Origin of the sequence: Nocardioides sp. R-C-SC26, assembly GCF_021246465.1 — a bacterium.
Taxonomy (GTDB): domain Bacteria; phylum Actinomycetota; class Actinomycetes; order Propionibacteriales; family Nocardioidaceae; genus Nocardioides.
In genome coordinates this window covers 108155-164906 of the sequence record NZ_JAHRHK010000004.1, presented here as the reverse complement: position 1 = coordinate 164906, position 56752 = coordinate 108155, and the positions used below count along the sequence as shown (strand labels likewise).

56 protein-coding genes (1 of these 56 only partly in view) are annotated in these 56752 nt (G+C 70.5%); 32 read left to right on the top strand and 24 right to left on the bottom strand.

Going from position 1 to position 56752, the window contains the following annotated elements; translation table 11 throughout:
* The 7 genes from ybeY to era form a co-directional block, all read left to right on the top strand.
* A protein-coding gene (gene ybeY, locus KSO97_RS05525) for an rRNA maturation RNase YbeY (protein WP_232677007.1) crosses the window boundary here: on the top strand, positions 1 to 204 show its 3' portion. The gene continues 258 nt to the left of window position 1, outside the view; 204 of the gene's 462 nt are visible here — the last part of the coding sequence; the start codon falls outside the window, past its left edge; it ends in the stop codon at positions 202 to 204.
* Entirely contained in the window at positions 201 to 1559 is a 1359-nt protein-coding gene (locus tag KSO97_RS05520) for a hemolysin family protein (RefSeq protein WP_232677006.1), read from the top strand. Before ybeY ends, KSO97_RS05520 begins: the two co-directional genes overlap by 4 nt.
* A 55-nt stretch (positions 1560 to 1614) precedes the next feature.
* Positions 1615 to 1962, top strand: coding sequence for a cytidine deaminase (locus tag KSO97_RS05515; protein WP_232677005.1), 348 nt, complete (start codon positions 1615 to 1617; stop codon positions 1960 to 1962).
* A 99-nt stretch (positions 1963 to 2061) separates the two neighbouring features.
* A complete protein-coding gene (locus KSO97_RS05510; RefSeq protein ID WP_308188257.1) occupies positions 2062 to 3432 on the top strand; it encodes an FAD-binding oxidoreductase in 1371 nt (456 codons plus the stop codon).
* Positions 3433 to 3441: 9 nt separating this feature from the next.
* Positions 3442 to 4746: a class I SAM-dependent methyltransferase gene (locus tag KSO97_RS05505; RefSeq protein ID WP_232677004.1), complete on the top strand. Its 1305-nt coding sequence runs from the start codon at positions 3442 to 3444 to the stop codon at positions 4744 to 4746.
* 159 nt (positions 4747 to 4905) lie between these two features.
* Complete coding sequence (locus KSO97_RS05500; RefSeq protein ID WP_232677002.1) at positions 4906 to 5688, top strand: siderophore-interacting protein; 783 nt, start codon at positions 4906 to 4908, stop codon at positions 5686 to 5688.
* Positions 5685 to 6623: a GTPase Era gene (gene era, locus KSO97_RS05495; protein ID WP_232677000.1), complete on the top strand. Its 939-nt coding sequence runs from the start codon at positions 5685 to 5687 to the stop codon at positions 6621 to 6623. The genes KSO97_RS05500 and era overlap by 4 nt, the downstream gene beginning before the upstream one ends.
* 32 nt (positions 6624 to 6655) lie before the next feature.
* Here era and KSO97_RS05490 read toward each other — a convergent pair whose 3' ends face one another.
* The 4 genes from KSO97_RS05490 to KSO97_RS05475 all read right to left on the bottom strand — a co-directional run bounded on the left by KSO97_RS05490 (position 6656) and on the right by KSO97_RS05475 (position 9720).
* Complete coding sequence (locus KSO97_RS05490; protein ID WP_308188256.1) at positions 6656 to 7507, bottom strand: septum formation family protein; 852 nt, start codon at positions 7505 to 7507, stop codon at positions 6656 to 6658.
* A gap of 9 nt (positions 7508 to 7516) precedes the next feature.
* Positions 7517 to 8359: a septum formation family protein gene (locus KSO97_RS05485; RefSeq protein WP_232676997.1), complete on the bottom strand. Its 843-nt coding sequence runs from the start codon at positions 8357 to 8359 to the stop codon at positions 7517 to 7519.
* A gap of 230 nt (positions 8360 to 8589) precedes the next feature.
* Entirely contained in the window at positions 8590 to 9087 is a 498-nt protein-coding gene (locus KSO97_RS05480; protein ID WP_232676996.1) for a flavodoxin family protein, read from the bottom strand.
* Between the two features lie 54 nt (positions 9088 to 9141).
* The gene (locus KSO97_RS05475; RefSeq protein WP_232676994.1) at positions 9142 to 9720 is read right to left on the bottom strand and encodes a TMEM165/GDT1 family protein; all 579 of its coding nucleotides are present in this window, start codon (positions 9718 to 9720) and stop codon (positions 9142 to 9144) included.
* Positions 9721 to 10171: 451 nt separating this feature from the next.
* Here KSO97_RS05475 and leuA point away from each other — a divergent pair, with 451 nt between their 5' ends.
* Positions 10172 to 11911 carry a 2-isopropylmalate synthase gene (gene leuA, locus KSO97_RS05470; RefSeq protein WP_232676992.1) on the top strand — a complete coding sequence of 580 codons (1740 nt, stop codon included), beginning with the start codon at positions 10172 to 10174 and terminating at the stop codon, positions 11909 to 11911.
* A gap of 75 nt (positions 11912 to 11986) precedes the next feature.
* Here the strand turns inward: leuA and KSO97_RS05465 are convergent, their stop codons facing one another.
* Positions 11987 to 14737: an ATP-binding protein gene (locus KSO97_RS05465; protein WP_232676991.1), complete on the bottom strand. Its 2751-nt coding sequence runs from the start codon at positions 14735 to 14737 to the stop codon at positions 11987 to 11989.
* Positions 14738 to 14872: 135 nt separating this feature from the next.
* On the opposite strand from KSO97_RS05465, the gene recO reads away from it, so the two are divergent.
* Both recO and KSO97_RS05455 read left to right on the top strand, forming a co-directional pair.
* Positions 14873 to 15601 carry a DNA repair protein RecO gene (recO, locus tag KSO97_RS05460; RefSeq protein WP_232676990.1) on the top strand — a complete coding sequence of 243 codons (729 nt, stop codon included), beginning with the start codon at positions 14873 to 14875 and terminating at the stop codon, positions 15599 to 15601.
* A gap of 11 nt (positions 15602 to 15612) precedes the next feature.
* The gene (locus tag KSO97_RS05455; RefSeq protein WP_232676988.1) at positions 15613 to 16377 is read left to right on the top strand and encodes an isoprenyl transferase; all 765 of its coding nucleotides are present in this window, start codon (positions 15613 to 15615) and stop codon (positions 16375 to 16377) included.
* Between the two features lie 10 nt (positions 16378 to 16387).
* On the opposite strand, the gene KSO97_RS05450 is transcribed toward KSO97_RS05455, so the two are convergent.
* The 6 genes from KSO97_RS05450 to sepH form a co-directional block, all read right to left on the bottom strand.
* Complete coding sequence (locus KSO97_RS05450; protein WP_232676987.1) at positions 16388 to 16828, bottom strand: Fur family transcriptional regulator; 441 nt, start codon at positions 16826 to 16828, stop codon at positions 16388 to 16390.
* Entirely contained in the window at positions 16815 to 17819 is a 1005-nt protein-coding gene (locus KSO97_RS05445) for a metal ABC transporter permease (RefSeq protein ID WP_232676986.1), read from the bottom strand. The genes KSO97_RS05450 and KSO97_RS05445 overlap by 14 nt, the downstream gene beginning before the upstream one ends.
* Entirely contained in the window at positions 17816 to 18619 is an 804-nt protein-coding gene (locus KSO97_RS05440) for a metal ABC transporter ATP-binding protein (protein WP_232676985.1), read from the bottom strand. The genes KSO97_RS05445 and KSO97_RS05440 overlap by 4 nt, the downstream gene beginning before the upstream one ends.
* Complete coding sequence (locus KSO97_RS05435; RefSeq protein ID WP_232676984.1) at positions 18610 to 19626, bottom strand: metal ABC transporter substrate-binding protein; 1017 nt, start codon at positions 19624 to 19626, stop codon at positions 18610 to 18612. Before KSO97_RS05435 ends, KSO97_RS05440 begins: the two co-directional genes overlap by 10 nt.
* A gap of 97 nt (positions 19627 to 19723) precedes the next feature.
* Positions 19724 to 21730: an SDR family oxidoreductase gene (locus tag KSO97_RS05430; protein ID WP_232676982.1), complete on the bottom strand. Its 2007-nt coding sequence runs from the start codon at positions 21728 to 21730 to the stop codon at positions 19724 to 19726.
* A gap of 32 nt (positions 21731 to 21762) precedes the next feature.
* Positions 21763 to 22815: a septation protein SepH gene (gene sepH, locus KSO97_RS05425; protein ID WP_232676981.1), complete on the bottom strand. Its 1053-nt coding sequence runs from the start codon at positions 22813 to 22815 to the stop codon at positions 21763 to 21765.
* A gap of 117 nt (positions 22816 to 22932) precedes the next feature.
* Here sepH and KSO97_RS05420 point away from each other — a divergent pair, with 117 nt between their 5' ends.
* The 3 genes from KSO97_RS05420 to KSO97_RS05410 all read left to right on the top strand — a co-directional run bounded on the left by KSO97_RS05420 (position 22933) and on the right by KSO97_RS05410 (position 25502).
* A complete protein-coding gene (locus tag KSO97_RS05420; protein WP_374198461.1) occupies positions 22933 to 24159 on the top strand; it encodes a ferrochelatase in 1227 nt (408 codons plus the stop codon).
* Entirely contained in the window at positions 24156 to 24992 is an 837-nt protein-coding gene (locus KSO97_RS05415) for an inositol monophosphatase family protein (protein ID WP_232676979.1), read from the top strand. Before KSO97_RS05420 ends, KSO97_RS05415 begins: the two co-directional genes overlap by 4 nt.
* A 216-nt stretch (positions 24993 to 25208) precedes the next feature.
* A complete protein-coding gene (locus KSO97_RS05410; protein ID WP_232676978.1) occupies positions 25209 to 25502 on the top strand; it encodes a DUF4193 domain-containing protein in 294 nt (97 codons plus the stop codon).
* A gap of 107 nt (positions 25503 to 25609) precedes the next feature.
* On the opposite strand, the gene KSO97_RS05405 is transcribed toward KSO97_RS05410, so the two are convergent.
* Both KSO97_RS05405 and KSO97_RS05400 read right to left on the bottom strand, forming a co-directional pair.
* Positions 25610 to 25915 (bottom strand): DUF4235 domain-containing protein, encoded by a 306-nt coding sequence (locus KSO97_RS05405; protein WP_232676977.1) that lies wholly within the window; start codon positions 25913 to 25915, stop codon positions 25610 to 25612.
* Positions 25916 to 25956: 41 nt separating this feature from the next.
* Complete coding sequence (locus KSO97_RS05400) at positions 25957 to 26421, bottom strand: DUF3093 domain-containing protein (protein WP_232676975.1); 465 nt, start codon at positions 26419 to 26421, stop codon at positions 25957 to 25959.
* Between the two features lie 53 nt (positions 26422 to 26474).
* On the opposite strand from KSO97_RS05400, the gene dut reads away from it, so the two are divergent.
* The 4 genes from dut to KSO97_RS05380 are packed head-to-tail and all read left to right on the top strand — an operon-like array spanning position 26475 to position 28691.
* Positions 26475 to 26945 (top strand): dUTP diphosphatase, encoded by a 471-nt coding sequence (dut, locus tag KSO97_RS05395; RefSeq protein WP_232676974.1) that lies wholly within the window; start codon positions 26475 to 26477, stop codon positions 26943 to 26945.
* Positions 26942 to 27559, top strand: a complete 618-nt coding sequence (locus KSO97_RS05390; protein ID WP_232676972.1) for a DUF3710 domain-containing protein — start codon at positions 26942 to 26944, stop codon at positions 27557 to 27559. Before dut ends, KSO97_RS05390 begins: the two co-directional genes overlap by 4 nt.
* Before the next feature lie 8 nt (positions 27560 to 27567).
* Entirely contained in the window at positions 27568 to 27930 is a 363-nt protein-coding gene (locus tag KSO97_RS05385; RefSeq protein WP_232676971.1) for an OB-fold nucleic acid binding domain-containing protein, read from the top strand.
* The gene (locus tag KSO97_RS05380; protein ID WP_232676970.1) at positions 27927 to 28691 is read left to right on the top strand and encodes a DUF3159 domain-containing protein; all 765 of its coding nucleotides are present in this window, start codon (positions 27927 to 27929) and stop codon (positions 28689 to 28691) included. The genes KSO97_RS05385 and KSO97_RS05380 overlap by 4 nt, the downstream gene beginning before the upstream one ends.
* A gap of 101 nt (positions 28692 to 28792) precedes the next feature.
* On the opposite strand, the gene KSO97_RS05375 is transcribed toward KSO97_RS05380, so the two are convergent.
* On the bottom strand, positions 28793 to 29464 hold the full coding sequence (locus KSO97_RS05375) for a TrkA family potassium uptake protein (protein ID WP_232676968.1): 672 nt from the start codon (positions 29462 to 29464) through the stop codon (positions 28793 to 28795).
* A gap of 2 nt (positions 29465 to 29466) precedes the next feature.
* Positions 29467 to 30114 carry a TrkA family potassium uptake protein gene (locus KSO97_RS05370; protein ID WP_232677126.1) on the bottom strand — a complete coding sequence of 216 codons (648 nt, stop codon included), beginning with the start codon at positions 30112 to 30114 and terminating at the stop codon, positions 29467 to 29469.
* A gap of 85 nt (positions 30115 to 30199) precedes the next feature.
* Between KSO97_RS05370 and KSO97_RS05365 the strand changes: the two genes are divergently transcribed.
* Positions 30200 to 32218 (top strand): APC family permease, encoded by a 2019-nt coding sequence (locus KSO97_RS05365; RefSeq protein ID WP_232676967.1) that lies wholly within the window; start codon positions 30200 to 30202, stop codon positions 32216 to 32218.
* Entirely contained in the window at positions 32215 to 33303 is a 1089-nt protein-coding gene (locus tag KSO97_RS05360; RefSeq protein ID WP_374198460.1) for a class I SAM-dependent RNA methyltransferase, read from the top strand. Before KSO97_RS05365 ends, KSO97_RS05360 begins: the two co-directional genes overlap by 4 nt.
* A gap of 38 nt (positions 33304 to 33341) precedes the next feature.
* Here KSO97_RS05360 and KSO97_RS05355 read toward each other — a convergent pair whose 3' ends face one another.
* The 3 genes from KSO97_RS05355 to KSO97_RS05345 are packed head-to-tail and all read right to left on the bottom strand — an operon-like array spanning position 33342 to position 35966.
* A complete protein-coding gene (locus KSO97_RS05355) occupies positions 33342 to 34304 on the bottom strand; it encodes an ATP-binding cassette domain-containing protein (RefSeq protein WP_232676964.1) in 963 nt (320 codons plus the stop codon).
* Positions 34301 to 35146 carry an ABC transporter permease gene (locus KSO97_RS05350; RefSeq protein ID WP_232676963.1) on the bottom strand — a complete coding sequence of 282 codons (846 nt, stop codon included), beginning with the start codon at positions 35144 to 35146 and terminating at the stop codon, positions 34301 to 34303. The genes KSO97_RS05355 and KSO97_RS05350 overlap by 4 nt, the downstream gene beginning before the upstream one ends.
* Positions 35139 to 35966, bottom strand: coding sequence for an ABC-2 family transporter protein (locus KSO97_RS05345; RefSeq protein WP_232676961.1), 828 nt, complete (start codon positions 35964 to 35966; stop codon positions 35139 to 35141). Before KSO97_RS05345 ends, KSO97_RS05350 begins: the two co-directional genes overlap by 8 nt.
* 228 nt (positions 35967 to 36194) lie before the next feature.
* Between KSO97_RS05345 and acnA the strand changes: the two genes are divergently transcribed.
* The 4 genes from acnA (at position 36195) to KSO97_RS05325 (ending at position 40873) form a co-directional block, all read left to right on the top strand.
* Complete coding sequence (acnA, locus tag KSO97_RS05340; protein ID WP_269782015.1) at positions 36195 to 38891, top strand: aconitate hydratase AcnA; 2697 nt, start codon at positions 36195 to 36197, stop codon at positions 38889 to 38891.
* A 108-nt stretch (positions 38892 to 38999) separates the two neighbouring features.
* On the top strand, positions 39000 to 39653 hold the full coding sequence (locus KSO97_RS05335) for a hypothetical protein (protein ID WP_232676958.1): 654 nt from the start codon (positions 39000 to 39002) through the stop codon (positions 39651 to 39653).
* A gap of 213 nt (positions 39654 to 39866) precedes the next feature.
* A complete protein-coding gene (locus KSO97_RS05330; RefSeq protein WP_232676956.1) occupies positions 39867 to 40187 on the top strand; it encodes a thiamine-binding protein in 321 nt (106 codons plus the stop codon).
* Positions 40184 to 40873, top strand: a complete 690-nt coding sequence (locus KSO97_RS05325) for a DUF3105 domain-containing protein (protein ID WP_232676955.1) — start codon at positions 40184 to 40186, stop codon at positions 40871 to 40873. The genes KSO97_RS05330 and KSO97_RS05325 overlap by 4 nt, the downstream gene beginning before the upstream one ends.
* 24 nt (positions 40874 to 40897) lie before the next feature.
* Here the strand turns inward: KSO97_RS05325 and KSO97_RS05320 are convergent, their stop codons facing one another.
* The gene (locus tag KSO97_RS05320; protein WP_232676953.1) at positions 40898 to 41929 is read right to left on the bottom strand and encodes a glycosyl hydrolase family 18 protein; all 1032 of its coding nucleotides are present in this window, start codon (positions 41927 to 41929) and stop codon (positions 40898 to 40900) included.
* A 31-nt stretch (positions 41930 to 41960) separates the two neighbouring features.
* On the opposite strand from KSO97_RS05320, the gene KSO97_RS05315 reads away from it, so the two are divergent.
* The 6 genes from KSO97_RS05315 (at position 41961) to KSO97_RS05290 (ending at position 48724) form a co-directional block, all read left to right on the top strand.
* Positions 41961 to 42401: an NUDIX domain-containing protein gene (locus KSO97_RS05315; RefSeq protein WP_232676952.1), complete on the top strand. Its 441-nt coding sequence runs from the start codon at positions 41961 to 41963 to the stop codon at positions 42399 to 42401.
* A 4-nt stretch (positions 42402 to 42405) separates the two neighbouring features.
* On the top strand, positions 42406 to 43341 hold the full coding sequence (locus tag KSO97_RS05310; protein ID WP_232676950.1) for an SMP-30/gluconolactonase/LRE family protein: 936 nt from the start codon (positions 42406 to 42408) through the stop codon (positions 43339 to 43341).
* A gap of 52 nt (positions 43342 to 43393) precedes the next feature.
* Positions 43394 to 45310 (top strand): 1-deoxy-D-xylulose-5-phosphate synthase, encoded by a 1917-nt coding sequence (dxs, locus tag KSO97_RS05305; RefSeq protein WP_232676948.1) that lies wholly within the window; start codon positions 43394 to 43396, stop codon positions 45308 to 45310.
* A complete protein-coding gene (locus KSO97_RS05300) occupies positions 45291 to 46721 on the top strand; it encodes a hypothetical protein (protein WP_232676947.1) in 1431 nt (476 codons plus the stop codon). The genes dxs and KSO97_RS05300 overlap by 20 nt, the downstream gene beginning before the upstream one ends.
* 210 nt (positions 46722 to 46931) lie before the next feature.
* On the top strand, positions 46932 to 47861 hold the full coding sequence (locus tag KSO97_RS05295; RefSeq protein WP_232676946.1) for a PAC2 family protein: 930 nt from the start codon (positions 46932 to 46934) through the stop codon (positions 47859 to 47861).
* A complete protein-coding gene (locus tag KSO97_RS05290; RefSeq protein WP_232676945.1) occupies positions 47858 to 48724 on the top strand; it encodes an acyl-CoA thioesterase II in 867 nt (288 codons plus the stop codon). Before KSO97_RS05295 ends, KSO97_RS05290 begins: the two co-directional genes overlap by 4 nt.
* A 102-nt stretch (positions 48725 to 48826) precedes the next feature.
* Here KSO97_RS05290 and KSO97_RS05285 read toward each other — a convergent pair whose 3' ends face one another.
* Together KSO97_RS05285 and KSO97_RS05280 are read right to left on the bottom strand one after the other, a co-directional pair.
* Positions 48827 to 49729, bottom strand: coding sequence for a MaoC/PaaZ C-terminal domain-containing protein (locus KSO97_RS05285; RefSeq protein ID WP_232676944.1), 903 nt, complete (start codon positions 49727 to 49729; stop codon positions 48827 to 48829).
* A gap of 3 nt (positions 49730 to 49732) precedes the next feature.
* On the bottom strand, positions 49733 to 51070 hold the full coding sequence (locus KSO97_RS05280; protein WP_232676942.1) for a 3-oxoacyl-ACP reductase: 1338 nt from the start codon (positions 51068 to 51070) through the stop codon (positions 49733 to 49735).
* Positions 51071 to 51205: 135 nt separating this feature from the next.
* On the opposite strand from KSO97_RS05280, the gene KSO97_RS05275 reads away from it, so the two are divergent.
* On the top strand, positions 51206 to 52489 hold the full coding sequence (locus tag KSO97_RS05275; RefSeq protein ID WP_232676940.1) for an acetyl-CoA C-acetyltransferase: 1284 nt from the start codon (positions 51206 to 51208) through the stop codon (positions 52487 to 52489).
* Positions 52490 to 52601: 112 nt separating this feature from the next.
* Here KSO97_RS05275 and KSO97_RS05270 read toward each other — a convergent pair whose 3' ends face one another.
* On the bottom strand, positions 52602 to 53288 hold the full coding sequence (locus tag KSO97_RS05270) for a TIGR02206 family membrane protein (protein WP_232676939.1): 687 nt from the start codon (positions 53286 to 53288) through the stop codon (positions 52602 to 52604).
* Positions 53289 to 53365: 77 nt separating this feature from the next.
* Here KSO97_RS05270 and KSO97_RS05265 point away from each other — a divergent pair, with 77 nt between their 5' ends.
* Positions 53366 to 53887 carry a histidine phosphatase family protein gene (locus KSO97_RS05265; protein WP_232676938.1) on the top strand — a complete coding sequence of 174 codons (522 nt, stop codon included), beginning with the start codon at positions 53366 to 53368 and terminating at the stop codon, positions 53885 to 53887.
* A 15-nt stretch (positions 53888 to 53902) separates the two neighbouring features.
* Here the strand turns inward: KSO97_RS05265 and serB are convergent, their stop codons facing one another.
* Both serB and KSO97_RS05255 read right to left on the bottom strand, forming a co-directional pair.
* Complete coding sequence (serB, locus tag KSO97_RS05260) at positions 53903 to 55117, bottom strand: phosphoserine phosphatase SerB (protein WP_232676935.1); 1215 nt, start codon at positions 55115 to 55117, stop codon at positions 53903 to 53905.
* A gap of 100 nt (positions 55118 to 55217) precedes the next feature.
* Entirely contained in the window at positions 55218 to 55928 is a 711-nt protein-coding gene (locus KSO97_RS05255; RefSeq protein ID WP_232676934.1) for a hypothetical protein, read from the bottom strand.
* Positions 55929 to 55952: 24 nt separating this feature from the next.
* On the opposite strand from KSO97_RS05255, the gene KSO97_RS05250 reads away from it, so the two are divergent.
* Positions 55953 to 56747, top strand: coding sequence for an ABC transporter ATP-binding protein (locus KSO97_RS05250; RefSeq protein ID WP_232676932.1), 795 nt, complete (start codon positions 55953 to 55955; stop codon positions 56745 to 56747).
* Positions 56748 to 56752 lie beyond the last annotated feature (5 nt).

The window sequence follows — 56752 nt, the reverse complement described above, 5'->3', positions numbered from 1 at the left end:
GACCTCGTGCTCTGCCCTGCGGTCGCGGAGCGCCAGGGCGAGGCCGCCGGCCACGGGACCCTTGCCGAGATCGAGCTCCTCACGGTCCACGGGATCCTGCATCTGCTCGGCTACGACCACGCCGAACCGGAGGAGCATCGCGAGATGTTCGGCCTCCAGGACGACCTGCTGGCGAGTTGGCGGGCCCTGGCGGCGCCCGCGTGAGCAGCGACATCCTCGCGCTCGTCGGCGCGACCGTGCTGGTCCTCTCGGCCGGCGTCCTCACGGCGGTCGACGCGGCACTCTCGGCGTTCTCGCGTGCGCGGGCGCTCGAGCTGGCAGGCGAGAGCCGTCCCGGTGCCACCCGGCTCCTCGCCGTGCTCGACGATGCACCACGACACCTCAATACGGTGCTGCTGCTGCGGCTGCTGTGCGAGATCTCGGCGATCGTCCTGGTCACCATCCAGTTCATCGATGCCCTCGACCGCACCTGGCCGGGTGCCTTGAGCGCCGTCGGCCTGATGCTCGTGGTGTCGTTCGTCGTGGTCGGTGTCGGCCCGCGCACGCTCGGGCGCCAGCACGCGGAGTCGGTCGCGCTGTGGTCGGCGACCCCTGTCGCGGTCTTCACCGCGGTACTGGGCCCGCTCCCGCGGTTGCTGATCCTGATCGGCAACGCCTTGACGCCGGGCCGTGGGTTCCGCGAAGGCCCGTTCTCCACGGAGACCGAGCTCCGCGAGCTCGTGGACATCGCCGAGGCTTCGGCGGTCATCGAGTCCGGCGAGCGGAAGATGATCCACTCGGTGTTCGAGCTCGGCGACACCACCGTGCGCGAGGTGATGGTGCCCCGCAACGACGTGGTGTACATCGAGCACTACAAGAACCTGCGCCAGACGCTCTCCCTGTTCCTGCGCAGTGGCTACTCGCGGATGCCGGTGGTGGGGGAGAACCTCGACGACATCCGAGGGTTCGTCTACCTCAAGGACGTCGTGCGACGTGACTTTGAGGCGCCCGACGTCGAGTTCACCCAGCAGGTGGCCGAGGTGATGCGTCCGGTCGCCTGGGTGCCGGAGTCGAAGGCCGTCGATGCCCAGCTGTCCGCGATGCAGGCCGATCGGCAGCACATCGCCGTCGTCGTGGACGAGTACGGCGGCACTGCGGGCCTGATCACCATCGAGGACCTGCTGGAGGAGATCGTCGGCGAGATCACCGACGAGTACGACGCCGAGGAGATCGACATCGAGACGCTGGGCAGCGACGACCAGCCCGTCTTCCGGGTCTCCTCGCGGTATCCGGTCGACGACCTCGAGGAGCTCTTCGGCTTCGACGTCGAGGAGGAGGACATCGACTCCGTCGGCGGTCTGATGGCCAAGCACCTGGGTCGTGTCCCCATCCCGGGGTCGGTCGTGGAGGCCCACGGCCTGCGCTTCGAGGCCGAGGACACCGCAGGGCGTCGCAACAAGATCGGCACCGTGGTGATCGGGCTGGCGACGCCACCTGCCGACGCCGTCGCCACCGAGGACGACGTCCGCGAGACCCGCGCCTCGGATGCGGCAGCCGCCGAGCCCGCGGCGACGTCCTGACGCGCGACTCCACCCTCGAGCGGCCCGAGGAGTCGGCGAGACTAGGCTCGGATTCGTGGCTGAACTGTCTGCGGAAGACGCCAAGCTCGTGACCCTGGCGCGCGCGACGCGCGCGCGCATCTCGGCGCGTGAGGGTGCAGCCGTGCGCGATCTCGACGGCCGGACCTACGCGGCCGCGTCCGTCGAGCTGCCCTCCCTGCGTCTCTCCGCGATCCAGGTCTGCGTGGCGATGGCGGTGGCCTCCGGCTCGGGCGGCCTCCAGGCCGTCGTCCTCCTCGCTGACGAGGCAGGCTGGAGCGAGGACGACGCGGCTGCGGTCACCGAGTTCGGCGGGAGCGACGTCGTGGTCCACCGCGGTGACGCTCGCGGCACGGTGCACGTCACGCACCCGGCGGCGGAGTGAGAACATCCGGCGCACCGAGGTGCGGCACTGCAACGGAGTCGAACGCGGTTGATATCTCGCCGTGACCTCGCGTCCGTGCCGCCGGGGTAACGTCGCAACGTGGTCGTGTCTGAACCCGGGGCCTGGCAAGAGCACGCGCGTGCGGTGGAACGCCTGACGGCGTCCTACGAGGCGATCGGGCCTGGAGAGCCGGTACGCCTGGCGAAACAGACCTCCAACCTGTTCCGCGCACGCGAACGCATCGAGCGACCGGGCCTGGACGTCAGCGGGCTCTGCGACGTCATCGAGGTCGACACCGACCGCCGCACGGCGCAGGTCCAGGGCATGTGCACCTACGAGCGACTGGTCCAGGTCACGCTCGCACACGGGCTGATGCCGATGGTCGTGCCGCAGCTGCGCACCATCACGCTCGGGGGCGCCGTCGCGGGTCTCGGGATCGAGGCCACGAGTTTCCGCAACGGCCTCCCGCACGAGTCGGTCCTGGAGATGGACGTGCTCACCGGCGCCGGCACGGTCGTGACGACGCATCCGGGCGACACGCTCTTCGACGCGTTTCCGAACTCCTACGGTTCGCTCGGCTACGCCACCCGCCTTCTCATCGAGCTCGAGGCGGTGTCCTCCTACGTGGGACTGCGACATCGGCGTTTCGACGACGCACGCTCCTGGTCCGACGCCGTCGCGGCGATCGTCGAGACCGGGGAGTTCGAGAACGAGCCCGTCGACGGCCTCGACGGCGTCGCGTTCGCGCCCGACGAGCTCTACCTCACCCTGGCGTCGTGGCAGGCGACCACCGGCGGCAGGCGACCATCGGACTACACGGGGCAGGAGATCTATTTCCGCTCGATCCGCGAGCGCACGATGGACCTTCTCACCGTCGAGGACTACCTGTGGCGGTGGGACACCGACTGGTTCTGGTGCTCCGGTGCGTTCGGTGCCCAGAACCCGACAGTGCGGCGCCTCTGGCCGCGCCGGTGGCGTCGATCCGACGTCTACATGCGGCTCCTGGGACTCGACCGTCGCTTCGGCATCGCCGATCGGCTCGACCGGCGCGCGGGCCGTCCCCTGCGGGAACGCGTCGTGCAGGACATCGAGGTGCCGCTCGACCGGATCGGCGACTTCGTCGAGTGGTTCGACGCGGCCGTCGGGATGAGACCGGTCTGGCTCTGCCCCCTCGTCGCGCAGCGCGCGTGGACCACCTATCCGCTCGACCCGGGCCGCGTCTACGTCAACGCGGGCTTCTGGGGCACCGTGCACGTCGGTGACGAGGCGCCCGCGGCGCCCCTGAACCGCGCGATCGAGCGCCGGGTCCACGAGCTGGGTGGGCACAAGTCGCTCTACTCCGAGGCGTTCTACGACCGCGACACCTTCGATCGCCTCTACCGAGGCGCCGCTCTGGCGGCCGTGAAGCAGCGTTTCGATCCCGACGACCGACTGACGTCGCTCTATGACAAGACCGTGAGCAACAGGTGAGGTGACCCCATGGCACTGATCGATTCCCGACGCAACGAGTCCGACCGCGGCTCACTCACGATCGGCGACGCGGTCGAGACGCTCCTCCGCGACGGGCTACGGCTGCGGTTCGAGGCCTACGACGGGAGTGCGGCCGGTCCCGCGGACTCTGAAGTGACCCTGGAACTGCTCAATCAGCGCGGGCTGGCGTACCTGCTGACCGCGCCGGGCGACCTGGGTCTGGCCCGTGCCTACGCCGCAGGCGACCTGGTCATCCACGGCGAGCATCCCGGCAATCCCTACGCGGTGATGCAACGCCTCAAGGACCACACCAAGTTCAGGGCGCCGACCGCCGGTGAGCTGCTGGCGATCGTCCGAGGTCTCGGTCTCTCCTCCCTCAAGCCACCGCCCCCACCGCCCCAGGAGCACCTGCCGCGGTGGCGCCGGGTGATGGAGGGCGTGCGGCACTCCATGACGCGCGACGCCGAGGCGATCCACCACCACTACGACGTCTCGAACGCGTTCTACCGCCACGTGCTCGGACCCTCGATGGCCTACACGTGCGCGGTCTACCCGAGCGAGCACGCGTCACTCGAGGAAGCCCAGTACGAGAAGTTCGATCTGGTCGCCCGCAAACTCGACCTCCGTCCGGGCATGCGCCTGCTGGACGTCGGATGCGGGTGGGGTGGCATGGTGCGCCACGCGGCGCGCGAGTACGGCGTGCACGCGCTCGGTGTCACGCTCAGCGCCCAGCAGGCTTCCTGGGCGCAGGAGGCGATCGATCGCGACGGCCTCGGCGACCTCGCCGAGGTGCGGCACCTGGACTACCGCGAGGTGGGTGAAGGCGACTTCGACGCCGTCAGCTCGATCGGACTGACCGAGCACATCGGGGTGCAGAACTACCCCGGCTACTTCGGGTTCCTCCACAGCAGACTCCGCCCGGAGGGGCGCCTGCTGAACCACTGCATCACCCGGCACCACAACCGACCGACCCCGGCCGGCGCGTTCATCGATCGCTACGTCTTCCCCGACGGCGAGCTGACCGGGAGCGGCACGATCATCACCGAAGCCGAGGACGCCGGCTTCGAGGTCATGCACACCGAGAATCTGCGCCTGCACTACGCACGGACGCTCGCGGCCTGGAACCAGAACCTCGTGGACCACTGGGATGCCTGCGTCGCCGAGGTCGGTGAAGGCACAGCGCGGGTCTGGGGGCTCTATATGGCGGCCTGCCGCATCGGGTTCGAGCGCAACGAGGTGCAGCTCGCCCAGGTGCTCGGGGTCAAGGTCGGGCCGGACGGATCCGACGGATTCCCCCTGCGCCCGACCTGGTGAGCGTGGGGCGCAGCGCGTCGTCCGAGCGATCGCACTCGTGGCACGTCCGGGCAGTTCGGGACGGCCCGGCATGGCTGCGCGCCGGCGCCTTGCGTCGCGCCCACGTGAGGCATGCCAGCCGTTTCACAACTTCTCGGACACACCACTAGATTGGCCCCGATGAGCACGCGGGCGGCAACCTATGAAGCAGTCGTCCGACGACGTGAGCAGCTCAGCGAGCATCTCGTGCGTCTCGAGCTCGGCGGCCCCGGCCTGGCCGGCTTCGCCTCGACCGGCATCCCCGACGAGTGGGTCGCGCTGGTCCCACCCGGTCAGTTCCAGAGTCGGTACTACACCGTCCGCTCGTGGGATCCCGAGGCCGCGTCCTTGGTGCTCGACGTCGTGGTGCACGACGTCGGGCTCGTCACCGAATGGGTGCGCACCGACTGCGCAGGGCAGATCTGCACGGTCTCAGACCCCAAGGGTTCGTTCGCGATGCCTCCGGAGGCGACGTGGCTAATGCTCGTCGGCGACCTGACGGCGCTCCCGGCCATGGCGCGGATCGCTGCGAGTGCCCAGGTGCCGGTGCACGCCTGGGCCGAGGTGCCCGACGCCGAGGAGCTGTCGGACTACCTCGCCCCGTTGGAGGGCGTGCGCTGGCTCCCGCAGCCGGGTGACGGCGCGAGCAACCTCGCCGACGCGGTGGCGGGGATCGACTGGCCGACGGGCGACGGGTACTTCTGGATGGCCGGCGAGTCGGCTCAGATGCGTGCGATCCGCAAGCACCTGATGCGTGAACGGCGGTTGCCCAGCACCGCCTACGACGTCATGGGCTACTGGCGCGGCGGCACCGCCCGGCAGCCGCGTGCGGTGGATCCCGGTCCGATCTGGCGCACGGGCAAGGCCGCTGGCAAGACCGACGAGCAGATCTGGGCCGACTACGACGAGGCGCGAGAGTCATGAGCACGACAGGTACAGAAGCGCCGGGACACCGGTCGGGATTCGTCTCCTTCGTCGGGCGTCCCAACGCCGGCAAGTCGACGCTGACCAACGCCCTGGTCGGCCAGAAGGTCGTGATCACGAGCGACAAGCCCCAGACCACGCGCACGGTCGTCCGGGGCATCGTGCACCGGCCCGACGCGCAGTTGGTGCTGGTCGACACCCCCGGCGTCCACCGCCCCCGCACCCTGCTCGGGGAGCGGCTCAACGACCTGGTGATGACGACGTGGTCGGAGGTGGACGTCGTCGCGCTGTGCTTCCCGGCCGACCAGAAGATCGGTCCGGGCGACCGCTTCCTGGCCACCGAGCTGGCCAAGCTCAAGCGCCCGATCAAGGTGGCCGTGGCCACCAAGACCGACCTGGTCTCGCCCGAGCGGATCGCCGAGCACCTCCTGGACGTCGCGGCGTTGGGGGCCGAGGTGGGCATCACCTGGTCCGAGATCGTCCCCGTCTCCGCGGTTGGTGGCGATCAGGTGGGTCTGCTCGCCGACCTCCTGGTGGCACTGCTTCCCGAGGGCCCACCGCTCTACCCCGACGGCGACCTCACCGACGCCCCCGACGAGGTGCTCGCGGCCGAGCTGATCCGTGAGGCGGCCCTCGACGGCGTCCGCGACGAGCTCCCGCACTCCATCGCCGTCGTGGTGGAGGAGATGGGCTTGCGCCCAGACCGGCCTGCGGAGAAGCCGCTGCTCGACATCCACGCGAGTCTCTACGTCGAGCGATCGTCGCAGAAGGGCATCGTGATCGGCCATCGCGGCGCCCGACTGCGCGACGTCGGCAAGCGGGCCCGCGGACAGATCGAGTCGCTGTTCGGGACACCGGTCTACCTGGACCTGCACGTCAAGATCGCCAAGGACTGGCAGCGCGATCCGCGTCAGCTGCGCAAGCTCGGTTTCTGACCCTCAGCTACTGAGGACCGCGTCGTTCGTCGTCAGGTCGGTGCCCAGCAGCGGAGGAACCGCTCACCTGCGGCCCACTGGGACTCATCGGGCCCCTCGAGGCCCCACTGGTAGTCCAAGGGGTCATCGGCGAGCCGACGGGCAGCGTCCTGGCAGGGTTCCCGCCCGACCGCGGTGATCCGTGCGGCGCCCGGGTAGCGGCGCCCCGACAGCGCGACGACCGAGACGGCGCGCCAGGCGTCCTCCTGTGCGCACGGCATGTGGACGAAGCCCTCGTCGTCGGGGCCGGTCGGAGCGCACATTCCCCACGTCTCGCGCCCCTTCGGCGTAGTCAACACTCCCTCGAGCGAGGAGCGGAGCACGGCGAGCCGATCGCTGCCCGCGACGGCCACGACGTCGCAGCGGAACCAGTCCTGGCCCGACTCGGCGTCGTCGAGGGTCGGAGTGAACCAGACGGCGCGGAGCACGCTCAGGCGCTGCTCCTCCAGACTCCCGCCCAGGAACGTGCCGAGGCGCTCGGGGCATGCGCGGGCGACGCGCTGCTGGACGCGTTCGGAGTCGACGGTGAGCAGGTGCCCATCGACGACGTTGTCGATGCGACCGACGGCGAACGTCTGCGCCGTATGACGGCCGCGACACCGCACGGGGGGGACCGAGGAGGCGGTGGGGGACAGCGCCTCCTCGAAGGAGAGCCGGTAGCAAGCCGGGGAAGGTGGGTCCGCGGGAGGAGTCGCCGTCGGCAGTGGGGTCGCGCTCGGCGTGGAGTCGGCGGCCGGTTCGACGTCGCCGCCCGAGCAACCGACGAGGAGGCTCAGCCCCAGGAGAAGTACCGCTGGGGCAGGCCGACAGGTCCGGCGGCGCCAGAGCGGCGGCGTGCGCGTCACGGCGATCGATCAGTCCGAGGTCTTGGCCCAGCAGACCGAGCGGCGGTTGCCCGCGTCCCACTCGTCCTGGTGGAACCAGGTGTAGCCGTACTCGAAGTCGACCGGGTAGTTCAGCCACGCACCCACGGAGTCGGAGCAGAAGTCGCGCGTGGTGATCTCGACCTCCTGGTCACCGGGGTAGGCCTCGTTCGGTTCGCCGACCTTGATCGTGGTGACGGCGCGCCAGTCGTGAGGCTGGGAGCAGGCGATCTTCGGCGACTCGCTGACCGACGCACCCTGGGCGCAGACCATCCAGCGATCGTCCGGGCGGCCCTGGAGCATCCCCTCCGCCGACGGCGACGGCAGGGCGGCGAGGCTGAGACTGTGGTCGCCTCCGCCGACGGCGTCGCATCGGTACCAGCGCGCCCCCTTGTCCCAGGCCCGCGCCGAGGGGCGGAACCAGGCCCAGCTCACGATCGTGCGCATCGCCAGGCTCTCGTCGGCACCGAGGAACTTCTGCAACTTCGTCGAGCACGTGTCGTAGGCGAAGGCGCCGACCTCGGCGGAGTCACGGTCGGCGTCGCGCAGGTCGGCGGGAAGGTCGCCGACGGCGTAGGTCTGAGCTGTGTGTCGTTCGCTGCACGGCACGGTCACCGTGGCATTGGTCTGCTCGGCGAGGTCGGCGACGGTCAGCATGCGGCAGGCGCCGAGCCTCGGTGCCTCGACGGCGTCGACCTGGTCGGGGTCGACGGAGTCGTCGGCCGGGTCGCCGCACCCCACGGGGAGAAGGCCCAGACCGAGCGCGACCGCCAGGCGTGTCGGCGCAGCGGGACGACGTCCCACTCCGCCTCGGCCGGTCGGCCGCGTCGCCATGCGCACCCTGATGGATCGCACGGAGAGGGCAGATGTCGGCTGGTCGCCGCCCCCGCACGCACCTGAGCACCAACTCGAGCGTCGCCGTGCCTCCGGCACGGCTCCCTCCTCGGCGGCACTCATGCACGCCCCGGAACGACGCCCACCTCGACAGCCCCTATCCGTGCGATCTCCTAGCACGCTGCGATCGTAGCCGCGCGAGGTCGCATCCCTGCCACGGCGGCGTCCTCTCATGTCAGCAGCGCCGCGACGGTCGCCCCCAGCTCGTACGCGGCCTCGCGTTCGGCGTCACCGACGTCTCCGAGGACCTCGAGCACCGGCGCGACTTGTCGCCACGGGAGTGCTCCCGTGATGGCCAAGACCGAGCGCACCGCGCCCGTGGTGTCGTAGCGCCCGTGGACGAGCAGGCCGAACGGGAGCCTGCCACCGGGAGAGGCCACGCCCGCGTCGTCGCCGGCACCGCCGCCGTCGTCGAGAGCGCCCCCGATCTGGAGGAAAGCGGAGTCGAAGAAGTGCTTGAGGGCACCGCTCATGTAGCCGAAGTTGGCGCTGGTGGTGAGCACGACACCGTCAGCGGCCACGACGTCCTCGGCGCTTGCCTCCAGGGCCGCGATGGAGCGGACCTGGACGTCGTCGAGTGCGTCGTCACGTGCGCCTGCGATCACCGAGTCGCTGAGGGCGCGCAGCGACGGCGTCGGCGCGTGGTGGATCACGAGCAGGGTCGCCATGACCTCAGCGTGTCATGGCGACCCTGCGCGGACGCGTCCGTGTGCACCGTCGCGTCAGAGGACGCCTGCGCCCTCGAGGATCAGGAGGATGCCGAAGAGCACGAACGCCGACGTCGCCCCGATCTTGATGGCGCGCTCGGGAAGGCGCTTGCCGAGCACCGCGCCGACGGCGATCGCGAGCGCGTCCGCGGCGACCATGCCCACGGTGCTGCCGATCCAGGTACCCAGCCATCCCTCCTGCGTGGCCAGGGTGATGGTGGCGAGCATGGTCTTGTCGCCGAGCTCGGCGAGGAAGAACGCGACACCGACCGCCAGGATCGCCCAGCCGGTGCTGCGCCGGGCCTTGTCGGCCTCGTCCTCGGTCAGTTCGTCGCCGCGCCAGGTCCAGGCGGCGAAGCCGAGGAACGCGACACCGGCGACGATCGCGATGGTGTCCTGGCTGTCGGCGAAGGAGTCGCCGATCCAGTAGCCGATGCCCACCGAGGCCAGGTGCACGATGGCGGTGGCCGCGGTGATGCCGATGATGACGTCGCGGGCGCGGTAGCGCGTCGCGAAGGTCATCGCCATCAACTGCGACTTGTCGCCGAGCTCGGCCACGAAGATCACGGCCGTGCTCAGGAAGAAGGCGTACATGAGGGATTCCTCTCCAGCCCGGGCGAAGACGTCTCCGGGCTGGACGCGCCTTCGACCGGGCGCGTCCGAATGGGATGCTGCTCGGTCGAAAGTCTCGTCCGCCTCACGGAGCGGAACGGCCAGGACTCTGGTCCGATCCGGGTGGGGCCCGCTGCACCGGCCGCTCCGGCGAACCGGTTCGGCAGTGTGTCGACACAGCGATTGGGGACTACTCCCTTTCTCGGTCACCAGCGTAGGGCACTCGCGCTCCTGCGCTGCAATCGGCACCCGCCGAGGTGGCCGACGTCACGGGCCGAGGTGCGCTCACCGAGGGGACGCGGGTACGATCGTCGAGATGACGAACCTGCTCCTCCTTCGCTGCCGCAGCGAGGTCTGATCCGCCGACCTCCTCGCTGCGGAGTTCCGTACGCGCCGGCGACCATCCGAGCAGCGTCCCAGCAGGAGTCGAGACATGAGCAACGCCCCATCGAACGCGTCGAGCGAGCACCGCAATCCGCAGCAGCCCAGCGGCATGCCGCATCAGCGCTACACCCCCTTCATCCCCGTCGTGCTGCACGACCGCACGTGGCCCGATCGACAGATCACCACCGCACCCCGCTGGTGTGCGGTCGACCTGCGCGACGGCAACCAGGCCCTGATCGACCCGATGTCGCCGGCGCGCAAGCTGAAGATGTTCAAGCTGCTCGTGGCGATGGGTTACAAGGAGATCGAGGTCGGCTTCCCGAGCGCGAGCCAGACCGACTTCGACTTCGTGCGTCAGCTCATCGAGGAGCAGCACATCCCCGACGACGTCGTGATCCAGGTGCTGACCCAGGCGCGTGAGGAGTTGATCGAGCGCACCTACGAGTCCCTGCGTGGTGCCAAGCAGGCGATCGTGCACCTGTACAACTCCACCTCGACGCTGCAGCGTCGCGTGGTCTTCGGGCTGGACATGGACGGCATCGAGGACATCGCCGTCCAGGGTGCGCGGCTGTGCAAGAAGTACGAGGAGTCGATCCCGGAGACGGCGATCTTCTACGAGTACAGCCCCGAGAGCTACACCGGTACCGAGCTGGAGTTCGCCGTGCGGGTGTGCAACTCCGTGCTGGACGTCTTCGAGCCGAACGCCGATCGTCCGGTCATCATCAACCTGCCGGCCACGGTGGAGATGGCGACGCCGAACGTGTACGCGGACTCCATCGAGTGGATGAATCGCCACTTGAACCACCGCGAGCACGTCGTGCTCTCACTGCACCCGCACAACGACCGTGGCACGGCCGTCGCCGCCGCCGAGCTGGGCTACCTCGCCGGTGCGGACCGGATCGAGGGCTGCCTGTTCGGCAACGGCGAGCGCACCGGCAACGTGTGCCTGGTGACCCTGGGGCTCAACCTGTTCACCCAGGGCATCGACCCCGAGATCTCGTTCAGCGACATCGACGAGATCCGCCGCACCGTGGAGTACTGCAACCAGCTCCCGGTGGCCGAGCGTCATCCCTACGGCGGCGACCTGGTCTACACGGCCTTCTCCGGGTCGCACCAGGATGCCATCAAGAAGGGCTTCGAGGCGCTCGAGCGCGACGCCGCTGCGGCCGGCGTCCCGATCGACGAGCACGCCTGGGCCGTGCCGTACCTGCCGATCGACCCCAAGGACGTCGGACGCAGCTACGAGGCCGTCATCCGGGTCAACAGCCAGTCCGGCAAGGGTGGGGTGGCCTATGTGCTGAAGGCCGAGCACAAGCTCGACCTGCCGCGCCGCGCTCAGATCGAGTTCAGCCGGGTCATCCAGGGACACACCGACGCGGAGGGCGGCGAGGTCACGCCCGAGCAGATCTGGGCGATCTTCCGCGCCGAGTATCTCGACACGGTGACTCCGCTGAAGCTGAACTCGGTGCACACCAGCTCCGCTGCGGGCCAGAAGGACGCCCTCGACGTCAATGTCTACGTCGACGGCGAGATCCACTCGCTCCACGGCGAGGGCAACGGACCCCTCTCGGCCTTCTGCGACGCGATCAACGCGCTGCCGCAGGAGTTCGACGTGCGGATCCTCGACTACGCCGAGCACGCACTGACCTCCGGTGGGGACTCCTACGCCGCGGCCTATGTCGAATGCGCGGTCGGTGGCTCCGTCGTCTGGGGCATCGGCATCGATCCCAACATCGTGACCGCCTCGCTGCGAGCGGTGATCAGCGCTGTCAATCGCGAGCGCGGCTGACGTGTCGTCACCGCCGATCACGGTGCGGGGGCGCAGCCCCCGCACCGTGACGACGAGTGCTGTCGTGACCAGAGATCAGCTGGAGAGCGGGAGCCGGACGCGGAAGGTCGACCCCTCGCCGACCTCGGAGTCCAGATCGATCTCGCCGCCGTGCGCCTCGACGATGGAAGCCACGATGGACAGCCCCAGTCCGGTTCCGGGGATGGCCAGGGTCTGCGCCCGTTCGGTGCGGTAGAAGCGCTGGAAGACCGCCTCGCGATCCTCGGCCGGGATGCCCATGCCGGTGTCCTGCACCGAGATCAACGCGTGTCCACCGGTGGCGGTCAGTGAGATCGTGACCGAACCGCCGTCCGACGTGAACTTCACCGCGTTGGACAGCAGGTTGATCACGACGCGATCCAGCTGTGCGCGGTTGCCGATCACCCCTACCTCGTCCTCCTCCACGTTCGTGGAGAAGCTGAGCTCTCTCTTGGCCAGGAGCGCGCCGACGGAGTCGGCCGCGGCCGCGACGCACTCACGAAGGTCGAAGCGTTCGCGGTGCCCGACCTGGGTGTCGGACTCGAAGCCGCTCAGCAGGAGCAGGTCGTTGCAGATCGCGATCAGCCGCTGGCCGTTGCGGGCGATGGACGCGAGCATCCGCTCCTGCGCGTCGTTCGGGTCGCCGATCGTGCCGTCGCGCAGCATCTCGGTATAGCCCACGATGCTGGTCACCGGTGTGCGGAGCTCGTGGGAGACGGTCGAGACGAACTCGTCCTTGGCGTGGTCGAGCGCGCGGAGCCGTTCCAGCGCCGTGCGGTCCTTCTCCAGCGCGTCGACGAGTGCGCGCTGGGCCTCGCGCTGTCCCGTGACGTCGCGCCCGACCACCAGGAAACCCACCTGCTCGCGGACGTCGTCGCTGGTGCGGCTCAACGTGGTGGAGACGATCAGATGACCGCCGCTCCGGGTCGTCCAGACCCAGTCCTGGGGTCGGGTCTCGTCCTTCTCGGCGAGCTCGCCGCGCCCTGCGAGCGCGTCGGTGAAGAAGTGCCGCGGGTCCGGCGCAGAGCGCTGCTGTGCACCCGAGGGGGCCAGCAGGTCGAGGAACAGGCTCCCGACCAGGTCGTGGCGCGCGAAGCCGAGCAGGTGGGTGGCACCGGCGTTCGCGAACGTGATCCGACCGCCGAGGTCGATACCCACGATCGCGGTGGTGATCGAGGCCTCGAGCAGATGCGTCATCAGGCTGCTGCTGCTCCGCTCCGCCGTCACGTCGATACCGGTCAGGACTGCGTAGGAGACCACGCCGTCGGCGTCGTAGACGACGTTGTCGGTCCACATCAGCAGTAGTGGCTGACCACTCGCCGTGCGCGTGCGTTGTTCGCGCACCATCGGCGAACCGGAGCGGTTGGGCCAGGTGAACATCGCCTCCGCCTCGGCCCGACTGAGCGAGGGGAGCAGGGAGTCCCAGATCGGTCGGCCGAGCAGGTCGTCGGCGAGGAATCCGGTGATCCGCTCGGTCGCCGCGTTGACGCGGATGACCGTGCCGTCGGCGTCGAGCACGACGATGACGCACGCTGCCGTGTCCAAGGTGACGTCGGTCAGCTCGTGCGCCTCCTGGAGACGACGGTCGGCCAGGTGCTGGGCGGTGACGTCGAGGAGCTGCGCGGAGTAGTACCGCTCGCGGCGAGGATCGTCGAGTGCGGCGACGGCGATCTCGACCACGCTGTCGGGCCGGCCACGGATCGCCAACTGGCCGTGCCAGGTCTCGATGACGCCGTCTCGCACCGCCTGCCACCGCCGCGCGTCCTCGCGCGTCAGGATCGCGAGCTCGGTGACCGCCGCGCCTGGTAGGTCGCCGCGGTCGCGCCCCAGGATGCGTGCGGCGGCGTCGTTGGCGTCGTCGATCACGAGCACACCGTCGACATCGCGAGCGAAGACCATGCCCAGCGGCGACTCGCTGAAGCTGCGACGCAGAAGCCGTGAATCGGATCCGGCCTTCGCCATCAGGTCGCGACGCGTGCCGACGGTCACCGAGAGGGGGAGCACCGTCAGGGCGCAGCTGAGCGCGGTCGCCAGGACGAAGGTCGACAGCAGGCCCGGATCGAACAGGCCACGGTCCGCCCCGACCGCGAACGGTCCGTTCCCGTAGGCCGTGGTCGCGGCGACGAACGAGCAGTACAGGGCGACCTGGAGGGTCACCCATCCGATGTCGAAGGCGAGGGCGCCCCAGATCAGCACCGGCAGAGAAGAGAGCACCACGGGTGCGGCCTGATCGCCCCAGAACACGAGGAGAGCCGAGGCGATGAGCGCCACGTGCTGGGTGATGAAGGCCCAGCGGTGCGGCGGGGTCCTGGTGATCCGGTCGATGGTGAGGCCGAGGGCGCCGAGGATGAGCACCGAGTCCGCGTAGCTCAGCCACACCGCCCACACGGGGTGCAGCGACGCGTCCGAGCGGAGGTCGACGGCGAAGGTGAGCACGGCGCCGCCGGTGCCCGCGACCGCGGCAGCGACGGTCAACCGACCGAGGTCGGCCAAGGAGCGCAGCTGCGCACGGTGCCGGCCGAGATCGGTGAGCACGAGCGCAGCTGCGACGGCGATGGCGCCGTTGGCCAGGCCGACGGCGACGAGGACGCCGGCAGCGGCGGCGATCGCTGTCGCTGCCAGCGTGGTCTGCAGCCACACGCGCGGCGAGAGACGAGCCAGCAGCGCTGCCGCGATGCCGATCCAGCTCCACCACGAATCCACCTCGTCGTTGGGGGTGACCAACGGAGCGAGGTTCAGCAGCGCGACGAGGGTCAGCCCGACCGCGACGGCGCGTGCGCCCACGATCGGGTACTCCCTCGTCTCCACGGCGTCAGTCTGGCGGATCTCCGATCCCTCTGCATGACAACGTCGGGGGTTGGCGTGGCGGCGGGCCTCTCCCCAGCCGGTGGCGCAGCGGCGCGGCGTCGTCTGCTGTCTGCTTCATCGCGCGAGAATGGGGCCGTGCCTCTGTACCGCGACGAGGCGATCGTGCTGCGAACCCACAAGCTGGGGGAGGCCGATCGCATCCTCACCCTCCTCACCCGCGAGCGCGGGCGGGTGCGTGCGGTCGCGAAGGGGGTGCGGCGCACCTCCTCGCGCTTCGGGTCCCGGCTCGAGCCGTTCACCCATGTGGATCTGCAGTTGGCCGAGGGGCGGACCTTCGACGTCGTGACCCAGGCCGAGACCCGGGCTCCGCTCGCCGCGGTTCTAGGCGCCGACTACGAGCGGTACACCGCGGGCACCGCGATGCTCGAGACCGCCGATCGCCTGGTGCCCGAGGAGAGGCAGCCGGCTGTGCAGCAGTTCCTGCTGCTCGTCGGTGGGCTCCGGGCGATGGCCGGCGGCCAACGTTCTCCGGGCCAGGTGCTCGACTCCTACCTGTTGCGCGCCCTCTCGGTCGCCGGGTACGCCCCGTCCTTCGATGACTGCGCGCACTGCGGCCGCCCGGGGCCACATCGGTGGTTGAACCCGTCGATGGGCGGGATGCTCTGCACCACCTGCAGGCTGCCCGGGTCGGCCAGCCCATCCGAGGAGACGGTGCTCCTGCTCGGGGCACTCCTCGCTGGCGACTGGGCGGTCGTCGAGGCGGCCGAGCCTCGCGCGCTGCGTGAGGCGAGTGGGCTGGTGGCGGCCTTCGTGACCTGGCACCTCGAGCGGTCGCTGCGGTCGCTCGAGTACGTCGAGCGGTAGGTTCGCCGCTCGTGAAACGACCTGTCCGACCGCCGACGCCGCACCCCTCCGGAGCGCGCCCACCGGTGCTGCCACGGGAGCTGGTGCCGCGGCACGTGGCGATCATCATGGACGGCAACGGCCGGTGGGCTCAGCAGCGGGGCCTGCCCCGTACGCGCGGTCACGAGATGGGTGAGGCCGCGCTGTTCGACGTCGTCGAGGGCGCGATCGAGCTCGGGGTCAAGGCCGTCTCCGCCTACGCGTTCTCCACCGAGAACTGGACGCGCTCGCCGGACGAGGTGCGATTCCTGATGGGCTTCAACCGCGATGTGATCCGTCGGCGACGTGACGAGATGCACGAGCTCGGTGTGCGGGTGCGATGGGCAGGACGAGCACCCAGACTGTGGAAGTCGGTGATCCGCGAGCTGCAGGTGGCCGAGGAGATGACCCGCGACAACGACGTCCTGACCCTGACGATGTGCGTCAACTACGGCGGTCGCGCCGAGCTCGCCGACACGGCGAGATCGATCGCACGGGAAGTGGCGGCCGGCCGCCTCAACCCCGAGCGCATCGACGAGCGCACGTTCGCACGGCACCTCTACGTTCCCGAGCTGCCCGACGCCGACCTGGTCTGGCGCACGTCGGGCGAGCAGCGCCTGTCCAACTACATGCTCTGGCAGGCGGCCTATGCCGAGATGGTCTTCACCGACATCCTCTGGCCCGACGTCGACCGGCGCGCCCTGTGGCACGCCGTCCAGACCTACGCCGAGCGCGACCGTCGCTACGGCAAGGCCTGACGGCGGGGCCTCAGCCTGCTGCCTCGTCGCAGATCCGGCAGGTGCCGAACAGCTCCAGGGTGTGACTGACCTCGCGGAACCCGTGTTCGCTCGCGACCGCCTCGGTCCATCGCTCCACCGCCGGGCCCTCGATCTCGACGGTCGCGCCGCAGCGGCGACACACCAGGTGATGGTGGTGGCTCCCCGAGCATCGCCGGTAGGCGACCTCGCCGCCCTCCGTGCGCAGTGCATCGACGTCGCCGGCATCAGCCATCAGCTGCAGGGTTCGGTACACCGTGGCGAGCCCGACGCGCTCGCCACGGTCGCGCAGCAGACCGTGGAGATCCTGGGCGGTGCGGAAGTCGTCGACCGACTCCACCGCGCCGAGGATCGCGCGCCGTTGGCGCGTGGGTCGCACGCCACTCGGACCCGGCGCGCCGGTATCGGTGCCGGCGGACTCAGTGCTCGTCATAGTGATCGCCATGCGCGGCGTGTCGGTGACCGTCGTGGACGTAGTCGACGTGGTCGTGATGGACGACGGCCACGTGACCGCAGCCCGCGGCGTGACGATGCGGATGCGACTCGGCGGCCTCATGCACCTGAGGCGCGCTGTCGGTGAAGGGCGCTCGCCGGCGGGCCCGCCGTCGAGTCCAGCTGCCGATGGGCCACGTGAGGACGAAGCAGGCGAGCGCCACCATGATGATCGCGGGTCCGGGTGCCACGACGGTGCTCGACGGCACCATCGCCGGCCCCACGAGGCCGCCGACCGAGGCGACGACGCCGAGGCCCATCGCAACTCCCAGCGTCCGACGAAATGATGTCGTCAGCTGCTGCGCGGTGGCCACGGGGACGACCATCAGGGCCGAGACCAGCAGCAGCCCGACCGTGCGCATCGCCACCGTCACGCTGACCGCGGCGAGGACGGCGACCAGCAGGTTGTAGTACCGCACGCGCAGCCCGGCGACCCGGGCGAAGTCGACGTCGTGAGAGACGGCGAAGAGCTGTGGGGAGAGACCGACACCCACCACGACGACGATCGCGGCCAGCACCATCGTCGCGATCAGGTCGTCTCGGCCGATCGTGGTGATCGCCCCGAAGAGGTACTGCTGCAGCCGGGCCGCGGACTGGCCACCCAGGCCGGTGAGGAGGACGCCGCCGGCGAGTCCGCCGTAGAACATCAGGGCCAGCGCGAGGTCGCCGTTGACGTTGCCGCGTTCGCGGACGAGCTCGATCGCGACGGCACCCAGGACCGCGACTGCCACCGCCGTCCAGGTGGGAGAGAGCTGGGTGACGAGACCGAGGGCGACCCCCGTCACCGCGACGTGCCCGATGCCGTCGCCCATGAGAGCCAGGCGACGTTGGACGAGGTAGGTGCCGATCGCCGGGGCGGCGAAGCCGGTGAACACAGCCGCGATCAGCGCTCGTTGGACGAACTCGTAGGTGAGGAGCTCGTGCAGGCTCATCGCGCCTCCTCGGGGGGAGTGTCCAGTGGCGCCGACAGCTGCGGCGCGAAGGTCACCGCGACGTCGGTCTCGCCGTGATGGTGCACGTGCCCGGTGAGCATCGCCGCGACCGTGCCGGGCGCGGCGTCGACGGGCCCGTCGTGGACGATCCGTCCCTGGCTCAGCACGACGGCGCGTTGGGTCAACGGGGCGATCGGTCCGAGCTCGTGCAGGACCGTGACCAGAGTCGAGCCGCGCGCGTGCAGAGCGCGCAGCGCGTCCGCGAGTGCCTGCTGGTTCTCGACGTCGACGCCTGCGTTCGGCTCGTCGAGGAAGAACAGCTCCGGCTCGCCGGCGAGAGCGCGTGCGATGAGCACGCGCTGCTGCTGCCCGCCGGAGAGCTGGGAGACACCGTCCCGCGCCCGGTCGGCGAGCCCCACGGTCTCCAGTGCGTCGTCGATGGCGCGTCGGTCGACGCGGCCGAGGGGTCGCAACAGGCGACGTCGGGTGAGGCGGCCCGAGGCGACGACCTCCCAGACCGAGGCCGGGACGCCGCTGCCGGCGCTCGCACGTTGGGGGACGTAGCCGACACGCTGCCAGTCACGGAAGCGACCGATCGGGGTGTCGAAGAGGTGGAGTGAGCCGTGCGTGGTGGGCAGCAGGCCGGTGCAGGCGCGAACCAGCGTGCTCTTGCCGGATCCGTTCGCGCCCAACAGGACCACGAACTCACCCTCGCGGATCTCCAAGTCGATACCACGCAGGACGGGGCGGCCCCCGATGGAGACCGCCCCGCCCTGGATGCGGACCGGTGTCACCGACATCCGTTGGCCTGCTGCAGTGCGGCCAGGTTCTGCTCCATCAGGGAAAGATAGTCCTCGTCGGCGGTCTCGTCGGTGAGCCCCTCCACGGGGTCGAGCACCGCGGTCTGGACTCCGGCGTCGCGGGCCAGGGACGCCGTCAGCCGCGGCGACGCGAGGCGCTCGGAGAACACGGTGGTGATGCCGTCCTCGGCGATGAGGTCCTCCAGCTCGGCGAGTCCGGCGACGGTGGGGGTGGCATCGGGGGAGAGGCCGGCGACAGCGGCGACCTCGATGCCGTACTTGTCGAGGTAGCCGAAGGCGTCGTGGGACACCACGATGGTGGTGCGCTCGCAGTCGGCGAGCCCGGTCGTGAACGACTCGTCGAGCGCGGTCAGGTCGTCGCGCAGTGCCGCGCTGTTGTCGCGGAAGTCCTGCGCGTTGTCGGGGTCGATCTCGGCCAGGCGGTCGGCGATCTCGTCGCCCAGGGTCGCCAGGCGGATCGGGTCGAGCCAGAAGTGCGGGTCGAGGTCACCGTGGTCGTGGTCCTCGTGCCCCTCCTCGGCGTGGTCGCCCTCGCCTCCATGGTCGCCTTCGTCGCCGTGGTCGTCGTCGGAGTGGTCGACCTGACCCTCGTGGCCAGCGCCGTGGTCGTCGAACGGGATCAGGCCGACGACCTCGGCGGCGTCGATTACCTCGCCGGTCGCATTCTGGTCGACGGCGGCGTCGATCCCCGGCTGAAAGTCACGCTCGATGACGACGAGGTCGGCGTCCACGATCGCCGCCGTCTCGCGGATGGTGGGCTCGAGGTCGTGGGGCTCGGTGCCCGGAGTCGTCAGGAGATCGACGGTGCCGTGGTCGCCGAGGACGCGCCCGGTGACGAAGGCGAGGGGGTAGAACGCAGCAGCCACGGTCACGCCGTCGCCTCCGCCGGAACCCGCGCCCGAGGAGTCGTCGGAGAGCGCGCCGCAGCCACTGAGCAGGAGAGCGGAGGAGAGCAGTGCCGTGATCGCCAGGGGGGTGCGGTTCATGAGAATCATTCTCGGGTCAGATGAGAATCATTGTCAAAACGCTGAGGCCGCGCATCGAACCTCAGGCGTCAGGGAGATCTGTCGACCGCGCCCCCGGTCACCAGTGCACACCCTTGAAGATCTTCGCGAGCATGACCTGCTCGCTCTCCCGGCTTCCCGGCTCCACGGACTGTCCCTTGGCAGCAGCGGAGTCCGGGAACACGTGGTAGGCCATGTTGAGCACCCGGAAGGCCGCCTTGGGCGCCACGGTGTGCGCGATCGCTCCGGCGTTGCCGAGCATGGTGTTGATCTCGTGCGGCCGGTCGACCAACGCCGAGATCACCGTGTCGGCCGCCTGGGCCGGGGAGATGGTGGGGAACTTGTCGTAGATCTTCGTCGGCGCGATCATCGGCGTCCGCACCAGTGGCATGTGGATGTTGGTGAACGTGATGCCGTTGCCGACCACCTCGGAGGCCACCACGTTGCTCCACGAGTCCAGGGCGGCCTTGGAGGCGACGTAGGCGGAGAATCGCGGCGGGTTGGTCTGCACGCCGATGGAGGAGATGTTGACGATGTGGCCCGACTTCTGTCGCTGCATCGCGGGCATCAGGCCCATGATGAGGCGGATCGCGCCGAAGTAGTTGAGCTGCATCGTGCGTTCGAAGTCGTGGAACCGGTCCTGCGAGAGTCGCAGTGATCGGCGGATCGACCGCCCGGCGTTGTTCACCACGAAGTCGACCGTGGGCAGGTCGGTGCTGAGCTGCTCACAGAGGCGGTCGATGGCGTCGAGGTCGGAGAGGTCGCAGGGGTAGACCAGCGCCGAGCCCCCGCGCAGCTCGATCACCGCGCGCGTCTCCTCGAGCTTGTCCTTCCCCCGCGCCACCAGCACCGGGATGCCGCCGGCCTGAGCGACCTTCAGGGCCGTCACGAGTCCGATGCCCGACGACGCACCGGTGATGACGACGTGCTTGCCGGTCAGCGCGGCGCGAGTCCGGCTGTCGCGCCCGGTCGACTCGTCGAGGTACTCCTCCCAGTAGCCCCACAGCGTGCGCGCGTAGCTCTCCAGGTCCGGGACCGCGATGCCCGAGCCGGCGAGTGCCTGCTGGGTCGCCGAGGCGTCGAAGACGGCCGTGAATCCCGTGTGCGCGACGACCTCCGCCGGGATGCCGAGTCGGCCCAGCGTCTGGTCGAGCACGAACTGGGCGGGCTTGGTCTTGGCGACCGCGTTGATCAGCGCTCCGGCCCGCAGGCGGGCGGGTACGGCCCCCAGGCCGGGCAGGGTAGGTCGGGCGAAGTGCGGCGCTCCCGCCGCTGCACAGAAGAGGTTGACCATCTCCACCGTCGGCTGTGGCTCGGGGTTGACCAGGTGGAAGGCCTCACCGTCGCGGTCGGGCAGGTGGGCCAGGTGGTCCATCGCCTTGGCGACGTAGTCGACCGGGACGACGTTGGTGTCGCCGAGGTCCACGCCGACCAGCGGCAGCCAGGCGGGCAGCCGATCGCGCAGCATCTTCATGGCGGGGAAGAAGTAGTAGGGCCCGTCGATCTTGTCCATCGTGCCGGTCTGCGAATGGCCGACCACGATCGCCGGACGGTAGACGCGCCAGGGGACCTGTGCCTCCTCGCGCACGATCCGCTCCGACTCGTACTTGGTGCGGTGATAGGGCGATGGCAGGTGCTGGCCCTCGGCGAACATCGCCTCGGTGAACCGTCCCCGGTACTCACCGGCCGCGGCGACCGAGGACACCTGGTGGAAGACGCCCACCCCGAGCCGGTCGGCGAGCTCGACGGCGTTGCGGGTGCCGCCGACGTTGAGCCGCTCGTTGGTCTCGTCGTCGGCGGTCATGTCGTAGATCGCCGCGAGGTGGAAGAAGTGGTCGATCGTCCCGGCGTGCTCGCCGACCCAGTCGGCGTCGACGCCGAGCCCGGGTCGACCGAGATCACCGACGACGGGTATCACCCGTCCGGCGCCTCCGTGCGCCGCCGTCCACTGGGAGACCAACGTGTCGAGCCGGGCCATGGAGCCTTCACGGCACAGGACGTAGATATCGCCTTCGCGATGGTCGAGCAGCTCCTCGACGAGGTGCCGTCCGATGAACCCTGTGGCGCCGGTCACGAAGTAGGCCATGTCGGGACCCTACTGCCGGGTCGGCCTCCCGGTCAGCGGTCGCCGCCACCGAACATGATCTCGTCCCAGCTGGGCACCGACGGGCGGCCGCGCTTCTTCGGCGCCGGACGGCGAACGTCCTCACCCTCGGTGGTGGCCTCGGACTGCTCGGGTGACGCGGGCTCCGCGGCACCGAGATCTGCCGCAGGCGCCATGGTGCCCGTCTGGTCCGCGACGGTGCGCCGCTCGCTCGCCGTCCAGACGTCGCGGTCCGCGCCGAGCGGGATCTCCTCCGAGGCAGCGGGATCTCGCACGGTGACCGTCTCGGCCTCGGCCAGGTCGACGAGGTCGAGCTGGCCGTCGGCGTCCGCAGGGTCGACGCCGACCGTGGTGAGACGACGCTGGCGCAGGTTCTCCAGGTCATCGCGCAGCGGTGCTGGTGCGGTGACCGCGTCTCCCACCAGCCACCGGGCGTCGTCGTTCTCGAGCACCACGTAGTTGCCCGGCATATCGAAGGTGAGTTCGGCGATACCGCTGCGCTCGGCCGAGGAGTACTGGGCGACCAACGACCACCGGCCGTCCTCGCGGCGCCACGCGTCCCATTCGACGGCGTCCGGAGCCACGTTGAGGGGACGCAACCGCGTCTCGACGGAGTCCCCGAGGGTGCGGGCCTGGGAGGTGTCGCCCGCCGGTCGGCGCACTGTCGCCCGCTGCGCGCGCTCGCTGACATGGGCACGCTCGGCGAGCACCGGTGCGACGAAGGGCATGATCGCCTCCACGCTGGTACCCGCCGCCTGTGCCACGGTCTCGGCGCTCTCGCCGGAGCGGATCCGCGCCTGGATGTCGCGCGGGCGCAACGTGCTGTCCATGAAGGTCTCCCTGGGCCGGGTGCGGGCGTCTGAGGGTCGCGATGTTCCGGGCGAACCGGCGACCGCGCCTCCGAGGAGCGCGCGGACGTCGCGAGTGAGCGTCAGTGAGTACTCGTTGCCGTGGTCGTCGACGAGCAGGATCGTGGCCTCACCACCCTCGTCAGCAGTGACACCGGCCACGATCGACGACGACGCGGGATGCAGCCCGACCGCGCGGAGCGGGGCCGGAGTCGTCATGGTTCGCCTACTTCGTCGGGTGAGCCGGGTGTTCGTCCGACCCTACGCCAGCGTCGCGCTCGCGCTGGGGACCCCGGCGCGCGTCGGGGTGAGGTATCGCTTCCTACGATGGTCTCCGTGCCGGATCACGCTGCGAACCACGAGGTCGGTCCCGGGTCCCCCCGCGACGCTGTCCACCAGTCGACGACGGACGTCGCGCCCTACGACGCGGTCCTGCTGGTCTCGTTCGGCGGGCCCGAGGCGCCCGAGGACGTCGTCCCGTTCCTGGAGAACGTCACCCGCGGCCGAGGCATCCCGCGCGAGCGTCTGGAAGCGGTGGGGGAGCACTACTTCCTCTTCGGTGGCCGATCCCCCATCAACGACCAGAACCGCGCGCTGTTGGCGGAGATCCAGGCGGACCTCGCCGGTCACGGCATCGACCTGCCCGTCTACTGGGGCAACCGCAACTGGGCGCCCTACCTGGACGACGTCGTCGCCGAGATGGCCGCTGACGGCGTTCGCCGGGCCGCCTGCTTCGTCACGAGCGCCTACTCGTCGTGGTCGAGCTGCCGGCAGTACCGCGAGAACCTCTATGACGCAGTCGCGAGGGTGCCGGAGAACGCGCCGGAGCTGGACAAGCTCCGGGTCTACTACGACCACCCGGGGTTCCTGGAGCCGGTGGTCGACGCCGTCGGCGCCGCGCTCGACGAGCTCCCGGCCGACCTGCGCGACGAGGCCCGGCTGGTGTTCGTCACGCACTCGATCCCGTGGTCCATGTCGTCGACGAGTGGCCCGCCCCCGCACCGCGACGTCGATCAGGACGCCGATCCGGACGCCGTGGGCGGCCGGTACGTCGCCCAGCACCGGGAGGCGTCGGCCTGGGTCAGCGAACAGGTCCGGGTGCGACGGGGCGCGACCCTCGAGCACGACCTCGTCTACTGCTCGCGCTCAGGCGCTCCGCACATCCCGTGGCTCGAGCCCGACGTCAACGACCACCTGGAGGCGCTCGGCGCCGCCGGGTGCCGTGCGGTCGTCCTGGTGCCGATCGGGTTCGTGTCCGACCACATGGAGGTCGTCTACGACCTCGACACCGAGGCGCTGGCCACCGCGGAGCAGCTGGGGATCGCCGCCGTCCGCGCCGCGACGCCGGGCATCGACCCGCGGTTCGTGGCGATGGTGCGCGAGCTCCTGCTCGAGCGCGCGGCCGCCGAACGCGGCCAGCAGCCGGACCGCCCCGCCATCGGCGGTATCGGGCCGGGCTGGGACCGGTGTCCGGTGGGCTGCTGCGCCAATCCACGTGCCGACCGGCCCGCGTTGGCGGGTGAGTCCGAGGAGGTGCCGGCTGGCACCGGAGAGCGCGCGTGAGCCCGGCAGTGTGGGGCGCCGACGCGGATGCCGAGCTGCTCGAGGCCGCGCTCGAAGCCGCACGAGCGGCCGCAGGGCTGATCCGCGAGCACGCAGCACGCGGAGTGAGTGTCGCGGCGACGAAGTCCAGCGAGATCGACGTCGTCACTGCGGCCGACCGCGAGGCCGAGGCCCTGATCCGCGACCGGCTGCTCACCCGTCGTCCCGACGACGCCGTGCTGGGCGAGGAGGGCGGTGGCGTCGAGGGCACGTCCGGGGTGCGCTGGATCATCGACCCGATCGACGGCACGGTGAACTTCCTCTACGGCATCGCCCAGTACGCGGTGTCGATCGCGGCCGAGAGGGACGGTGAGGTCGTGGCCGGCGTCGTCCTCGACGTCGTCCACGGCACGGAGTACACCGGCCGGACGGCAGGCCCGGACCAGGCAGCCGGGGCGTGGCGTGACGGTCGCGCCCTGAGGGTGCGTGCGGAGGTGCCGATGAGCCAGCGTCTGATCGCCACCGGTTTCTCCTACGTCGCGGAGGTGCGGCGCATCCAGGCGCAGGCGGCCGCGATCCTGCTGGGCGAGGTGCGCGACCTGCGGCGACTCGGCTCGTGCGCGCTCGACCTGTGTCACGTCGCCGAAGGCGCGCTCGACGGCTATGTGGAGGAGGGGCCGCACCTGTGGGATCACGCGGCCGGCGGTCTGATCGCGCGGGCGGCCGGCGCCCGGACCGAGGTGGGGCGCGGGGCCGGTGGCACGGATCTCGTGATCTGTGCTCCCTCGACCGGATTCGACGAGTTCCGTGCGGCGACGGTCCGCGCGGGATTCTGGGCCGCCGACGTCGCCTGAACACACGTCAGCGTCGGCTTCCCGCCCGCGGAATAGCAGGCGCCGACGAGACGTTCATCGCACCAGACGGCGCGCCGTCCCTCCCGGTGTTTGCACAGGCCCTGGGATGGTGCACAATCTGGCGCGCTGCACGGGCTGGAGTTGCGATCGACGACGACGCGGACTCCGGCGAGGATCTGGCCGCACGGCCTGGTGATGGAGGGGAGTGAGCGACGCATGGCGACGGACTACGACGCACCGCGCAAGAACGAGGAAGAGCAGTCCGAGGAGAGCATCGAAGAGCTCAAGGCCCGCCGTCACGACAAGAACTCCGGCAAGGTCGACGAGGACGAGACCGAGGCCGCGGAGTCCTTCGAGCTGCCGGGCGCCGACCTCTCCCACGAGGAGCTGGCGGTCGAGGTCAAGCCCAAGCAGGAGGACGAGTTCACCTGCATGAGCTGCTTCCTGGTGCACCACCGCAGCCAGCTGGCCGACGCGAAGAAGCTCATCTGCCGCGACTGCGCAGCCTGACGAACACGGTCGCTCCGGCGACCGTGTGAGGTCGAGTCCCCGACGAGGGGCCGACCGCGTGAAGACCCCGCCGGGATGTCCTGGCGGGGTCTCGACGTTGGTGGTGGCTACTCGCCGTCGCGCTCGAGTCCCGGAGGCAGGGAGCCGGTCGACTTGAGGTAGTAACCGGCTGCCCGGCGCTGGGCCAGCATCCGGGCCAGAGCCACGAAGGTGCCGCTGACCGCTGCCCATGCGACCGCCTCGCCCAGTCGGACGTCGGGGTCGGCCGGGTTCGCCGGGGGCTTACGGCCCGTGGCGGCCTTCCACCCGACGTCGAGTCCCTTCTTCGCGGCGACGGACGCGCCGAGCGCCGAAACGGCCGAGAAGGCCGACCAGACCTTGGAACTGTCCTGGGAGCTTGTGCTCTTCGCCATGGTCTGACCCTAGCGACACCTGCTCGGTGGCGCGCCCACCCTCAGCGGGCCGAGGCGACCAGATCGCTGAGGGCGGCGGCGAGGCGCTCGGGATGGCGAGTGCTGATGAGCCAGTAGGGCGCCGGATCGCCGGGGTCGGCGATCGTCACCCGGACGGCGCGCTTGAGGTAGGGCCGCATCGCGAGGTAGGCGCGGGCGTCAGCCTCCACACCGGCCGTCCGCCGCGTCTGCGCGGCGTCCAACGGGGTGATGGCGCCCAGGTGTGCCGGGGCGATGTGAGCACGCCCCACCCGGAGTTCGTCGTCGACCACGATGCGAAGCGACCCGAAGGAGACGAGTCCGAGGCTCAGCAGCCCGAGCGTGATCACGGTGACCGACCAGGCGAGCGGCGCCGGCACGGCGACGATCAGCGCGAGCCAGAGCGAGGCGATGAGCATGACGCCCTGGACCCACCAGCGCAGCGGGACGCCGAGTCGCTCGGCATAGCGCGTGGCGGGCTGACTCACGGGACGAAGCCTCCCATCCGGCCCGGCGATGCGGGCACGTAGGGTCGGTGGCCGTGGCTGACCTCCAGATCCAGGTGCTCCGGCTCGACCCCGACGTCCCGCTCCCTGCCTATGCGCATCCAGGTGACGCGGGTGCCGATCTGGTCACGACCGTCGATCTCGAGATCTCGCCGGGGGAGCGGGTCCTGGCACCGACCGGGCTGGCCGTGGCACTCCCGCAGGGGTACGTGGCGCTGGTGCACCCACGCTCGGGGCTGGCGTCGCGGCACGGCCTGTCCATCGTCAACACGCCCGGCACGGTCGATGCGGGCTACCGTGGCGAGATCAAGGTGCTGCTGGTCAACCTGGACCCCCGGGAGTCGATCCGGCTCCAGCGGGGGGATCGGATCGCACAGTTGGTCATCCAGCGCGTCGAGCAGGCCGAGTTCGTCGCCGTCGAACGCCTCCCCGAGAGTGCGCGTGGCGCGGGCGGCTACGGTTCTACGGGTGGCTTCGCTGCCACAGGACGTGAGGAGAAGTCGTGAAGTTCCGTCGGAAGTCGGTCGTCGAGGACACCGGAGAGCAGGACGCCGAGACCGGCGCAGCCGAGGTGGTCGGTCCCTTCGACGCCGATGATCTGCCCGACGACGGCGTCGCGCGCGTCGATCTCGGCTCGCTGCTGATCGCGCCCGAGGAGGGCAAGGAGCTGCGCCTGCAGGTCGACGAGACCACCGGCACGGTGCAGGCCGTGCTGCTCGCCGGTGCCGACGGCGCCATCGAGATCCGCGCCTTCGCGGCGCCGCGGCACGGCGACCTCTGGGCCGAGGTACGGCCTCAGATCGCTGCCGACATGGCACAGCGTGGCGGGACCGCGACCGAGAGCGAGGGGCGGTTCGGCACCGAGCTGCAGTGCCAGGTCTCGGTGCAGTTGCCCGACGGTAGCGCCGGCATCCAGCCCTCGCGCATCGTCGGCGTGAACGGGCCGCGGTGGCTGCTGCGCGCCACGCTGCTCGGGCGGCCCGCGATGGACAGCGCTCTCGCCACCGAGTGGGAGGACGTGCTGACGCGCGTCGCGGTGCGCCGTGGCGGTCACGCGCTCCCCGTCGGTGAGCCGCTTCCCCTCGTGCTGCCCGAGAACGCGCGCCGCGTCGGCGTGTGAGCCGAGCGATGGCCGAGAAGAGCCGACTCCGGCGCTCCATCAGCCGGTGGGCGAACCCCACCGACCAGCTGGCCCGTGACATGCGCGCCGAGCACGCACGCGTCGGCACGGTCAGCATCGCCGACGCCCCCGATCGCGATCCGGTCGTCCTCCGTGGCACGGTCCGCTCGATGACGGTGAGGCCGCGCGGTGGCGTGCCGGCGCTGGAGGCCGAGTTGTTCGACGGCTCCGACGTCATCACCATCGTGTGGCTCGGACGTCGACGCATCGTCGGCGTCGACCCCGGGCGGGGCATGCGCGTGCAGGGTCGGATCGGGGTGCACGACGGCGTACGCACGATGTACAACCCGCGCTACGAGCTGCTCCCGTGACCGGAGACGCTGACCCGTCGTCCGCGTCGACGAGCGAGCCCGCGTCGACCACCGATGCTGCGATGGCGGTTCCTTCGGTGACGACCGTCGAGGCGATGGTGCGGGCGCAGATGGCGACGGCTCTCGGTGGCCGCCGCGGGATGCTCGAGGCGGGAATCCCCGGCATCGTGTTCACCGCGCTCTGGCTGCCGACGAAGGATCTCCGCCTCGCGCTCGTCGTCAGCCTGGCCACGGCGGGGATCGCCCTCCTCGTGCGGCTGGCCCAGCGCAGCACCACGCAGTACGCGCTGAACGCGCTGTTCTCGATCGGCATCGGCTGGGTCTTCGTCCGGATCGCCGCCAGCAGCGGTGGGTCGGAGTCCGACCAGGCACTCGCCTTCTTCGCCCCCGGCATCGTCTACAGCCTGGTGTACACGATCCTGCTGGTCGGGTCCTGCCTGGTGCGGTGGCCCTTGGTCGGCTTCATGCTCGGCAGCGTCACCGGTGACGCGACCGCATGGCGAGCTCAACCACAGGTGGTGCGCCTCTGTACGCGTCTCACCCTCCTGCTCGGTGCGCCCGGGGCGATCGGTGTCCTGCTGCAGGGACCGGTCTGGCTGCTCGGCTGGCGCGACGGGATCGACCCCGACACCGCCGTCGCGGCCATCGCCTTCCTGCGCTACGGCCTCGGCTGGCCGCTCCGGATCGCCTCGTGGTCCGCGATGATCTGGCTGCTCGCCCGCAATGCCACCCCGCTCGACCCCGCCGTCCCCACCACGTGAGCGTTGACCCGTCTCCAGATAAAGACGGGTCAACGGCAGTTCGACGTTGACCCGTCTCTATCTGGAGACGGGTCCACGTGGACGGGTCGGGATCTGGCCGGTCAGCCGCCGTGGGTGGACGGCGCGAGCAGGCGCTCGAGCTCGTCTTCGCCCTCGGCCGGGACGACGAACAGGAGCTCGTCGCCCGCCTCGATCGGCTGCTCGGGGTCGGGCACGTAGACCTGCCCGTCGCGCAGGATCGTGACGAGGGCGCAGTTGTCGGGGAACGGGATGAGTCCGGCCGGCTTCCCGACGAAGGGGGAGTCGGTCGGGAGCGTCATCTCGACCAGGTTCGCGTTGCCCTGGCGGAAGGTGAACAGCCGCACCAGGTCGCCGACGGTCACCGCCTCCTCGACCAGGGCCGACATGATGCGCGGCGTCGAGACGTTGACGTCGACGCCCCAGGCCTCGGTGAAGAGCCACTCGTTGCTGGGGTGGTTGACCCGCGCCACCGTGCGAGGCACCCCGAACTCGGTCTTCGCGAGGAGGGAGGTGACCAGGTTGACCTTGTCGTCGCCCGTCGCGGCGATCACGACGTCGCAGCGGTCCAGGCGAGCCTCCTCCAACGAGGACATCTCGCACGAGTCGGCCAGGAGCCACTCGGCGTCGGGCACGCGCTCGGGCAGCACCGAGGCTGCGTTCTTGTCGATGAGCAGGACCTCGTGGCCGTTCTGGATGAGCTCACGTGCGATCGATCGACCCACGGCGCCGGCTCCGGCGATGGCGACACGCATGCTCAGATCTCCTCAGGTCCGCGCTTGATGACGTCGAAAGCGGCGGCGGCGCGGTCCTCGCGCAGTGCGAGGTGCAGGATGTCGCCCTCCTGGATGACCGACTCGCGGTCGGGCAGCATGCCCTCGCCGAGGCGGTCGATCCAGGCGATGCGGGTGCCGCTCTGCTCCTGGAAGTGCACGGTGCGGTGCCCGATCCACCTCTCAGGGGCAGGCACCTGGTCGACCCGGATGGCTCCGCTGGGGTCGCGGAAGTCGGGCTCGGCCCCGGCCGGGAGGATGCGACGCAGCACCTGGTCCGCCGTCCACTTCACGGTGGCGACGGTGGTGATGCCCAGTCGCTGGTAGACCTCGGCGCGGCCCGGGTCGTAGATCCGCGCGACGACCTGCTGGATGCCGAAGGTCTCCCGCGCGACGCGCGCGGCGATGATGTTGGAGTTGTCGCCGCTGGACACGGCGGCGAAGGCGTCGGCGCGCTTGATGCCGGCCTTGGTCAGCACGTCCTGGTCGAAGCCGTAGCCGGTGACCTTGTCGCCGTTGAATCCGGGCCCGAGACGGCGGAACGCATCGGGGTCGGAGTCGATCACGGCGACGGTGTGGTTGCGGTCCTCGAGGCCGCGCGCGAGCGTCGAACCGACGCGGCCGCAGCCCATGATCACGACGTGCACGCGTTCACCGTAGAGGATCCACCCCGAGGTGACGCGCGGCCGGGTTGGCTGGGGCGTACGCTTTCCGCCCGTGGGTGTCGGCGACGTCTCCAAGCGGATCCTGCTGGGGCGCAAACTACGCAGTGCCCAGTTGGGCGAGACGCTGCTACCCAAACGCATCGCGTTGCCGGTCTTCGCCAGCGATGCGCTCTCCTCGGTCGCCTACGCGCCCGACGAGGTATTCATCATGCTCTCGCTGGCGGGCGCCTCGGCCTATGTGTGGTCGTGGAAGATCGCGCTCGCCGTCGCGCTGGTGATGGCTGCGGTGATCGCCTCGTACCGCCAGACGGTGCACGCCTACCCGAGCGGCGGCGGTGACTACGAGGTCGCGACCGTCAACCTCGGGGCCACCGCCGGCACCACGGTGGCGAGCGCCCTCCTGGTGGACTACATCCTCACCGTGGCGGTGTCGATCTCCTCGGCCTCGCAGTACGCCGCGTCGGCGATACCGAGCGTGCAGGGGCACGAGGCGCTCTTCGGCTCGGTCATGGTCGTGCTGCTGATGGCGATGAACCTGCGCGGCATCCGGGAGTCGGGATCGTTCTTCGCGGTGCCGACCTACGCCTTCATGGTCGCCATCCTCGGCATGTGCTTCTACGGCTTCGTCGAGATGGCGTCGGGCACTCTCCCGCAGGTCGAGAGCGCTCGGTACGACATCGCCCCGTCGCCGGACTACGAGGGTTCGCTCACGACGTTCGCGCTGATGTTCCTGCTGGCGCGGGCGTTCTCATCGGGGTGTGCGGCCCTCACCGGCGTCGAGGCCATCTCCAACGGCGTCCCGGCGTTCCAGCGCCCCAAGAGTCGCAACGCCGCGACGACACTGCTCCTGCTCGGCCTCATCGCGATCTCGATGATGGTCAGCGTCATCGTGCTGGCCAAGCAGATGGGTCTGAAGTACGTGGACCCGCACGAGCTCGACCGGCTCCTCCTCGACGGCGAGCCCGTCGGCGCCGATCACGATCAGCACGCCGTCATCGCCCAGATCGCGCGAGCGGTCTTCCACGACTTCTCACCGGGCTTCTACCTCGTCGTGACGGTGACCGGCGTGATCCTGGTGCTGGCTGCCAACACGGCCTTCAACGGCTTCCCCGTTCTGGGCTCGATCCTGGCCAAGGACGGCTTCGCCCCGCGCGCGCTCGGCTCCCGCGGCGACCGGCTCGCCTACTCCAACGGCATCGTGTTCCTGGCCGTCTGCGCGATCGTGCTGATCGTCGCCTTCGACGCCGAGACGACCAAGCTGATCCAGCTCTACATCGTCGGCGTGTTCGTCTCGTTCAATCTCAGCCAGCTCGGCATGATCCGGCACTGGACCCGCGCCCTGACCACGGAGAAGGACGCCGGGACGCGTCGTCGTATGCAGCGCTCGCGCGCCATCAACGCCGTCGGCCTCTCGTTCACCGCGGTGGTGCTGGTGATCGTGCTGGTCACCAAGTTCCTCGCTGGCGCCTGGATCACGATCCTGGCGATGATCTTCTTCTTCGCGGTGATGCGCGGCATCAAGAAGCACTACGACAAGGTGCAGGCCGAGCTGGCCGCGGACGATCTCGACAAGGTGCTGCCGACGCGCGTCCACGCCATCGTGCTCGTGTCGAAGATCCACAAGCCGACGCTGCGGGCGCTGGCGTTCGCCAAGGCCTCGCGGCCCAACGCGCTCGAGGCGGTCTACGTCGCGACCGATGCTGCCGAGACCAACCGGCTCATCGAGGAGTGGGACCGTCGCAACCTGGGCGTACCGCTGAAGATCCTCCACTCGCCGTATCGCGAGCTGATCAAGCCGGTCGTCGAGTACACCGCCGAGATCCGCAAGGCGAACCCGCGCGGCGTCGTCGCGGTGTACATCCCCGAGTACGTCGTCGGTCGCTGGTGGGAGCAGTTCCTGCACAACCAGACGGCGCTGCGGCTCAAGGGCAGGCTGCTGTTCTCCCCGGGGGTCATGGTCACCTCGGTGCCCTACCAGCTCAGCTCGTCGCAGATCGCGATCGAGCGCGAGGAGCGTGGAGACGCCCGCGGGCGTCCCGGCGACGCGCGGAGCGGCCGGCAGATCCGGTGACCGCACGACGTCCCCGCCAGCGCGCCGTTCGCGGTGAGAGCCGGGTCGGCCTCCGCGCGGAGGTAGAGGTCGGCCCCGTGGCACATGGAGGCCACTGTGTGGCCCGCCTCGACGGGCGCGCGGTCTTCGTCCGGCACGCCTTGCCCGGCGAGCGCGTCGTCGTCGAGGTGACTGAGGGGGCCGACGGCGATCGCTTCTGGCGTGCCGACGCCGTCGAGGTGCTCAGCGCTTCCCCCGATCGCGTCGTGCCACCGTGCCCCTACGCCGGGCCCGACGCCTGCGGCGGATGCGACTTCCAGCACGTGACGCTTGCTCGGCAGCGCGAGTTGAAGGCCGACGTCGTGAGCGAGCAGCTGCGGCGTCTGGCGGGCCTGGACCTCCGGGTCGAGGTCGAGGCCGTGCCCGGTGACGACGACGGGCTGCACTGGCGCACACGCCAGCGCTACGTCGGTCTGGTCGGGGGCGGTCGCGGCATGCGCAAGCACCGCTCTCACGACGTCGTACCCGTCAACGAGTGCCTGCTCGAGGCGCCTCCTGCGATCCACGAGGTGCGCGGGCGGGCGTTCGAGGTCGCACCGGGAGGCTTCTGGCAGGTGCACCCCGGCGCGCCGCAGGCCCTGGTGGACGCCGTGATGACCGGTCTGGACCCGCAGCCGGGGGAGCGTGTCCTCGATCTGTACGCCGGGGTCGGGCTGTTCGCCGCGTTCCTCCAGGCGGCGGTCGCCCCTGGCCGTGTCGTGGCGGTCGAGGGCGACGCCACGGCGTCGCGGCTCTCCCGCCGCAACTGCCCCGGTGTCGTCGCGACCGCAGGTGACGTCGCGAAGGTCCTGGTCGAACGGCACGACGAGCCGTTCGACCTCGTCGTGCTCGACCCGCCGCGGGAAGGTGCCAAGCGCCGCGTCGTCGAGCAGGTCGTCGACCGGCGTCCGCGCGCGGTGGCCTACGTCGCCTGCGATCCCGCGGCGCTGGCGCGCGACGTCGCGCTGTTCGCCGAGTCCGGCTACGCGCTGGTCTCGCTGCGCGCCTTCGACCTGTTCCCGATGACGCACCACGTCGAATGCGTGGCGATCCTCACGTCCCGCTGAGTGCGGCCCCGGGGCGCTTCGGACCGGTCGATGCGGGCTCAGCGCCGTGCTGCGTAGACCCGGCGCACGACGTCTTCCACGTCGGGCTCGCCGATGGAGAGGTCGACCACCTCGGCGCGCTCAGCGACGGCGGCGAGCACGCGTGCCGCCGTCGTGGTCTCGGCGTCGAACGCCAGGACCTGACGCAGTCCGCCGGCCTCGCTCGAACGATGCTGGACGTCGGGCAGCCCCACGAGGTCGGGCGTCGGCGCGGCGAGGTCGACGGTGAGCGTGCGCTCGGCGCCGACGGTACGCGCGAGCGCCGCGAGAGTGCCGTCGAAGGCGAGCTGACCTCGATCGATCAGCAGGATCCGGTCGCACAGGCGCTCCACGTCGCCCATGTCGTGGGTGGTGAGCAGGAGGGTCGTGCCGTGCTCGCGCCGCTCCGCGATCAGGAACTCCCGTAGGCGCTGCTTGGAGAGCACATCGAGGCCGATGGTCGGTTCGTCGAGGATGACCAGGCGGGGCGAATGCAGCAGCGCAGCGGCGACCTCGGCACGCATCCTCTGCCCGAGTGAGAGCTGCCGCACCGGCGTCGCGAGGAAGTCCGCCATCTCCATCCGTTCGACGAGCTCGTCGGTCCGCGCGCGCTCCCGGTCGCGGGTGAGACCGTGGATCGCGGCGAGGATGCGGAAGGACTCGCCGACGGGAAGGTCCCACCACAGCTGGGAGCGCTGGCCGAAGACGACGCCCACGTGGCGCACGAGACGCCGTCGGTCCGGCACGGGGCGCAGGCCGCAGGTCCGCACCTCGCCACGGGTGGGGACCAGGATGCCGGTGAGCATCTTGATCGTGGTCGACTTCCCGGCACCGTTCGCTCCGATGTAGCCCACCGCCTCGCCTGCCTCGATGCGCAGGTCGAGGTTCTCCACGGCGGTCACCGTGCGACGTCGCACCCCGTCGCGCACCCGGAAGTCGCGCCCCAGTCCGACCGTCTCGATCATCGTGGTGGTGCCGGTCATCCGCCCGCTCCTTGGTAGTGACGTACGCCGAGCCGCCAGCTCAGCAGCGCCAGCGTCCAGGTCCACAGCGCCATCGCCGGTGCCCACCATCCCAGTGAGGCCGGGAGCCAGTCGGGTCCCGCGACGTCCAGGAGCAGCAGCATCGGGAGGAATCCGGCGAAGGTCATGGGGAAGAAGAAGCCGAAGAGCACCAGGACCGGTCGACTCCAGACACTGGCGGGCTGGCTCGAGGCGTAGCGCCCGCCGTAGACGAAGGCGTTGGTCGCCTCGGCACCGTCGACGAGGAAGAACTGCACGCCGGCGGCCCAGACGAACATCGCAGCGAAGATGGCGACGCCGCTCACCAGCGCGAGGATCACGATCGTGATCGTGCGAGGGCCGAGGTCGACGTCGTTGACGACGAGCCCCGCAACGAGCGCCACCAGCCCGACCGAGGCCCGGGCCAACCGGCGCAGACTGATGTCGCTGGTGATCAGCTGCAGCAGCAACGGCTGGGGCCTGAGGTAGAAGACGTCGAGCGTGCCGGCGCGGAGGTACGTCGGCAGGTTGTCGCAGTGCCCGAACACCAGATCGGCGACGGAGAAGGCGAGATCGGCCAGGCCGAAGACGAGCAGCATCTGGCCGAACGTGAAGCCACCGAGCTCGCCCACGCTGTGGAACAACACCCAGACCTCGGCCAGCTCGATGACGCCGACGAGCAGGGACGCACCGAGATCGAGGGAGAACCCCAGGCGGTAGCTGCGCTGCGAGCGGATTCGAGAGGCGAGCACAGCGCGGTAGGCGCGCAGATCGCCTCCGGGTTCCGGGCTGGCGAGGCGGACCCGGGCGCGCACCTCAGCCACCCTGCACCTCCAAGGTGCGGCGCCCGGCCCGGGTGAGGATCTGGCCGAGCGTGAGCACGACTGCCAGCCACCACATCTGTGCGCCGACGTGGACGAGCGCGTCGACGCCGTCCACCCGCCCGGTCAGGACATCGGTGGGATACATCAGCATCGAGGGGAAGGGAGTCGCCTCGGCGACGGCGAGCAGCCACGGCGGGAACAGCACGATCGGCACGTAGAGGCCTGCCAGGAAGCCGGAGACGACCATGTAGAGGACCTGGACGCCCCGGGTGTCGACCAGCCAGAAGCCGACGACGGCGACGAGATAGGCGGTCGCCGCCGACACCGCGATGCCCAGCAGCACGCTGATCGAGCCCAGCAGGTAGGGCCAGGGCGAGTCGGGGACCGCCATCCCGACCACGAATACTCCGATGAGCACGGACGGGACGCCGCGGGGGAGCAGGGTGAAGACAGCCTGCCCGATCTCCGCACAGACCGCCGAGAGGTGCACGTCGACGGGGCGGAGGAACTCCACGGCGATCGAGCCGTCCTTGATCCGGTCGGCGGCGTCGCTGCGCCCCATCAGGTTCACCGAGCCGAGCAGACCCTGGGAGACCCAGATGTAGGCGCTGATGAGGGCGGTGTCGTAGCCGCGGAGCTCGCCACCGGCCGCGTCGACGGCTGCGAACAGGACGGCGACCTTGAGGAACCCGAAGGTGGCGTTGGCCGTGAGGCCGCCGAGCGCAGCGAGCCGGTACGTCGCCTGGCGACGGAACCCTGCGACCGCGATCCGCCAGTACGGGCGTGCCCGTGGGTACCGGAGGACGTCGGGGGCTGACACAAGCTCGACAACCTACGCGCCGACGTGGGTGGCTGCCACCGACGACCGGTCGGCCCTTGGATCACTCGACGTCATGTATCTTGATATCAAGACAAATGAGGACCTTCGAACTTAGGACAGCCTTGCTATCCCCGGTTTCGCTCCCGGCGGCAAGATGGCCCGAGGACCTCCAGCCCGGACCCCCTGCCGGAACGTCCGGATGCACCCCGCCTTCGACAACCTGAGGAGATGTGGCCGGTGGCCAGCAAGAACAGCTTCGGTGCCAAGAGCACGCTCGACGTGGACGGCAAGGCCTACGAGATCTTCCGTCTCGACGCCGTCAGTGGTGACGGGCTCGACGTCGCGAGCCTGCCGTTCAGCCTCAAGGTGCTGCTGGAGAACCTCCTGCGCGCCGAGGACGGCGCCGACATCACCGCCGACGACATCAAGGCGCTCGCCGGCTGGGACGAGAACGCAGACCCGGACAAGGAGATCCAGTTCACGCCGGCGCGCGTGATCATGCAGGACTTCACCGGCGTCCCCTGCGTGGTGGATCTGGCCACCATGCGCGAGGCGATGGCCGACCTCGGTGGCGACGCCACCAAGATCAACCCGCTCGCGCCCGCCGAGATGGTCATCGACCACTCGGTGATGGCCGACGTCTTCGGCACCGCCGACGCGTTCGAGCGGAACGTCGAGATCGAGTATGAGCGCAACCGCGAGCGCTACCAGTTCCTGCGCTGGGGCCAGGGAGCCTTCGACGACTTCAAGGTCGTCCCGCCGGGCACGGGCATCGTGCACCAGGTCAACATCGAGCACCTGGCCCGCACCATCTTCACTCGCGAGGTCGACGGCGAGCTCCAGGCCTACCCCGACACCTGTGTCGGCACCGACTCCCACACGACCATGGTGAACGGCATCGGCGTCGTCGGCTGGGGCGTGGGCGGCATCGAGGCCGAGGCGGCCATGCTCGGCCAGCCCGTCTCCATGCTCATCCCGCGGGTGGTCGGCTTCAAGCTCAACGGAGAGCTCCCCGAGGGTTCGACCGCGACCGACCTCGTGCTGACCATCACCGAGATGGTGCGCAAGCACGGCGTCGTCGGGAAGTTCGTCGAGTTCTACGGGCCCGGCGTCTCGGCGCTGCCGCTGGCCAACCGCGCCACCATCGGCAACATGAGCCCTGAGTTCGGCTCCACCATCGCGGTCTTCCCGATCGACGAGGAGACCATCAAGTACCTGGAGCTGACCGGCCGCTCGGCGGAGCAGATCGCCCTGGTCGAGAGCTACGCCAAGCAGCAGGGTCTGTGGCACGACCCGTCGGCCGAGCCGCGCTACTCCGAGAAGCTCGAGCTGGACCTCGCCACCGTGGTGCCGAGCCTGGCAGGCCCGAAGCGTCCGCAGGACCGCGTGCCGGTCTCCGATGCCGCGACGGCCTTCGCCTCCGACCTGCCGACCTACACCGAGAACACCGACGCGTCGGTGACGGTGACGCTCGAGGACGGCACCTCGTTCGAGCTGGAGAACGGTGCGGTCACGATCGCCTCGATCACCTCCTGCACGAACACCTCCAACCCGTCGGTGATGATCGGCGCCGCGTTGCTGGCCAAGAACGCCGTCGACAAGGGCCTGATGCGCAAGCCGTGGGTCAAGACCACGCTCGCCCCGGGGTCGAAGGTCGTCAGCGACTACTACGAGAAGGCCGGCCTGACGCCGTACCTGGACAAGCTCGGCTTCAACCTCGTCGGCTACGGATGCGTCACCTGCATCGGGAACTCCGGCCCCCTGATCCCCGAGGTCTCGGCCGCGGTGAACGAGCACGACCTCGCCGTCGTCTCGGTGCTCTCGGGCAACCGCAACTTCGAGGGCCGGATCAGCCCGGACATCAAGATGAACTACCTGGCCTCACCGCCACTGGTGGTCGCCTACGCCCTGGCCGGCTCGATGAAGGTCGACCTGTTCAACGACTCTCTGGGCAACGACACCGAGGGCAACCCGGTCTACCTCAAGGACATCTGGCCCAGCCCGGCCGAGGTCGAGGACACGATCCGCCAGGCGATCAACTCCGACATGTTCGACGAGTCCTACGCCGACGTGTTCGCCGGCGACGACCGTTGGCGTTCGCTGCCCACGCCGGAGGGTGCGACGTTCACCTGGGATCCCGCCTCGACCTACGTGCGCAAGGCGCCGTACTTCGACGGGATGCCCGAGAGCCCCTCGCCGGTCACCGACATCGACGGCGCTCGCGTGCTGCTCAAGCTCGGCGACTCGGTCACCACCGACCACATCAGCCCGGCCGGCGCCATCAAGAAGGACTCCCCGGCCGGCCTCTACCTCACCGAGAACGGTGTCGAGTCGCGCGACTTCAACTCCTACGGCTCGCGCCGCGGGAACCACGAGGTCATGATCCGTGGCACGTTCGCCAACATCCGCCTGCGCAACCAGATCGCGCCGGGCACCGAGGGCGGCTTCACCCGCGACTTCACCGCGGACGACGCGCCCGTGACCACGGTCTACGACGCCTCGGTGGCCTATCAGGACGCCGGCATCCCGCTCGTCGTCCTCGCGGGCAAGGAGTACGGCTCGGGCTCCTCGCGCGACTGGGCCGCCAAGGGCACCTCGCTGCTCGGCGTCAAGGCCGTCATCGCGGAGTCCTACGAGCGCATCCACCGCTCGAACCTGATCGGCATGGGCGTCATCCCGCTGCAGTTCCCGGCGGGGGAGAACGCCGAGTCGCTCGGCCTGACCGGCGAGGAGACCTTCTCGATCTCGGGCATCACCGAGCTCAACGAGGGCCGCACGCCGAAGACGGTCAAGGTGGTGGCGGAGGGTCCGAACGGCACGGTCGAGTTCGACGGCGTCGTGCGGATCGACACCCCCGGCGAGGCGAACTACTACCGCAACGGCGGGATCATGCAGTACGTGCTGCGCAACCTGCTGAAGGGCTGATCGAGCCCGACGCTGAAGAGCGCCCGACGCGAGCGCGGTGACCGAATGGTCGCCGCGCTCGCGGCATTTCGCCGCCGATGAGGCGGGGCGAGCAGGGATGATGGCGTCGTGACCCCTCGTCGTGCGCTCCCGTCCCTGTTGCTCGCCTGCGCGATGGCGCTGAGCGCCTGCGGCGGATCGGACGACGACCCCGGCGGCGACGCCGTACCGACGCCGTCCGCGACGGCATCGTCGAGCGCCCCGGTGGGTGAGTCCACCTCGCCGTCGCCGTCGGCGACCGCATCGGCCGAGCCGTCGCAGTCGCCCTCGGCCGACCCGGCGCCGTCAGGCGAGGTCGACCTGACCAAGCCGCCCCGCACCTATGCCGAAGCGCTCGCCCATGCCGCGCAGATCGAGACCGCACCCGAGCGCGTCGACCGTTTCGAGACCAACGACGGCACGTACTGCGTGCTCGAGTCCGAATTCCTGCCGTTCTCGTGCGAGCTGGCGCGTGGCGGAATCCCGGCCCCCGAGGTGTGCGGGGACGGTCCGAGCCAGAACGTCGGCCGGATCGAGGTCGTCGACGGCGTGCCGCAGCCGGTCTGCAACACCGACACCATCCGCGAGCCGGACGCCGTCCGGCTGGCGGTCGGCGGCGCGGCGATGTCGACGTCCGGCGTGGGGTGCTGGCGCGAGCGGTTCGGAGTGACGTGCGTGGATCCGGTCGCCGAGGTCGGGTTCTTCCTGGCACCTGGACGCTACGAGGTGTTCAGCGCCTCTTAGTGGCACGTCCGGGAGGTTCTGATGCGCTTCGCGCACCCCCGGCACGCACCCGGCGGCGTTGCCGACGCGTGCGGGACAACCCGGTATGGCAGCGCGCCGTCGCCTTGCGCTGCACGCACCGGGAGCACGCCAACCTTCTCGGAAACTCGGACGCACCACTCGTGGTCGGAGAGCGGGCCGCGACGGCTACGAGGCGGTGGATAGGTTGAGGACATGCTCGTGGCCTTCAGCATCAGTCCGTCCAGCGGTGACGCCGACGGCGGTGTCGCGCCCGCCGTCGCCGAGGCCGTCCGGATCGTGCGTGACTCGGGTCTTCCGCACCAGACCGACGCGATGTTCACCACCGTCGAGGGCGAGTGGGACGAGGTGATGGACGTGGTCAAGCGCGCCGTCGACGCCGTGGCCGCCGGCTCGCCACGTGTGGGCCTGGTGCTGAAGGCCGACATCCGCCCGGGACGGACGGGTGAGATGACGGCCAAGGTCGAGCGCCTCGAGCGGGCTCTCGTCGCGCGTGACGCGAGAGTGACCCCGTGAGCGATCCCACGCCGTTCCACTCGCCCGAGCCCACGAGGGCGTCGCCGGAGGTGCCCGGTGCTCAGGGCCGACGATCGCGGACGCCGCTCGTCCTCGCCGCGGGCGCCGCGGTCCTGGCGGTCGGGATCGGCGCGACGCTCCCGTTCGTCCTCGACGACGGTAGCGACGTCGTCGGTACCGGCTCGACCTCGTCCGCAGGCGGCGAGCAGTCGCCGTCGAAGGATCTCGCCGCCGTCGAGGTGTTCGACGATCTCCCCACGACCCACACCGACGAGAAGGTCGACTACGCCCAGTCGCCGCCGGTCGGCGGCCCCCACCTCGGAGTCTGGCTCGACTGCGGCGTCTTCGACGACCCGGTCCCGGACGAGATGGCGGTGCACGACCTGGAGCATGGGGCCTTCTGGTTCACCTACGACCCTGACGAGTTGGACGACGACGAGGTCGCGACCCTCGAGGCTCGACTGCCGAGCAACGCGATCATGTCGCCCTATCCCGGCCTGCGATCGCCCGTCGTGGTCACCGTGTGGGAACGACAGCTCGCGCTGACCGGCGTGGACGACGTCAGACTCGGGCTCTTCCTGGAGGAGTTCGCCGGGGGCACGACGGCGCCGGAGCCGTTCGCCTCCTGCGCAGGAGGCGCCACCGAGGCGGAGCTCGACGCGCTCCGGGGAGTCGTCCCGTCCTGACGCGGACGATCGCGCGGTGATCGGTCAGGGCCGGAGAGCGTCGGCCCATCCGAGGCGCCACACGGCGACGCCGCGCAGGCCGAGCTCGCCGGCGAGTGCCAGGCGGAGCCGGTAGGAACGTCCATCGCTCCACCAGAGCACGGCGCCGCCGGGCAGCCGGGCGGACCACTCGCCCGCGACGCGGTGCCACCGAGGCGTCACGCCGGCGCGCTCGACACGCCGTCGGGCGCCTGGGGCCGAGTGCGCACGTCCGCCGTTGCCTTCCCAGGCGTATCCGTATCCGGCTACGCCCAGGTCGAGCTGGTGGGCCGGGACCGACTCCAGCGCCGCGGCCATGGCTCGGCGCTGCCAGGGCAGCGCGCCGATCGGCCCGGGTGGGGACCAGCCGGGCCCGTGCTGGTCGTAGGCCATCACCACGATGACGTCGGCGACGTCCGCCAGGCGTGGCAGGTCGTAGCCGCGCGCGCGGTAGCCGGCCGTGGAGGTGGCGGCGCTGACGTCGAGGGAGACCGTGCGCTCGGCCGGGAGCACGCGCTGGAGGCGATCCAGCAGGGAGACGAGGCCGGCCGCGTCCGAAGCGCGGACGCGTTCGAGATCGACGTTCACTCCGCCCCAGCCCTCGCGCACCACGCTCCGTGCCATCGTGCGGGCCACGCGGGTGATGGCGCGGGTGCTGCTCAGCAGACGATGGGCGCGGGCCGGGTCGAAGGACTCCGTGGCGTTGCTGTAGTTGCTGAGGATCAACTCGGTGCTCAGCCCTCGCGAGGCAGCCTGACGTCGGACCCGGCGCATCGCGTCGGTCGTCGGAGCGATGCCGCGCCCGTCGGCGCGCAACGCGACGCCGGCGACGATCACGCGGTCGAGGGCCTCGGCGTCCCGCGCGACCACCCCGCCGCGCAGGCTCCCCAGTGCGAAGCCGGTCACCTGGGGTGGGGCGACCGCCACTCCCACCGTGACACCGTGCGTCTCGTCGTCGGCCGAGGCGGGTGCGGCGTGGGGAAGCCCGGCCACGATGAGCGCAATCGCCGCCAGGCCGAGGGTGCGGGGCAGGGACATGCGCCCACTGTGCCCGAGTAGCGTCGTCGATGTGCCCTCCTTCGCGTGCGTCCTGCTCGTCGATCGTCGGGGTCGGCTGCTCCTCCAGGAGCGTGACGAGTTCGCGCCGATCGATCCCGAGCGCTGGGGGATGTGCGGTGGGCATCTGGAGGAGGGGGAGAGCCCGGCCGACGGTGCCCGGCGAGAGCTCGCCGAAGAGACGGGGCTGGTTCTGCCGGCGTCTGCACTGCGTGCCTGGCGCACCTTCGGGGTGTTCCACGAGCACTACGGGACGGTGGACGACGTGCACGTCTTCGTCGGCGGCGTCGAGCTCGACGACGACGACATCGAGTGCCACGAGGGGCGTCGCATCGTCTTCGTCGACCCGGCCGACCTCTCCGATCTGGCATTGACCCACTCGGCGCAGCAGGCGGTGCCGGCCCTGCTCGCCGATGCGGTGTATCCGGCGTTGAGAGGCGACCTGCTTGGATGACCGGATGAGCCTCACCGTCATCCCTGTGCCAGGTCCCGGTGCCGAGGACGTCGTCGTCGCGACGCACGGTCCCGACGCCGGAGCGGTCTTCACCGGTACCGAGGACGGGTCGATCTTCCGGGTCAGCCAGGACGGCGGTCACGTCGACCGGATCGCCTCGACCCAGGGTCGGCCGCTCGGGCTCGAGTTCGCACCCGACGGGCGGCTGCTCGTGTGCGATGCCCACCGCGGCCTGCTCTGGGTCGACGTCGAGGGTGGCGCGGTCGAGCTCATCGCCGCCGGCGTCGACGGCGTGCCGGTGCGGTTCTGCAACAACGCCGCGATCGCGGATGACGGCACCATCTGGTTCTCGGACTCCTCCACCCAGTTCGGCATCGAGGAGTGGAAGGCCGACTTCGTCCGCAACACGCGCACCGGGCGACTCCTGCGCCGTGACCCCGACGGCTCCGTGCACGTCGTCGTCACCGGCCTCGCCTTCGCCAACGGCGTGGCACTCGCCGCCGACGGGTCCTTCGTCTGTGTGGCCGAGACCGCTGCGCGCACAATCGTGCGGTACTGGATCAGCGGCCCGCGAGCGGGCATGCGGGACCGCCTCTGCGCGGGCCTGCCCGGCTATCCCGACAACATCAGCCGCGGGAGCGACGGCCTCATCTGGGTCACCATCGCCAGTCCGACGGACCCCGTGGTCGAGCGGTTGCAGACCAGCCCGATGGCGCTCCGCAGACTGGCGACCAAGCTGCCCGACCGTCTTCAGCCCGCGCCCCAGCGCACGGTCCGTGTCCAGGCCTTCGACGCCGAGGGTCGCCTCGTGCACGACCTCGATCTCGACGGCGACCGCGAGGGGTCGCGCTACCACATGGTGACCGGCGTCCGGGAACACGACGGGCGGGTCTGGCTCGGCAGCCTGCACGAGGCGGCGGTCGCGGTGTGGGACCTGTGAGCCGGACCGGCCCGGGCCCCGTTCTCGCCGTCACCTCGTAGACTCTTTTCTTATGTCCGTCCTGGCCTCGATCACCGAACCCCGTGACCTCCGCGGCCTCAACGACGACCAGATGACCACGCTGGCCGCCGAGATCCGCGACCTGCTGATCCGGACGGTGGCGACCAACAGCGGACACCTCGGTCCGAACCTCGGCGTCGTCGAACTGACGCTCGCGATCCATCGCGTCTTCGACTCACCGCGCGACAAGGTCGTCTTCGACACCGGGCACCAGTCCTACGTGCACAAGCTGGTCACCGGACGCGTCGACGACTTCTCCACGCTGCGGCGCGAGGGGGGCCTCAGCGGCTACCCGAGTCGGGCCGAGTCGCCCCACGACCTGGTCGAGAACTCCCACGCGTCGACGGCTCTGAGTTACGCCGACGGCATCGCCAAGGCGTTCCGCATCCGCGGGGAGGACCGCCACACGGTCGCGGTGATCGGCGACGGCGCGCTCACCGGAGGCATGGCCTGGGAGGCCCTGAACAACATCGCGATCGCCGACGACAGTCGGCTGGTGATCGTCGTCAACGACAACGGCCGCTCCTACACCCCGACGATCGGCGGCCTGGCCACCGCGCTCACCTCGCTACGCACCCACCCCCGCTACGAGCATTTCCTCGACCTGGTCAAGCACCGCCTGACGTCGGTCAAGGGTGTCGGCCCGGCCGCCTACGACGCGCTCCACGCGATGAAACGCGGCGTGAAGGACGCACTCGCTCCGCAGGGCCTCTTCGAGGACCTCGGGCTCAAGTACGTCGGACCGATCGACGGGCACGACCGCCCCGCGATGGAGCAGGCGCTCGCTCAGGCCAAGCGCTTCGGCGGACCCGTCATCGTGCACGCCATCACCCGCAAGGGCTTCGGCTACGACCCCGCTGAACGTCACGAGGCCGACCAGTTCCACGCGCCGGGGCCCTTCGACGTCCAGACCGGGGCGGAGAAGCCCAAGGGCCCGATTTGGACCGACCACTTCGCCGAGCACATGGTGCAGCTCGGTGCGCGTCGTCGCGACGTCGTGGCGATCACGGCGGCGATGATGCATCCCGTCGGCCTGGACCGGTTCGCCGCCGCCTATCCCGACCGCACCTTCGATGTCGGCATCGCCGAGCAGCACGCCGCCACCTCGGCCGCAGGTCTGGCGATGGGTGGCCTGCACCCGATCGTCGCGGTCTACGCGACGTTCCTCAATCGAGCCTTCGACCAGGTGCTGATGGACGTCGCTCTCCATCGCTGCGGTGTCACGTTCGTGTTGGACCGCTCCGGCGTCACCGGCGACGACGGTGCCAGCCACAACGGCATGTGGGACATGTCGATCCTGCAGGTGGTCCCCGGGCTGAGGCTCGCAGCGCCCCGCGACACCGCGCGGATGCGCGAGCTCCTCGACGAAGCCGTCCTCGTCGACGACGCTCCCACGGTCGTGCGCTTCCCCAAGGGGCCGCCGCCGGACGACATCCCCGCGATCGACCGCGTGGGTGGTGTCGACGTCCTCGTGCGGAAGGGTGCTCGCGACGTCCTGATCGTCGCGGTCGGATCGATGGCCGAGGTCGCGGTCGACGTGGCGGACCGGCTGGCTGCCCAGGGGATCGGCGCCACCGTCGTCGACCCGCGCTGGGTCAAGCCCGTCGACCCCGCCCTGATCGCCCTCGCGCGCGAGCACCGCCTCGTCGTCAGCGTGGAGGACAACGGCCGCGTCGGCGGGTGCGGAGCGACACTGCTCCAGGCACTCAACGACGCCGGAGTCACGACGCCCTTCCGCCTGCACGGCATCCCGCAGGAGTTCCTCGACCACGCGAAACGGGCCCGCATCCTGGAGGAGATCGGATTGACGGCGCAGGCGCTGGCGCGCGGCATCGTCGAGGACGTCGCGCTGGCCGACGTGGCGGTGTCGAGCGACGCGATGCTGCTCGATGCCGACACCACCCGCTGACGAGCCGGCCGGCCCCGGGACGGGCCACCACGGCGAGGAACTGCGCGCCACCAACCTGCGGACCGTCGTGGCGATCACCGTGCTGGCCGCGGTCGTGCTGTGGTGGGTCTTCCTGCGCGATCTCGGCGAGGACCCGGCCCCCTCGGGCGCCGGCGCGCGCGCCGGTGAGCGAACCCCGGGCGCCGGAGACGGTCGCGGGGGCCGAGCAGGGTCGCTGACACCCTCGGACGTCGAGGGAGCGCGGGTTCCGCCGGATCTCGCGGCCGAGTTCGACGCACTGCTGGCGCGCCGCTCCGCTGCGGTGCTGGACGGCGATCGCGATGCCTTCCTGGCCGACATCGACCCGAGCAGCACCTCGCTGCGCGTCACCCAGGGCGGATACTTCGACAACCTGCGACAACTGCCGCTGGACGCCTTCACCTACACCCTGGACCGGGGCAGCCTGGTGCGCGCCGATCGCGGCGGGTACTGGGTCGTGGTCCGGCTGGCCCAGCGGCTGACCGGCTTCGACGCCGTCCCGGCCGAGTCGGTCGACCGGTTCCGGTTCGTCGAGCGTGGCGCTCAGAACGAGGTCGTGCTCGCCTCGGTCACCGACCCGGCCTGGGAGAGCGCCCACAGCGTGATCTCCCAGCCCTGGGAGGAGCGACCGATCCACGTCGAGAGCACCGGTTCCGCACTGGTCGTCACCGACGACGCGACGGTGCGTCACGCGGGCCGGCTCGCGCGCGAGGTCGGCCTCGCGGCGCCCGACGACGGCGCTCGGACGCCGTACGGGTGGGACCGGCGCGTCGTCGTCTTCGCGCTCTCCGACGTCGCGTTCCTCGAGCAGCTGCCGGGTCTGCCGGGCGGAGACCCCGACCGCCTGGATGCCGTGGCCTTCACGGTGCCCGGCACCGACGGCACGCTGGCCGCGACCCGGGTGATGATCCACCCCCGGGTGCTGGCCGAGCGCGCGCCGGCCCGCGAGCGCCTCCTGCGCCACGAACTCACCCATGTCGCCGTCGGCGAGCGCGACGACCGTGCGCCGTCGTGGCTCGCCGAGGGCATCGCGGAGTGGGTCTCGGTCCAGCCGCTGCCCTCCTTCGCGCGCCCGGTCTCGGAGCCGGCCCTCAGCGCCGCACGGCGCGGTGTCTCGGGGATGCCGACGGCCTTCCACGGCGGCGCCGAGGAGGTCAACTACGCCATCGCGTGGTGGGCGGTGGAGTACATCGTCCGGCTGCTCGGCGACGGCGCTCCCTGGTCGCTGCTCGATCTGCTCGCGCGCAGTGACGGCGAGGACGCGGACCAGGTCGTCGAGCGGACGATCGGTCTCTCCGCGGACCAACTCGCGCGCCGCGGTGCGCGGCTGCTGGTCGAGACCTACGACGTCACCACACCCGACGTGGCCGTCTCACCGCCCGTCGGTGGTTGAGGAGCCAGGGCAACGAGCATTGCCTGCGGTGGTTGAGGAGCGAGCGCCGAGCGTTGCCGTCGGTGGTTGAGGAGCGAGCGCAGCGAGCGTCCCGCAACCCGGTGAGACGAACACCTCCCGAGCCCTCGGCGGCCCCCGTCACGTGTGAGGGGCGACACCGCGCGGAGATGGCGGCCGAAGGGGCGTCGGGCCGCGCACTAGGATCGCTGCGTGAGTGGTGAGCGTCTGGTGCACATCGTGGATGAGATCCCGGGCGTCGACGGCCCGATCGGAACGATGGTGCTGGCCCTCGACGGCTTCCTCGACGCGGGCAGTGCCGCTGCGGTCGCGGCGCGTCATCTCGCCGATCTCGACGACGGCGGCTCCGTCGTGGCCACCTTCGACGTCGATCAGTTCCACGACTACCGGGCGCGACGCCCCGCGGTCTCGTTCGTGCGCGATCACTACGAGGCCTACGATGCCCCGAGGCTCGTCGTCCGGCTGCTGCGCGATGCTGGTGGCACGCCGTACCTGCTGCTGCACGGTCCCGAGCCCGACAACCGCTGGGAGGCGTTCACCCGCGCGGTGCGCGAGGTCGTGCAGCGCTTCGACGTCGGCCGCGTGATCAGCCTCGGGTCGGTGCCGATGGCGGTGCCGCATACCCGCCCGATCGCGATGACCGAGCACGCCACCTCGGCGGAGCTCCTCAGCGGAGCCAGCATGTGGAGCGGCGAGCTCCGGGTGCCGAGCAGCGCACAGGCCCTGCTCGAGATCCGGCTGGGGGAGTGGGGCCACGCGGCGCTCGGCTACGTCGCGCACATCCCTCACTACCTCGCCCAGCTCGAGTACCCGCGCGCCTCGCTCGCGCTCCTGGAGCAGGTGGAACGCGCCGGTCGGCTCACCGTCGACGTCGGCGACCTGCGCGCGGCGGCGGAGGAGCGGGAGGAGGAGGTCGCGCGCTACCTGGCCTCCAACACCGAGATCGAGGAGGTCGTCGCCTCGCTCGAGCGCCAGTACGACACCTTCGCCGAGGCCGAGCGCAGCGGTGCGAACCTGTTGGCCGAGGACCAGCCGCTCCCGACCGGGGAGGAGATCGGACGCCAGTTCGAGCAGTTCCTCGCCGGTTTGGAAGGCCCTGAGTCCCCCGAGGAGGACGCATGACCCACCACGAGTCGGTCGACCCGGCCGCTGACCTCCTGGATCTGCTCGATCTGGAGAACCTCGACGTCGACCTGTTCCGTGGTCACAACCCGGAGTCCGAGCGACCGCGTGTCTTCGGGGGGCAGGTGGCCGCCCAGGCACTCGTCGCGGGCACCCGCACCGTGGACTCGGAGTTCCACGTGCACTCGCTGCACTCCTACTTCCTGCTGCCCGGCGACTACCACGTGCCGATCATCTACGACGTCGAGCGCATCCGTGACGGTCGCTCGTTCGCGACCCGGCGCGTCGTCGCACGTCAGCACGGCAAGCCGATCTACTACCAGACGCTGAGCTTCCAGCGCGCGGAGGACGGGTACGACCACCAGGACGCGATGCCGGAGGTGAAGTCACCCGACGAAGGGGTCGACATCGTCGCTCTCATGGCCAGGCGCGGCAACGTCGAGGCCGAGCAGCTCGGGAAGGAGTGGGCGGCGTTGGACTGCCGCTTCCTGGGCAACTCCCGCCACGGCCTGCCGGCCGATCCCGATCATCCCGCGCGGGCGCGGATGTGGGTGCGGGTGAAGGGCACCGTGGGTGACGACGTCCGCGACCACAACGCCATGTTCACCTTCGCCAGCGACATCTCGCTGCTGGGCGCCTCGCTCTCGGCGCACGACACCAACCCGGCCGAGACGATGATGGCCTCGCTCGACCACACCATCTGGTTCCATCGACCGTTCCGGGTCGACGAGTGGTGGCTCTACGACCAGCAGTCCCCGTCGGCCAGCGGCGGCCGTGGTCTCTCGCTCGGCCGGATCTTCACCCAGGACGGCGTTCTCGCCGCCACGGTGGCTCAGGAGGGCGTGATCCGGCCCCGTCGCTGACGGGCGACGGCACGACGTCCGCGTGGCCGCCGATGGTCGAGCCTCGAGATCGTGGGATCGCGATGGCCCGACCATCGGCGGCGTCCGTGAGGCCGTTGCGCCTCAGAGCGCGGTGGTGCGCCCCACCAGGTGCGGCGCACCGCTGCCCGGCTTGGTGAGGCCGAAGGCGAATCCGCCCTCGACGGGAGTGCTGCCGAAGGCGACAGCACTCGGCAGCAGCACGGGGCGCTTGAACGCGACGTCGACGCGCACCGCGTCGGGAAGCCGGTTCTCCAACGCCGCCACGCAGCGCGCCATGGTCCACATGCCGTGCGCGATCTGGCGCGGGAAGCCGAGCGCCTTGGCGGTCACCGGATAGAGGTGGATCGGGTTGTGGTCGCCGGAGACGGCCGCGTAGCGGCGCCCGAGATCGCCGGGGAGCCTCCACACCGTGCCGCTGGGCTCGGCGTCGGGGAAGACCATGCCGTAGGAGGCGTCGTCGTCACCGCGCCCGCGCCGCAGGTAGGCCGAGAGCTCCTCCCACACCAGTTCGCCGTCGGCGTGGATCTCGGTGACGAACTCGTAGACGGTGCCCTTGGGGTGCGCCACCGGCGCGCCCACGCGGGCGCTCACCGTGACGGTCTCGCCGATCGCGAGCGGCCGGTGCTGGGTGATCGAGTTCTCCAGGTGCACGGTGCCGATCGCGGGCGCGGGGAACCCCGGGTCGCTCATGATCGCCATCTGCAGCCCGAACGCCAGCATGTGCGGGTAGGGCAGAGGAGCGGTGTCCTTCTCGGGGAAGCCGCACACCGCCGCGTAGGCGCGCACGTCGTCGCGCTGGATCGTGACCGGCGGACGGGTGAAGGAGAGACCGCCGAAGTCGGCAGCCGACACCTTGCGTACGCCTGGCAGCTCCTTGACGACCGGGATCGAGGGCAGGGCCGCCTTGAGGAGCACGCTGAGGCCGCTCGCCGGCTCGATGGTGGTCGCCACCGGGCCGGCTGCGCTGTCGTTGTCGTCGGACATCGTTCAGGCGCCCAGCATCATCTGGCCGCAGACGCGGACCACGTTGCCGTTCACCAGGCTGGAGCCCGGGTGCGCGTACCAGGCGATGGTCTCGGCGACGTCGACGGGCAGACCGCCTTGCGACATGGCGTTGAGACGCTGGCCGACCTCGCGAGTAGCGAACGGCACGGCCGCCGTCATCTGGGTGATGATGAAGCCCGGTGCGACGGCGTTGATCGTGATGCCGTCCTTGAGCTCGTCGGCCAGGGAGTCGACGAAGCCGATGACGCCGGCCTTCGAGGCGGCGTAGTTGGTCTGGCCGACGTTGCCGGCGATGCCGGCGATGCTCGCGACACCGATGATCGAGCCGAACTTGTTGATCACACCCTGGGCGAGGAGCTCGCGGGTGATCGCCTCGGGAGCGGTGAGGTTCACGGCGATGACCGAGTCCCAGCGGTCCTCGCCCATGTTCGCCAGCTTCTTGTCGCGGGTGATGCCGGCGTTGTGCACCACGACGTCGACGCCACCGTGCTTCTCGCTCAGGTGGTGGGCGATGCGCTGAGGCGCGTCCTTGGCGGTGATGTCCAGCGTCAGCCAGTCGCCGTCGAGCTCCTTCATCAGGCCCTGCAGGTCGCTGGCCGCCTGCGGCACGTCGACTCCGACGACCGTGGCACCGTCGCGGTGGAGGACGCGTGCGATCTGCTCGCCGATGCCGCGGCTCGCGCCGGTCACCAACGCCACCTTGCCGGCCAACGGACGGGTCGCGTCGGAGGACACCTCGCCGACCTTGCCCTTGCCGTGGGCGCCGATGCGCACGACCTGGCCGGAGACGTAGGCGGACTTGGGGGAGAGCAGGAAGCCGAGCGTGCTGGCGACCGCGCCTTCCGCGCCGTCGGCGACGTAGACCAGCTGCACGGTCGTGCCCTTGCCGATCTCCTTGCCGAGGCTGCGGGTGAAGCCCTCGAGCGCCCGCTGCGCCACTCGCTCCGAGCCCGTGAGCTGCTCCGGCGGGGTGCCGATGACCACGACACGGGCGCAGGGCGCCAGGCTGCGCAGCACCGGGGTGAAGAAGTCGCGCAGGGCGCGCAGCTCCGCGGCGTCGGCGAGGCCGGTCGCGTCGAAGACGATCCCCTTGATGCGGCCCTCGGCCGGCTTCTCGGTCGCCGAGGCGATGCCGAGGGTGTCGAGGATGCCCGGCAGCGACTCGACGAGACGTCCCGTGCCGCCGACGAGGACGGTGCCGTCCACCAGGGGGGCGCCGTCGGTGTAGCGCTCCAACTTGGTCGGGTTGGGCAGGCCCAGGTTCTTGACGAGGAGCTTGCCGATCGGCGAGGTGGTGAAGTCCTGGTAACGGTCGCTCATGGGAGACAGATGCCTTTCGGGCTGCGAGATACTCGGTAACTCATAATGAAACTAGGTGTGTAACTCAGTGTCCACATTTCGTGACATGCCCCTCAGTCACTTGGCCGACGACTGGTTACCCGTCAGTATCGTCCCATGATCGAACGCACCCGCCGTGTCGCCATCATCGGCGGCAACCGCATCCCCTTCGCCCGCTCGAACGGCGCGTACTCCGACGCGTCCAACCAGGACATGCTGACTGCCGCCATCGACGGTCTGGTCGCCCGCTACGGCCTCGAGGGCGAGCGGATCGGCGAGGTCGTCGCCGGTGCCGTCCTCAAGCACTCGCGCGACTTCAACCTGGCGCGAGAGAGCGTGCTCGGCTCGAAGCTCTCGCCCGAGACGCCGGCGACCGACCTGCAGCAGGCCTGCGGCACCGGTCTCCAGGCGATCATCCAGGTGGCCAACAAGATCGCCCTGGGCCAGATCGACTCCGGCATCGCGGGCGGAACCGACACGACCTCCGATGCGCCGGTCGCGATCGGCGAGAAGCTCCGCAAGAAGCTGATGAAGGTCAACGCCGCCAAGGACACCAAGGGCAAGCTCGCCGCGCTCGCCAAGATCCGTCCGGGCGACGTCAGCCTGGCGATCCCGCAGAACGGGGAGCCGCGCACCGGTCTCTCCATGGGCGACCACCAGGCCCTGACCGCGCTGGAGTGGCAGATCACCCGGGAGGCTCAGGACGAGCTCGCCGCGACGTCGCACCAGAACCTGGCGGCGTCCTACGAGTCTGGCTGGCAGGACGACCTCGTCACGCCCTTCCGCGGCACCGAGCGCGACACCAACATGCGCGGCGACTCCAGCGTGGAGAAGCTCGCGAAGCTCAAGCCTGTCTTCGGCAAGGGGGAGGCGGCGACGATGACGGCCGGCAACTCCACCCCGCTGACCGACGGCGCCTCGGTCGTGCTGCTCGCCTCGGAGGAGTGGGCCGAGGCTCACGGGCTGCCGGTACTCGCCTACCTCACCGCCTACGAGACCGCTGCGGTCGACTACGTGCACGGTGGCGAAGGCCTACTGATGGCGCCGGCCTATGCGATGGCGCGCATGCTCGACCGGGAGGGGCTGACCCTCCAGGACTTCGACTTCTACGAGATCCACGAGGCGTTCGCCTCGCAGGTGCTCTCCACGCTCAAGGCGTGGGAGGACCCGGTGTTCTCCCAGCAGCGTCTGGGCCTCGACGCCCCGCTGGGCTCGATCGACCGCACCAAGCTGAACGTCAAGGGATCCTCCTTGGGCGCCGGCCACCCCTTCGCCGCCACCGGTGGGCGGATCGTGGCCAACGCGGCGAAGCTCCTCGCCGACAAGGGCTCCGGCAAGGCCGTCATCTCGGTGTGTGCCGCCGGCGGTCAGGGCGTCGTCGCGATTCTCGAGCGACCCTGACCCCAACCATCCGCTGACCCAGCGGCGCGATCCGAGGCCGGACCGGCAGCCACATGCTGCCGATCCGGCCTCGGTCGCTCCCTGAGACGGGCGCCTCAGCCTGGATCCCGGCTCAGCGCGCCGCCGGGATCCTCGGCGCGCTCGTGCGGTTCCAGGGCCAGGTGAGCAGGGCCCAGATCGCGGCGACGATCGCGATCTCGGCGATGACGTAGATCGGCCACGGCCCGAGCAGGTCGAGCACCGAACCGTTGCGGGGCTTCTCGATCAGGTAGCCGTAGTTGGTGTCGGCCACGAGGTTGAAGGCGTAGGCGACGACGACCCACCCGAGCGTCACCAGGAGGGCCTCGCGGTAGTCGCGCCACGACGGCGTCACGCGGAGCCCCCAGACCACGAGGACGGCCGCCCAGACGATGAGCAGATGCAGGGCCCAGTAGGCGAAGTAGCGGAGCTCGGGGAAGTCCTCGCCCAGCGACGGCGTCGCGATGCCCTGCGTCGTCAGGACCAGCCCCCAGAAGTAGGTCAGTGCACAGGCCAGTCGGTTCTGGGTCCACAGGGCGACCGACGCCGCGACCCACGCGAGGTCGCACAGGTGGAGGGGGAGAGACACGCGCAGCTCGAAGTTGGTGGTCAGGTCCACGATCTGGGTCGGTACGAACACGACCGGGATGGCCACGGCCATGACCCGGCTGGCGGTCCGGTGGCCCGTGCGACGCTCACGACGCCCGAGGAGCACGACCGGCACCACACCGACGACGAACACGGCGATCGCGGCGAGATGAGATGCGCTGTAGGGCTCCATCGCGAGTCAGGATAGGGCGCCTGATCGCACGCGGGTGACGAGTCGAACCGCCCAGCCGTCTCTCCTAGAGTGATCGGATGGACACCGCGGCGCCCCGGACCCTGATCGTGATGCGTCATGCGAAGGCCGAGCAGTGGGGCCCCGACGACTTCGGACGGCAGCTCGCCGAGCGCGGGCGCCGGGACGCGGCGGCGGCCGGGCAGTGGATGGCGGCCACGGGCCTGTGCCCCGACCATGCGCTGGTCTCCGGCGCGGTGCGGACGAGCGAGACCTTCGACCACGTCGTTCGCGGCGCGGGGTGGGACCTGGAGCCCGAGCTCAGCCGCCCTCTCTATGCCGCGGACGTCGACAGCGCACTCGACCTGATCAGGCTCACCGACGGCGACGTCAGGGCGCTGCTCGTGGTGGGGCACAACCCGACGGTCGCCTATCTCGCGCAGCTGCTCGACGACGGCGAGGGCGATGCCGCGGCGTCGGCGGAGCTGATCGGCGGCACCTATCCCACGAGCGCTCTGACGACGTTCGACCTGGAGTACTCGTGGCGCGACCTCGCCGCCGGACGTGCCACGGTGCGTGGCTACCACGTCGGTCGCGGTTAGAGCTGCCGCGGCGGCTCAGACCGGTGGCGCCGGCGTCACGATGCCCGCCTCGAGGTCGGCCGCCTCGATCTCCTCGCGGCTGATCCCGAGCAGGTAGAGGATCGTGTCGAGGTACGGCACGTTCACCGCGGTGTCCGCTGCCTCCTGGACGACAGGACGCGCGTTGTAGGCGATGCCGAGGCCCGCCGCGTTGAGCATGTCGAGGTCGTTGGCGCCGTGGCCGATCGCGGCGGTCGCCGCCTCCGGAACGCCGACGCGCTCGGCGAACTCCCGGAGGGCCCGCGCCTTGCCGGCGCGGTCGACGACCTCGCCGACGATCTCGCCGGTGATCACGCCGTCCACGATCTCGAGCTCGTTCGCGCGGGAGAAGTGGATGCCGAGGTCCTCCGCGAGCCGCTCGGTGATCTGGCTGAAGCCGCCGGACACGATCGCGAACCGGTACCCGAGACGCCGGAGCGTACGGACCATCGTGCGGGCTCCCGGCGAGATGACGATGTCGCGGTAGACCTGGTCGAGTGCTCCGGCATCGAGGCCGGCGAGCATCCGCACGCGCTCTCGCAGGGACTGCTCGAAGTCGAGTTCGCCACGCATGGCGCGCTCGGTGATGTCGGCGACCGCGGGCTCGACGCCGGCGTGGGCGGCGAGCATCTCGATGACCTCGCCCTGGATGAGCGTGGAGTCGACGTCCATGACGATCAGGCGCATGCCTCGCCGCAGCAGGTTCGCGGGCTGCACGGCGACGTCGATCCCCTGGTGTGCGGCCTCAGCCGCCAGCAAGCCTCGCAGAGCGTCGGGGTCGGTCCCGGAGACGTGCAGGTCGATCGCGGTGACCGGGTAGCGCGCCATCCGCTCGATCCGGTCGATATTGCCCCCGGTGTCGGCGATCCGACCTGCGATCGCGGACATCGCCGACGCGCGCAACGGGGCGCCGATCACCGTGACGTGCGAGCGACCGTCGCGACGTGTGCGGTTGTCGCCCGACCCCCGCTCGACCTCGACGTTCATGTCCAGTGCCGCGCCGGTGCTGTGGAGCGCCTGCGTCAATGCCGTGGGGTCGCGAGGCGCTGTGACGAGGAGGCCGAGGATGAGCCGGCCCCGCATCACGATCTGCTCGATGTCGACCACCGCGACGCCGGCGTGCGCGAGGGTGGCGAACACCGAGGACGTCACGCCGGGGCGGTCCTTGCCCGAGAGCGTGACGAGCAGAGTGTCGGGGTGCTGGCTGGACATCGGCGACGAGGCTATCGGGGTCTCTGGGCGTGCACCTACTCGGAGCCGTACCGGCTCCCGACTCCAGCAGCGGCGACGTCCGGCGCGGTGTCGCCGGCCGTCAGGGTGGCCAGCCCTCCGGCGAGGCGGCGGCCGTGACGGCTCGCCGGGCCGAGCGGGCCAGGGGCATCAGGGCATCGCGACGCTGCTGGATCTGCGACGCCGAGACCGCTGCACCGTCGTCCAGCAGTGCCAGCTCGACGACGTCGAGCAGTGCGAGCCCACGCGTCATCAGATCGACACACCGCTCCGGGATGCCGCGGGGCGCTGCGACAGGCGTGAGTCGGCGCAGGTTCATCAAGGCGTCGGCCGCCTCGGGTCGCCACCGCGCGACATCGAGCGCGGCGAGGGCGTCGGCGACGACCGGGAGGGCGCTGCGCAGCTCGCGATCGGCCTCGCCGACGTCGGGGACCTGGCGGCGGTCTGCGCGATACGTCGTCCACTCCACGGTCGGCCCGACGTGGCGCGGCACCCACGCGAGACCGGCGCCGAGCACGAGGACGGCGCCGCCGGCGTCGATCGCGGCGTGGTTGAGCGCCGCCGGTCCGCCGAGCCCGACGGGGTCGCTCTCCACCGGATGCGCGGCGCCGAAGGAGTGAGCACCGAGTGCCCTCACCGACGCGGCCGCGCCCAACAGAGCCTCCCCGTCGACGACGTGCGTGACGTCGTCGCCCAGGGCGCCGTCGAGGAAGTCGTCGGGCGAGATCGCACCCCGCAGCCAGGCGGTACCCCACCAGGCGAGTCGGACGCTCACGGGCAACGGGGACTCCACGTCGAGGGAGGATACGGTGACGCCATGCCCGCTGTGCTCGAGCTCGCCGACGTCACCGTGCGCCGGGGGGAGGCGATCCTGCTGGATCGCGTCACCTGGGTGGTCAGCGAAGGTGAGCGTTGGGTGGTCCTCGGACCGAACGGCGCCGGCAAGACCACGCTCCTGCAGATCGCGGCGGCCCAGCTCTTCCCGACCAGCGGCGCCGTCGGCGTGCTCGGGGACCTCCTCGGGTCCGTCGATGTCTTCGAGCTACGCCCTCGGATCGGACTGACCAGCGCCGCGCTGGCGGAGCGCATCCCACGTGACGAGCGCGTGCGCGATCTGGTGCTGTCGGCGGCCTACGGGATCGTCGGCCGCTGGCGCGAGCACTACGACGACCTCGACCACGGGCGGGCTGAATCGCTCCTCGTCGAGGTGGGCATCACCCAGCTGGCCGACAGGACCTTCGGCACGTTGAGCGAGGGTGAGCGGAAGCGGGTGCAGATCGCTCGCGCGTTGATGACGGACCCCGAGCTGTTGCTGCTCGACGAGCCGGCGGCCGGCCTGGATCTCGGCGGCCGCGAGGACCTGGTCTCGACGCTCTCGGTGCTGGCCTACAACCCCGACGCCCCGGCGACGGTGCTGGTCTCGCACCACGTCGAGGAGATCCCACCCGGATTCACTCACGCGCTGATGTTGCGCCAGGGCCGGGTGATGGCCGCCGGGTCCTTCGACGAGGTGATGACCGAAGCGCACCTGTCGGCGACGTTCGGCATGCCGCTCTCCCTGTCGCACGCCGACGGGCGGTGGGCCGCCCGTCGGGGCACGCGGGGCGGGTGAGGGCG

Coding starts and splice junctions, on each gene's coding strand:
- era (WP_232677000.1), top strand. CDS start 5,685: ATGAGCACGACAGGTACAGAAGCGCCGGGACACCGGTCGGGATTCGTC.
- acnA (WP_269782015.1), top strand. CDS start 36,195: ATGTGGCCGGTGGCCAGCAAGAACAGCTTCGGTGCCAAGAGCACGCTC.
- KSO97_RS05285 (WP_232676944.1), bottom strand. CDS start 49,729: ATGTCCGACGACAACGACAGCGCAGCCGGCCCGGTGGCGACCACCATC.
- KSO97_RS05310 (WP_232676950.1), top strand. CDS start 42,406: ATGAGCCTCACCGTCATCCCTGTGCCAGGTCCCGGTGCCGAGGACGTC.
- KSO97_RS05480 (WP_232676996.1), bottom strand. CDS start 9,087: ATGGCGACCCTGCTCGTGATCCACCACGCGCCGACGCCGTCGCTGCGC.
- KSO97_RS05265 (WP_232676938.1), top strand. CDS start 53,366: ATGGACACCGCGGCGCCCCGGACCCTGATCGTGATGCGTCATGCGAAG.
- KSO97_RS05275 (WP_232676940.1), top strand. CDS start 51,206: ATGATCGAACGCACCCGCCGTGTCGCCATCATCGGCGGCAACCGCATC.
- KSO97_RS05280 (WP_232676942.1), bottom strand. CDS start 51,070: ATGAGCGACCGTTACCAGGACTTCACCACCTCGCCGATCGGCAAGCTC.
- KSO97_RS05300 (WP_232676947.1), top strand. CDS start 45,291: ATGCCGACACCACCCGCTGACGAGCCGGCCGGCCCCGGGACGGGCCAC.
- KSO97_RS05370 (WP_232677126.1), bottom strand. CDS start 30,114: ATGGGCTGCGGCCGCGTCGGTTCGACGCTCGCGCGCGGCCTCGAGGAC.
- KSO97_RS05250 (WP_232676932.1), top strand. CDS start 55,953: ATGCCCGCTGTGCTCGAGCTCGCCGACGTCACCGTGCGCCGGGGGGAG.
- KSO97_RS05290 (WP_232676945.1), top strand. CDS start 47,858: ATGACCCACCACGAGTCGGTCGACCCGGCCGCTGACCTCCTGGATCTG.
- KSO97_RS05375 (WP_232676968.1), bottom strand. CDS start 29,464: ATGCGTGTCGCCATCGCCGGAGCCGGCGCCGTGGGTCGATCGATCGCA.
- leuA (WP_232676992.1), top strand. CDS start 10,172: ATGAGCAACGCCCCATCGAACGCGTCGAGCGAGCACCGCAATCCGCAG.
- KSO97_RS05385 (WP_232676971.1), top strand. CDS start 27,568: ATGGCCGAGAAGAGCCGACTCCGGCGCTCCATCAGCCGGTGGGCGAAC.
- KSO97_RS05505 (WP_232677004.1), top strand. CDS start 3,442: ATGGCACTGATCGATTCCCGACGCAACGAGTCCGACCGCGGCTCACTC.
- KSO97_RS05445 (WP_232676986.1), bottom strand. CDS start 17,819: ATGAGCCTGCACGAGCTCCTCACCTACGAGTTCGTCCAACGAGCGCTG.
- KSO97_RS05435 (WP_232676984.1), bottom strand. CDS start 19,626: ATGAACCGCACCCCCCTGGCGATCACGGCACTGCTCTCCTCCGCTCTC.
- KSO97_RS05485 (WP_232676997.1), bottom strand. CDS start 8,359: ATGGCGACGCGGCCGACCGGCCGAGGCGGAGTGGGACGTCGTCCCGCT.
- KSO97_RS05355 (WP_232676964.1), bottom strand. CDS start 34,304: ATGACCGGCACCACCACGATGATCGAGACGGTCGGACTGGGGCGCGAC.
- KSO97_RS05405 (WP_232676977.1), bottom strand. CDS start 25,915: ATGGCGAAGAGCACAAGCTCCCAGGACAGTTCCAAGGTCTGGTCGGCC.
- KSO97_RS05330 (WP_232676956.1), top strand. CDS start 39,867: ATGCTCGTGGCCTTCAGCATCAGTCCGTCCAGCGGTGACGCCGACGGC.
- KSO97_RS05410 (WP_232676978.1), top strand. CDS start 25,209: ATGGCGACGGACTACGACGCACCGCGCAAGAACGAGGAAGAGCAGTCC.
- serB (WP_232676935.1), bottom strand. CDS start 55,117: ATGTCCAGCCAGCACCCCGACACTCTGCTCGTCACGCTCTCGGGCAAG.
- dxs (WP_232676948.1), top strand. CDS start 43,394: ATGTCCGTCCTGGCCTCGATCACCGAACCCCGTGACCTCCGCGGCCTC.
- KSO97_RS05320 (WP_232676953.1), bottom strand. CDS start 41,929: ATGTCCCTGCCCCGCACCCTCGGCCTGGCGGCGATTGCGCTCATCGTG.
- KSO97_RS05500 (WP_232677002.1), top strand. CDS start 4,906: ATGAGCACGCGGGCGGCAACCTATGAAGCAGTCGTCCGACGACGTGAG.
- KSO97_RS05270 (WP_232676939.1), bottom strand. CDS start 53,288: ATGGAGCCCTACAGCGCATCTCATCTCGCCGCGATCGCCGTGTTCGTC.
- KSO97_RS05440 (WP_232676985.1), bottom strand. CDS start 18,619: ATGTCGGTGACACCGGTCCGCATCCAGGGCGGGGCGGTCTCCATCGGG.
- KSO97_RS05450 (WP_232676987.1), bottom strand. CDS start 16,828: ATGACGAGCACTGAGTCCGCCGGCACCGATACCGGCGCGCCGGGTCCG.
- sepH (WP_232676981.1), bottom strand. CDS start 22,815: ATGACGACTCCGGCCCCGCTCCGCGCGGTCGGGCTGCATCCCGCGTCG.
- KSO97_RS05475 (WP_232676994.1), bottom strand. CDS start 9,720: ATGTACGCCTTCTTCCTGAGCACGGCCGTGATCTTCGTGGCCGAGCTC.
- KSO97_RS05430 (WP_232676982.1), bottom strand. CDS start 21,730: ATGGCCTACTTCGTGACCGGCGCCACAGGGTTCATCGGACGGCACCTC.